Here is a 57,671-nt window from a genome sequence, read left to right as displayed (position 1 = left end):
TTACTTTGTATTTAAACCCAAAACGGCAAAAAGAGTATTACAATAAGATACTTGACCTTAAGCCTGAAAGGGTGATTTTTAATCCTGGAACCGAAAACCCTGAATTTGCCCAAATTCTTGATGAAGCTGGAATCAAAGTTGAAAATGCATGTACGTTGGTTTTGTTGGCTACTGGACAGTATTAAGGGGTAGTATGTTTTGTTCGTATCAACCAAAGTCCAAAAAAGGTCAGCACCCCATTCAATGGTAATAACTCATATCCCATAACATATCCTCCCAGATATTCGGAAGGGATATTGGCAATAGTCCATATAACAAGCACTGAAAGTAATCCAACCACCCAAACATACTTGTCTTTTATGTGATGTTTGGTGAAAATTCCAAAGGCAAAGAGCCCTAAAAGAGGGCCATAAGTGTATCCCGCCACGGTCAAAAGACTGTCGATTACGTTGCTACTTAAAATATACTTAAACGAAATAATTACCAAAATCAGCATAATGCTCATGGCGATATGTGTGCGTTTTCTGGTTTTCTTTTGCTTTTCCTCCGTTTGCTTTTCCACATTTAAAAAATCAACACAAAATGAAGTGGTAAGTGAGGTCAAAGCGCTATCAGCGCTGCTGTAGGCGGCTGCAATAAGTCCTAGCATAAATGTGATGGCCAGCGTTAGCCCCAATCCACTGTTAAGGGCAATCTCTGGAAACAAAAGGTCAGATTTTGGCTCTCCATCCATTAGTGGAATGGTAATGCCATTTTTATTGGCAAAGATGAAAAGTAAAGCACCCAACAACATAAAAAGAAAAGTGACCCCTACCAATACTAGGCTAAAGGACACCATATTCTTTTGCGCATCCTTCAAGGTTTTACAGGTAAGGTTCTTTTGCATCATATCTTGGTCCAATCCGGTCATGCAAATGGTGACAAACATTCCTCCGACAAAAGATTTTATAAAATGATTTCGGTCCAAAAGACTATCAACAAAAAGAAATCTATTGTATTCTTTTAATTCATCAGAAGCTAAAAACTCACCAAAACTCCAATTCAGCTCTTTGTTGATGAGAATTATGGACAATACCACTGCAAGAATCATGAATAGCGTCTGCAGAGTATCTGTCCATACGATGGTCTTTATTCCCCCTCTATTGGTGTAGACCCAAATTAGTACTATTGAAATGACCACTGTAAACTCAAAACGAATGCCCAAACCATCAAAAACGAACTGTTGTAATACAATGGCGACCAAGTATAACCTAAAAGATGCACCCAACACCCTCGAAATAAAGAAGAAAAAGGCTCCGGTCTTTTGGCTTACCACCCCAAATCTATCCAATAAATATTCATAGATAGATGTGAGATTGTACTTGTAATACAAGGGTAACAATACATAAGCTACCACAAAATAGCCGAAAAGATAACCCAGTACCACCTGCATATATCCAAACTGTGAATCCTCGACCCATCCTGGGACCGAAATAAAGGTTACCCCAGAGAGTGAGGCGCCGACCATTCCGAAGGCTACCAAATACCATGGAGATTGTTTACCGGCTTTAAAAAAATCTGCGTTGGAATCGTTCTTCCCTGTGAAATAGGAAATAATCATCAATACCAAAAAATAAGCACCGATGAGCAATAGAATCTGGGTGGCTGTCATAGAATGTGTTTGATTTGCAAAATACAAAAGTAAATCGGTAACGCTAAAATCGTAATTTTGCATAACATTAGATTTTATGGAGTTTTCATCAAAAATTTTGGAAAATGCGGTTTATGAAATGTCCCAGTTACCTGGGATAGGGAGGCGAACTGCACTTCGATTGGTGCTGCATTTGCTCAAACAACCCGAAGAGCGTACACACTTGCTTTCAGAAGCATTGTTGCAACTAAGGGATGAGGTTAATTTTTGTAAAACTTGTCACAATATTTCTGACACCGAAACATGTGAAATCTGCTCTAATTCCAAAAGAGATAGGAGTTTGGTGTGCGTAGTAGAAGATATTCGAGATGTAATGGCTATTGAAAGCACAAGCCAGTATAATGGTCTTTATCATGTGCTGGGGGGTAAAATATCACCCATGGAAGGAGTGGGGCCACAAGATTTGAACATCGTATCCTTGATCAAAAGAGTTAAGGAAGAAGATGTCAAAGAACTTATTTTTGCATTGAGTTCAACAATGGAGGGCGATACCACGAATTTTTACATTTATAAACAACTTGAAGGATTGAATGTTGAGACTTCCACCATAGCAAGAGGAATTTCAGTAGGAGATGAACTGGAGTATGCGGATGAGGTGACTTTAGGCAGGAGCATATTGAACAGGGTACCTTTTGAAAATTCAATTAAAGCGAACTGATGCGAATTGAAAATAATACATATAAATTAAAAATAAGACGAATTCTTTGCTATTTTTGCAAAATATAAGTCAATATTACTTCGTTAGATAAGAATATGTCAAAATTTGAATTGAAATTACCGCAGATGGGAGAAAGTGTTGCAGAAGCAACATTGACAACTTGGTTAAAAGAAGTTGGGGATACCATCGAATTGGACGAAGCAGTATTTGAAATTGCAACCGATAAGGTGGATTCTGAAGTGCCCAGTGAGGTAGAGGGGGTGTTGTTGGAAAAACGATTTAATGTCGATGATGTTATTAAGGTTGGAGAAGTCGTAGCGGTAATCCAAATGGAGGGGGATGCACCAGAAGCTTTAAGCAATGGTGCGGATTCCACAGATGAAATAGAAGATATCGAAGAACCAGTAGCTATATTGGAAGGTCAAATAGTTCAGGTTGCTGAATCTGTATCCAGCACAGGTCATGATTTTTCAAGTTCTGAACGTTTTTATTCTCCTTTGGTAAAGAATATTGCAAAGGAGGAAGGAGTGTCAATGGAAGAATTGGAATCCATTATAGGTACTGGAAAAGAAGGAAGGGTAACAAAAAATGACATAAAGGCATTCTTGAAAAACCGTTCTACCAAAGGCAACCCTTCCGTTACTAAGGCACCAAGTAAGGATGAAACCGTCCAAGTACCTGTAAAAACTGAAACAACTAAAGCAGTACCGGAAACTTCGAAAGCATCACCTGTTCCGGTGACAGATGGAGATGAGGTAATTCCGTTGACAAGAATGGGCAAACTTATTGCCCAGCATATGGTAGATAGCATTTCTACCTCTGCGCATGTGCAGAGTTTTATCGAGGTAGATGTGACCAATGTTGTCAATTGGCGGAATAAGGTCAAAAAAGAATTTGAGCAACGCGAAGGCGAAAAATTGACTTTCACGCCAATATTTATGGAAGCCGTTGCCGTTGCTATTAAAAAGTACCCATTGATAAATATTTCTTTGGATGGAGATAATGTTATCAAAAAGAAAAACATCAATTTGGGTATGGCAGCAGCATTGCCAGACGGAAATCTTATTGTTCCGGTCATTAAAAATGCTGACCAACTTAATTTGGTAGGCATGGCCAAAACCGTTAATGACTTGGCCAATAGGGCCAGAAACAATCAATTAAAACCAGATGAGATTAAAGATGGAACCTATACCGTCACAAATGTCGGCTCATTTGGCAGTGTTTTTGGCACTCCGATAATCAATCAGCCCCAAGTTGGCATTTTGGCGCTCGGAGCAATCAGAAAAATGCCTTCGGTGATAGAAACCGATCAGGGCGAATACATTGGTATAAGAAGTAAAATGTTTCTTTCTCATAGTTATGATCACAGAGTGGTGAACGGTGCCTTGGGAGGTATGTTCGTTAAGACCGTTGCAGATTATTTGGAATCTTGGGACGTAAATAGGGAAATCTAAGCATAAAAAGTCATTTTTTTCTTTCCACTATTATTACCTTAGAGGCTCAATTCAATACACCCGTAAATGAAATGTTTCGCCTCAATAAATTTGGTCTTACTTTTTTTGTTCTGTGGTTCAATAGTGGCTCAGGATCTTTCTGAATATCAAAAAAAGGTTTTTGAGAAAAATGGTGAAAGTATTCCTTATCGCTTGTTGCTTCCCAAAGATTTCGATGCTTCAAAAAAATATCCTTTGATACTGTTCTTGCATGGCTCAGGGGAACGTGGAAATGATAATGAGGCTCAGTTGGTCCATGGTTCCAAATTGTTTTTGAAAGACGAATTAAGGAGTAAATACAAAGCCATAGTTGTTTTTCCTCAATGTAAAGCTCAAAGTTCATGGGCGAAAATCGATGTTGAAGGAGATTTTCCGAACAGGGAGTTTATTTTTTATAAGGATGCAGAGCCAACCAACGACATGATATTGTTGGAGGGTTTACTGAAGCATTTAAAGAAGACTTATAAATTGGACAAGAAAAGGATTTATGTTGGGGGGCTCTCCATGGGAGGAATGGGAACCTTTGAACTGGTCAGAAGAAATCCCAAGATGTTTGCCGCGGCTCTTCCTATCTGTGGAGGGGCAAACCCCGAAATATCCAAGAAACTTAGAAAGCCCTATTGGTGGGTTTTCCACGGGAGCGATAATCAAGTGGTTCCTGAAAAATACTCATCCCAAATGGTAAAAGCTATGAAGGCCCTAGGGGCCGATGTGAAATATTCTGTATATGATGGAGTGGGACACAACAGCTGGGACAACGCCTTCGCTGAACCCGAATTGTTGGCATGGCTATTCTCTAAATCTAAATAAAACCTACATGGAATTACAATTAAAAAAACCAATTTGCTTTTTTGATCTGGAGACCACGGGTACCAATGTGGCCAAAGATCGAGTTGTCGAGATTTCGATTTTGAAGATTTTTCCCAATGGAAACAAAGAAAGCAAGACTTGGTTGGTTAATCCGGAAATGCCCATCCCGCCAGAAGTGGTTGCGGTACACGGTATTTCAAATGAGAAAGTAGCTAATGAACCTACTTTCAAACAATTATCCAAGGAAATCTATAAAATGGTTAAGGACAGCGATTTGGCTGGATTTAATTCAGATAGGTTTGATATTCCGCTTTTGGCAGAAGAAATGCTGCGTGCAGATGTTGACTTTGATATGAAAAACATGATGTCCGTTGATGTGCAGACTATTTTCCATAAAATGGAAAAACGAACCTTGGGAGCGGCCTATAAATTCTATTGTGATAGAGATTTGGACGATGCCCATAGCGCGGAAGCCGATACAAATGCCACCTATGAAGTACTCAAGGCGCAGTTGGATCGTTATCCTGAATTGGAAAATGACGTAAAAAAACTATCGCAGTTCACTACACGCAAGCAATCGTTGGATTTTGCAGGGTTTATTGGATTGAATGAAAATGAAGAACCCATTTTTTCTTTCGGAAAACACAAAGGAAAAACAGTTGATGAAGTCATGGAATCAGAACCCGGTTATTTTGGATGGATTTTGAATGCCGACTTTCCGCTGTACACAAAAAAGGTGCTTACCCAAATCAAGCTGAGCAAGCTGAATAATAAACTGTCTTAAACACAATTCTTAAATAATAAATAATGAAGCTGATCTGTATCGGCAGAAACTATGCTGCCCATATCGAAGAACTGGAGAACGAACGACCCAAAGAGCCTGTAGTTTTTATAAAACCTGATTCGGCCATTTTACCCAAAGAGCAGGATTTTTATATCCCTGAGTTTTCAAATGACGTACATTATGAAGTTGAGGTTTTGGTCAAAATCAAAAAGGTGGGAAAACATATTTCCAAGCAATTTGCCCATACATATTATGATGAAATAGGACTTGGAATCGATTTTACCGCAAGAGATGTTCAAGCTCAGTTAAAAACCAAAGGATTACCTTGGGAAAAAGCTAAAGGATTCGACGGATCAGCAGTGGTCGGTAAGTGGTTAAAAAAAGATAAGTACGAAAATATTGACAATTTGCATTTTTCCTTGTTAAAAAATGGGGAAAATGTTCAGGAGGGCAATACATCCTTGATGTTGTGGAAGATAGACGAGCTTATCGCATATGTATCCACTTATTTTATGCTTAAAAAGGGAGATATTTTGTTCACGGGCACTCCGGCAGGGGTTGGTAAAGTTAGTCCAAATGATTACCTTTCAGGTACACTGGAAGGAGAGAATATGTTTGAAATTACTGTGAGATAATGATTTACAACCTCGACAAAGTAAATGAAATGGCAGAAGGAGACCAGGACTTTATAACCTCTGTTGTTTCAGTTTTTTTAGAAGAAGTCCCAATGGATTTAGAAGGGCTTGAAAAGGCGATAGAAGCCAGGGACTATGAAAATGTATACAAGCTTGCCCACAAAATAAAGCCTAATGTGGATTTATTGGGTATGGAGCAAACTAGAGCGACTGCACTTGAAATTGAGACACTGGGAAAAACCACCACTGACATTGATGAAATTGAGCAAAAATTTCCTTTGCTTAAAAAGGATGTGCTTCAGGTGGTGTCCGAACTCAAAAAAGACTTTAATCTTTAGATGCAAGCCGAAATCATAACCATTGGGGATGAAATTCTCATTGGTCAGATAGTGGATTCCAACTCGGTGTTCATAGCCACAGAATTGAACAAAATCGGTGTTTCGGTATATCAGATTACATCTGTTCAAGATACTCGTGAACACATTTTGGAGGCAATGACTGCTGCTGGGTCCCGTTCCTCAATTGTTATCATCACCGGGGGATTGGGTCCAACCAAAGATGACGTTACCAAGTATACGTTATGTGAATTTTTCGAGGACAAATTGGTCATGGATAAAAATGTACTTGCCCATGTGGAATCATTGTTTGAAAAGTACATTTCCACTCCAATTTCGGACTTGAATAGAAAGCAAGCTTTGGTACCTTCAAAGGCTACCGTTTTACATAATGCTCATGGAACAGCTCCTGGAATTTGGATGAAAATTGAGGATACCGTCTTCATATCATTGCCTGGGGTACCTCTGGAAATGAAACATTTAGTTCGAGATTATGTGGTTCCAAAGATTATAGAAGAGTATGAACGGCCACATATTTTGCATAAGACCATCCTTACATATGGACTCGGTGAGAGTGCACTTGCCGAAAAAATAGAAACATGGGAAGATAATCTTCCCGATTTCATCAAGTTGGCTTACCTGCCAAATTTGGGAAGGGTGAGACTCCGCTTGACCGCTAAAGGAAGTGATAAAAACGTTTTGGTCAATGCAGTTGATGTGGAGGTTAAAAAACTCTACTCACTAATTGGTGATATCATTTATGGGGAGGACGAAACTGACGCAATCGAAAATCAAGTGGCCACGTCATTGACCAAAAATCAACTGACGTTAAGTACGGCCGAGAGTTTTACAGGAGGTAAAATAGCAGAAAGAATAACGGCAATTCCTGGGGCTTCGACATACTTTAAGGGAAGTATTGTGAGCTATTCTACTGAAACCAAAATAAAGCTATTATGCGTTCCGAAGGAGTTGGTTGAAAAGCATTCAGTTGTTAGTAAAGAGGTGGCCATGGCTATGGCGAAAAATGCACGAAAGATTTTGAACACCGATTTTTCTATTGCCACTACGGGCAACGCAGGACCAACTAAGGGAGATTCAGATGAGGAAGTGGGGGCAGTATTTATTGCCATCAGTACTCCAAAGTTCACTTTTGCACAACAATTCACTATGGGAAATCAACGCGAACGGATTGTTCAAAAGTCTGTAAACAAAGCGTTTGAGCTATTGCTGAAAGAAATTTTAAATTTCTAAAAAAGATTTTTGTGCATCCCATTAAATTGCTATAAATTTGCAGCCTCAATAAAATCACTCAAAAGTTAGGGAGATGTCTAAAGTTTGTGAAGTTACAGGTAAAAAGGTGATGTTTGGGAACAACGTTTCCTTCTCTATCAATAAGACCAAAAGAAGATTTGATGTAAATATCTCGAAAAAAAGATTTTACATTCCTGAAGAGGACCGTTGGGTTACCCTTAACGTTTCTTCCAGAGGTTTAAAGATTATCAACAAAAAAGGAATCTCTGCTGTTTTGAAGGAAATCAATTCCAAGAAATAGTCAGAGTAAGGTTTTAAGAAAGATACAATGGCAAAGAAAGGAAATAGAATTCAGGTTATTTTAGAGTGTACAGAGCACAAAGACTCTGGTATGCCTGGTACTTCAAGGTACATCACCACCAAGAATAAGAAAAACACGCCAGATAGGATGGAAATCAAAAAATTCAACCCTATCCTTAAGCGCATGACCGTTCATAAAGAAATTAAGTAATTAGGCTTTTTACTAAATAAAAGCAAATCATAAAAAGTAAGCCATGGCAAAGAAAACAGTAGCAACACTTCAGTCATCATCAAAAAGATTGACCAAGGCCATAAAAATGGTAAAGTCTCCAAAAACGGGAGCTTATACATTTGTAGAATCAGTTATGGCCCCTGAATTGGTCAACGATTGGTTGAACAAGAAGTAATTAGCTTATACAAAATTGAAAAGCCGCAATATAGCGGCTTTTTTTATGCCCTTACTTTCCTATCTTTGGCAACTGATGTTGAATGCTTATGAGTCTATTTAAAAAGATATTTTCTTCGGACAAAAAAGAGACCTTGGACAAGGGTCTTGAAAAATCAAAAACCAGTTTCTTCGGAAAATTGAGCAAGGCGGTTGCCGGAAAATCCAAAGTAGACGATGAGGTTTTGGACAATTTGGAAGAAGTCTTGGTCACTTCTGATGTAGGGGTTAACACAACTCTGAAAATCATAGAACGCATCGAAGAACGTGTTTCCAAAGATAAGTATATGGGAACCGAAGAACTCAATACAATTTTAAGAGAGGAGATTGCTGGTCTGCTTTCTGAAACCCATGTGGGCGAGGATGCCGACTTTGCGGTACCAGATGATAAAAAACCCTATGTGATTATGGTAGTTGGGGTCAATGGTGTGGGTAAGACCACTACCATTGGAAAGTTGGCCCATCAATTTAAAAATAAAGGTTTGAAAGTTGTTTTGGGCGCTGGGGATACATTTAGGGCTGCCGCCATAGATCAGTTACAAGTTTGGGCGGATAGAGTTGATATTCCTATTGTAAAGCAAAAAATGGGAAGCGACCCGGCATCCGTGGCTTTTGATACCCTAAACTCGGCTGAAGCAGATAATGCCGATGTTGTTCTGATAGATACTGCAGGACGCTTGCACAATAAGGTTAATTTGATGAACGAGCTCTCAAAAGTGAAGAGGGTGATGCAAAAAGTGGTTCCTGATGCTCCGCATGATGTTTTGTTGGTTTTAGATGGTTCAACCGGTCAAAATGCCTTTGAACAAGCCAAACAATTTACTAAGGCCACCGAAGTGACCAGTTTGGCAGTCACCAAGTTGGATGGAACCGCAAAGGGTGGTGTGGTCATAGGTATTTCAGATCAGTTCCAGATACCCGTTAAATACATTGGGGTAGGTGAAGGAATAGAAGACCTTCAGGTTTTTAATAAATACGAATTTGTGGATTCGTTTTTTAAACTTTAGTCAAGAACAAATTCGAAGGTTTAGCCAAATATTCCCTAAATTTAGTCGGTCGAGCACTAAGACATGGGAAGAGTACATTTATTCGAATTTGAAGACCAAAAATGGTTTCCAAGCTTCTTAAGAAATTATGGTACCGACTTCCTTCAATTTTTATCCAATAAAACAAGACTTTATAAACCGGTAGTTCCGGTAATCGAAAGAGGAATAGAAGCCTGTGGGGTAAATCGAATCATCGATTTGGGCTCAGGTGGAGGTGGAGGACTGTATTGGTTGAATTTGGAACTTAAAAAGAACTACCCCGATCTTAAAATAGTGCTCACTGACTATTATCCGAATCTTGGTGCTTTCGAATACACAAAAAAGCAATCAGACAATTTTGAATACATCACTACTTCCATTGATGCCAGAAATGTACCTAAAAGTTTAAAAGGTTTACGAACCCAGTTCCTATCCCTGCATCATTTTAGGCCCCATGATGCCAAACAAATATTGCAGAATGCAGTAAATGCCAATAGTGTAATTGGCGTTTTTGAAGCGCAAGAAAGGAGTGTGCCAAGCATTCTGGCGATGCTTTTTTCTCCCATTTCTGTTTTATTGACAACACCTTTCATAAAACCTTTTAAAATGGGCAGGTTGATTTTTACCTATTTAATTCCGACAGTTCCATTATTTGTACTTTGGGATGGTGTTGTTTCCTCCTTACGAACCTATTCCGTTGAAGAAATGAAGGCTTTGGTGAATGATTTAGAGAACAAGGAAGCTTATGAATGGGAAATTGAACGGGTAAAGTCTGGGCCTGGTGTGATACTGTATCTTTTAGGAATTCCAAAACTTAGTTAATCAATAATGAAAAAATACGTTTTTCTTTTTATCCTAACGGCTATTGTGCTGTGCTGTGCTGAACAGGACAAAAAACAAACCTCAAAAGTAGAGAAAGTCAAAATTGCATGCGTTGGGAACAGTATTACGTATGGTGCGGGTATGGCAGATAGGGAAAATAATGCCTACCCAATCCAATTACAAAATATGTTGGATGATGCATATGAGGTGAAAAATTTTGGTATCAGTGGAAGGACCTTGCTTAAAAAGGGTGATTTGCCCTATTGGGAAACCGAGCAATACCAACAAGCTTTGGACTATAATGCAGATATTGTTCTTATCAAACTTGGAACTAACGATACCAAAGTACCGAACCGTCAACATCTTGATGAGTTTGAATCAGATTATAAAGCATTGGTTGACTCTTTCAGGGAGGGAAATGAAAAGGCCAGAATCATCTTAGTGCTTCCGGTCCCATCGTATATGAAGGATAGCACAAGCATTTGGAATCCTGTCATTAAAAGTCAAATAACCCCAAAGACTCAAAAGGTTGCAAACGATTTGGGGCTTGAAACCATCGATTTGTATCAATTATTTGTAGGAAATCCTAGCTTGATGCCGGATGAAATACATCCCTCTTCACTAGGAGCAACCTTGATAGCTAAAAGAGCTTACGAAGCTATAAAGCATGAAACGTATGATTTTGATTTGGTCGAAACTTTACAAGTAGAAAACATTAAAAAATCAAACTTTTATGGTTTTGATCAGTTCGATTTTGAAAAAGACGGATTACAACTAAAAGTGGTTCGTCCCAAAAGACCTTTAAAAGATAAACCTTGGATTTGGAGAGCACGTTTCTTTGGACATGAACCGCAAACCGATATTGCGCTATTAGAACGCGGGTTTCATGTAGTTTACTGCGAAGTAGGGACCTTTTTTGGTAATCCTGAAGCTGTTGCACAATGGAACAAATGCTACGATTTAATGATCAAAGCAGGAATGAATCCAAAACCTGCATTGGAGGGAATGAGCCGAGGTGGTCTTATTATTTACAATTGGGCCGCTGAAAATCTTGATAAAGTTGCTTGTATCTATGCTGATGCACCCGTTTTGGACGCACGCAGCTGGCCAGGAGGATTTGGCAATGGCATAGGAAGTCCTCCAGATTGGGAGCTTGCCAAACAACGATATGGATTGACATCTGACATGCCCTCGGATAACTTCAAAGGTTGGCCTATGCATAAGACTGAACTTTTGGCGGCATCTGGTATTCCCATGCTTCATGTATGTGGCCTTGCGGATAAAGTTGTTCCCGTTGATGAAAATACGCGTCTGTTCGCTGAAAAAGTAGATTCATTGGGCGGTAATATCAAGATAATGTATAAAGAGGGTGTGGGCCATCATCCACACAGTTTGGAAAATCCAACCAAGATTGTTGATTTTATTTTACGGGCAACGGGACATAAGACCAATTTCGCTTCAATTCCTGCTCCCGCTTCTGAATATCGCTCCGCTGCGGGATGGAAAGAAGGAAAAGGATGGTGGTCACAGGCGGAACAAATCGATTCGTTGTGCCAAGCCTCTAAGGATATTGACCTTTTATTGATAGGCAATTCCATTACCCAAGGTTGGGGTGGCCCAAGAGATTGGGTAACTTATAAACCAGGGCAACCTGCAGCTGATGCATCTTTTAAAGATTTAGAGTGGATAGGTGCTGGCATTTCAGGAGATAGAACGCAGCATATAGCTTGGCGGCTTAAAAATGGAAAATATGAAGCTTGTAATCCTAAGGTGGTAAGTTTGGCAATTGGGGTAAACAATTTTCCTGATGATTCAGTAGAAGAGATTGTGGATGGACTTAAAAATACCTTGGCGATCGCGGAAGAAAAATTTCCTGAATCCGCCATCTTGTTCTTTGGCCCTTTGCCCACTGGTTTGGATCCGACTTCCGACAGAAGAAAGAAATATAGAGAAATACATGCTAAGCTTTCCGGTTTGGAATATGCGAAAAACATCCAATATCATAACTTGGAGAGATATTTCAGCAATGAAGATGGAACCTTAAAAGAGGAGGAACTCAGTACCGATGGTATTCACCTTCAACCGAAGGGGTATGAAACTTGGGCAAAGTACATCAAAGAACAAATTGACAAAATCAACCAACCATAAAAACACGATAATATGAAAAAATTACTCTTGCTGTTACTATTATTATTGACCAATGTCGGTTTTGCCAAGATATGGACTCCCACCATACTTTCTGATAATATGATATTGCAACAACAATCCGAAGCTACGATTTGGGGCTGGACAACAGCCACTGGAGAAACCATAACGATTACTGGCTCTTGGAGTGATGTTGTTGTTACCACAAAAGCTAACCAGGGCATATGGTCAGCCAAATTGCCTACGCCAGTGGCAGGAGGGCCGTACACGGTTACCATAAAAGGTCATGAAGAAATTGTATTTTCAAATGTATTGATAGGGGAAGTTTGGATTGCTTCCGGTCAATCCAATATGCAGTGGACACCGAATATGGGGTTGGACAATGTCCAGGAGGAAATAAAAAATGCTAATTACTCTAATATTCGTTTCTTTCAGGTTCCACAACGTAAGTCTTCAACGCCACAAGATGACACTCCTGGGGAATGGCTTATATGCTCACCTGAAACCATGCAGAACTTTAGTTCGGTGGCCTATTTCTTTGGCAGAAAATTATATAAAGATCTTTCAATACCTATTGGACTTATAAGTTCCAATTGGGGAGGTACTCCCGTTGAGGTTTGGATTCCAGAAACTCTTATTGATAGTGATGCAGAGCTCAGTGAGGCAGCAACAAAGGTTGGAACAAATGAATGGCGACCTCATTTACCTGGGGATTGTTATAATGCTATGTTCATCCCTTGCTAAATTATGATATAGCTGGGGCCATTTGGTATCAGGGTGAATCTAATCGTGCTAATTCCAAATCCTACTATAAATCATTTCCATTATTAATCGAGTCATGGAGGAATCTCTGGGATAAGGATTTTCCCTTTTACTATGTTCAGATTGCACCGTTCGATTATGATAAGGACAAAAAGGATATCAAAGCGGCGGTAGTGCGTGATGCACAACTGTATACCATGTTGTCTGTACCCTACACGGGAATGGCGGTTACAAACGACATTGGAAACCTAAAAAATATTCACCCAACGAACAAGCAGGAAGTTGGACGCAGATTGGCTTTATGGGCACTGGCCAAAACTTATGGGGTAAAGGATGTGGAATATAGCGGACCCATTTATAAAAGTATGGAGGTGAAACGGAATAAAATTATTTTGACTTTTGACCATGCCGAAAGTGGTTTGAGCATAAAAGGCAAAGCCTTAAAGGAATTTTACATTGCTGGGGCAGACAAAAAGTTTTATGAAGCAAAAGCTCGAATAAAAGGAGATAAGGTTGAAGTGTACTCCAGTAAAGTAAAAAAACCAGAAGCTGTACGATTTGCTTTTGATGACAAGGCTCTACCTAACTTAATGAATAATGAAGGTCTACCGGCATCTGCGTTCAGAACGGATACCTGGGAAATATCTTTGGAATAGAAACTTAATAATATGGTGATGCGTGTGTTGATTATGGTCGGTTTGGTTGCTTGTCTTCAAACAGAGGCGCAAATTCAACACCCTAAAGCCAGCCCGTTTTCAAAAGTCGAGCAAGAAATAGGGTTGTCGAAGATTACCGTTCATTATTCAAGACCTGGGGTAAAGGGAAGACATATTTTTGGTGCTCGACCCGATGGCGAACCTGGATTGGTGCCTTATGGCCGAATCTGGAGGGTGGGCGCCAATGAAAGCACTAAAATTACAGTCGATTCCGATGCAAAGGTGATGGGTAATAGATTACCAAAGGGAACCTATGCTTTGTATGCCTTTCCTGAATCCGATGTCTGGCAAATCGCATTTCATACCAATATTACCCATTGGGGTGATGGTCGTAAAAATTACAATCCAGGAGAAGACCTGTTTCGAATTAAGGCCAAGCCTCACAGAGTATCTTATCATCAGGAGAACCTTTTAATTTCATTTGACTCCATAACCCACAATTCAGCTCAAATGAAATTGATATGGGCCAATACTATGGTTGTTATCCCCTTTGAAGTGGATACCCATTCATTGATGAAAAAAGAAATTCTTAAACAGATTGAAGAAAACCCAACAGCCCAAACCTATTATGAATCAGCTCGCTATTTGCAAGAACAAGGGATTGAGTATGAACGCGCTTTGGTCTATTTGGAAAAAGCCTTGCAGCTGGGAGGTGATACCTACTATTTCCATAGAGTAAAATCTTTGGTTGAGGCTCAACTTGGAGATTATAAGTCTGCAATAAACTCAGCTGAAAAATCCTTAAAAATTGCAGATTCTCTCGGAAAAGACGAGTTCGTGCGGATGAATCGGAAAAATATTAAAGCTTGGAAAGAACTTTTGAGGTGATTCATAGAAAAGGTTGAGGTCCAATAGATCAAACTGTCATGCTAGTTGAACTAAAAACACATTGTTGACTCTTTGGTGGAATCTTGTATGTCGATTTGGCTTTGTTGCTTTGTTTCTAAGTTTTATTGCCAATAGGTCTATAGGATCAAAGGTTTCTGTATACAATTATGCACTAAAATCGACCAGTTACGTGGCTTATTGTATTTTTGCACTCCATTTATAGGAAATATGCGGACAAAATCGCTCAAGAAAAACAAAATCAACGTAGTTACCTTAGGTTGTAGCAAGAATGTATACGACTCAGAGGTACTTATGGGGCAATTGAAGGCCAACAACAAAGAGGTGGCTCACGAAGAAGAAGGAAATGTGGTTGTTATCAATACCTGTGGATTTATAGCTAATGCCAAGGAGGAGAGTGTTAACGCCATTTTGGAGTACGTTCAGAAGAAAGAAGCCGGGGATGTAGATAAGGTTTTTGTTACTGGGTGTTTGAGTGAAAGATATAAACCAGATTTACAAAAGGAAATCCCTAATGTGGATGAGTATTTTGGAACGAGCGATTTACCTAACCTGCTTAAAGCGCTAGGTGCGGATTACAAACACGAATTGCTTGGCGAACGCTTGACCACCACTCCCAAGAATTATGCATACTTAAAAATTGCAGAAGGCTGTGATCGGCCATGTTCGTTCTGTGCTATTCCGATAATGAGAGGAAAGCATAAGAGCACACCAATTGAAGATTTGGTTAAGGAATCTGAAAAATTGGCAGCCAAAGGGGTGAAAGAGCTGATTCTAATAGCCCAAGACCTTACTTATTATGGGTTGGATATATACAAAAAGCGAAATCTTGCTGAATTACTTAAAGCATTGGTGAAGGTAGAAGGTATCGAATGGATTCGTTTGCACTATGCATTTCCCACAGGTTTTCCGATGGATGTACTCGATGTGATGAAAAAGGAGCCAAAGATCTGTAATTATATTGATATTCCGTTGCAACACATTGCCGACCCTATTCTAAAAAGTATGCGCAGAGGTACTACCAAGGCGAAGACAACAAAGTTGTTGGAAGATTTTAGAAAGGCGGTTCCAGAAATGGCCATACGCACTACCTTGATTGTTGGATACCCAGGAGAAACAGAAGAGGATTTTCAGACTTTAAAAGAATGGGTGAAGGAAATGCGTTTTGAACGATTGGGGTGCTTTACCTACAGTCATGAGGAAAATACACATGCCTATTTATTGGAAGATGATGTGCCGGAAGAGTTAAAACAGGAACGGGCCAATGAAATTATGGAAATACAATCACAAGTTTCATGGGAACTTAACCAAGAAAAAATAGGAAGGACCTTCAAGTGTATTGTTGACCGTAAGGAAGGTAATCACTTTGTGGCCCGAACTGAATTTGACTCACCTGATGTAGATAATGAAGTACTGATTGACGCAGCTAAACACTACGTAAAAATGGGTGATTTTGTAGACGTAACGATTACAGATGCATCTGACTTTGATTTATACGGCCAACCTCGGATATAACAAAACCTCATGAATTTGCTGAGCTGGTTGAATCTTTGGTCTATTTTTAAGTTTGGATTATAAGTATTATTTTTTCCTATCAGTTACTTTTAATTTAAGGGCCATGCTAAGATGCAGAAAACTTCTTCCTGTAGTGTTTTTATCGTTAATTGTTATGGGGTGCGCTAAAAATCAGAAAAATATATATAAAAAGGATGCATTTGTCGAAATACTGGACAACGAGGCATTAGAGATTATTGATGCGGATAGCAAAGTGGAAATCCTTGGAGAGGGATATGCCTGGACAGAAGGACCTTTATGGGTGGAAAGGAGAAACTTTCTTTTGTTTTCTGACATACCAAATAACAAAGTCCATAAAATTGATTCTCAAGGAAACAATTCCGTATTTCTGACGCCTTCGGGCTATACCGGGAACAAACCAAGAGGAGGTGAAATGGGTTCTAATGCACTGTTATTGGACAAAGATGGCCATTTGGTGCTCATGCAGCATGGTGACAGAAGAGTTGCAAAAATGAATGCCGAATTCAACAATCCTAAACCAGATTTTAAAATATTGGTTGATGAATATGAGAGTAAAAAGTTCAATAGCCCCAACGATGGAGTTTTCGATACTTTAGGGAACCTCTATTTTACCGACCCTCCCTATGGTTTGGAAAAACGAGAAAAGGATACGACCAAGGAAATTATGTTCCAGGGAATATATTTTGTGGGCAAGGAAGGTAAGGCAATTTTATTGGATAGTACAGTGACCAAGCCCAATGGGATTGGATTATCTCCTGATGAAAAAAAACTATATGTGGCTGTTTCCGACCCTAAACATGCAGTGTGGTATCAGTATGATATTTTAGCACCTGGAAAAATCACCAACAAGCAGATTTTTTATGATGCGACCCATTTGGTAGGAAAAAAGGGAGAACAGGGCCTACCGGATGGAATGAAAGTAAAAAGCAATGGTTACATATTTGCCACTGGACCAGGAGGGGTATGGATTTTTAATCAAGTAGTAAAACCCATTGCAAAAATTCGCACCGGCGAAGCTACTTCAAATTGTGCCTTCACTTCCAATGAAAAACGGTTATTTATTACGGCGGATGATTTCGTGCTGGCTGTGGATTTAAAATAATCCGTTGTTGTTTCCAAACTACATATTCACGAACTCGTATCCTGATAGAGGGATATTTCGGAGGTCAAATTCGGTTTCATTCAACAATATGCCATGCTCCAGGTAAGCTTTCAGATTGGCCAACCAAAAGGTCCATCCATTGCTGCACCCATGATGAATGTTAAGTTTACTTTGATCATCTGTTGGGATATCGAACTGCTTTAAAACCACAAGAACAGCCTTATCATGTTCTTCCAGAGCAACAGACACTTTGCTGTCCGCAAAGGAAATTTCTAAATAATCCATACCATTGGCCTTGAGTACATTGCCGTTTTCAATTCCATCCCAATTATGCCATTTCCATGTATAAGTATCACCAGCTTGGATGTTTTCTTCGCTTGACCTTTTTGTTCCAGACCCTGAAAGATAATCCGCATGGCTTAAAAACCAAGAGGTAATTCCTTCCGAAGTACCCCAGCACCAATACAATTTTTCTCTTGGCGCTTTTATATAGATTTTTTTCGTAAAACAGTCAAAAGTTAGTTTTTCCATCACTTACGATTTAATTCATATTTGTACAATTCTCTTCCCAATTGAGCCAAAAAAGGTATCCCAATCTCATCATACTCATATACGTTATCATTAAAGATACCATCTTTATTGACCAAAATGGTTGCAGTTACCATAAAATCCACATCGTTTTTTTCGTCATGAATGTAGGCGCAATCGGTTAAGGTCCCATACGCGTAACCTACTTTATTATAGATTTTGATGTATTCTGGCATGGGTTCGGATGAATCTCCGAACATCAAAAACTTAACGTAGCTATCATAATAAACCTCTTTGTCATAACCAAGTTCCTTTGGTAAAGTGAACATGGCATCAAGAAGAAATTCATGTTGGGAATTGCTTAAATTAAATCGTTGTTCAGACGAAAAAGCCGTGGGGAAAACTATGCGTTTTAACAGTCCGTGTTGGGCTTCAATTGGGTAGTAATTCTTAAATGAAAAATCAAAGGGCCCTTCCTCAAGCATTTCATCCGCATAATAACCCTTGCCCTTCTTGATTTTGTTTATTGCCAAAGGTTTTGGATAGCTGCTTACAAGGGGCGTACTGGATACCGTAGTAGAATCATTAATATAAATAATTAAAGGTTTGGTGGTAAGATCATCGGCATTGGCTGTTGACAAGCGATGGTTAATTTGCATTGGAGCAACACCTCGAACTTTTAAACGCTGATTAAGGGTATCCTGACCTAAAAACTCCAATAAGCGGTTGTTTGCGGCATTATCTGAGACTGCAAATATTTCAGAAACGGCTTTTGCAAAAGTAGTTTCAACCGAATCACCTTCAATATAAAATCGGGTGTCTCTAGAGAGCGAATCTATTTCATTCAGTTTTTCCAAAGCCGCCACAGCAACTGGAAATTTAACCGTACTTGCAGGGTAGAAGTAATTATTCTTATCTACCTGAAAATCAAAATCAGTGAACTGGATACTGTCATTTTTTCGATTTATTTGTGTATAGCGGATTTGAACTTCATATTGATCTAGACTATCCATAACCCTTTTGATTAATGGACTATTTGACGCTAAAGCCTTTTCAAGGGGATTTATGGACTTCTCTTTTTGACATCCAAGAAAAAGTACTCCAAAAACCGCTAATAAAATAAGAATGCGTTTAGACTGCAATGCCATTTTACTGTTATAAATCCCCCAAATAAATTTCACCTCTGTGCGGTTTTAGAATTTCTCGGGCTTCTTTCATTTCAAACTCGGCAACCACCATATAAGCAATACTGTGGGTATTGGTAAAATGGTGCACCCCTGTGATATCAAATTTCAACTCTTCAATTACTATGAACTCTTCCAAATGCTTTCTATAGTGTTCTGCAGTTTTTGCAGCTCCTGGCCCCCGAAAATCCCAAATCATTTTTATTTTTCTATCCAAGATATTTGCCATTATATTATAGGTTTAATACTGAGGTGCCATTTTCAGCAAATGCTTTAAAATCTTCTAAATACTTTTGAGATTGTTTTTTAAAGGCTCCTGGCATCATAAAAGCCATGATTTTCATTCCTAACCCTGAAAACTGAAATTCACTTTCGGAAATCCATCTTGTCTTTCCGTTTTCTTCTTTAAAGTAGTTTTTCTGGACATTATGCACGCCTTTTGTATCGTATGTAGTGTACATCTCTTCAGGAAGATTTTTCTTTATGATGGTTTCTATCATGTCAAACTCACGTTTGCCCATTTTGTAGGTTAAACTCATCCGGGCTCCCTCCGCATCAGGGTTTTGGGACAACAACTCATATTTTACCAAGCCACGTTGCCAGTGTTTCATATTTTCTACGTTATCCAATTTTTTTAGAAATTCTTCTCGAGGAAGGTCAATCACTATTTCTGAGGTGTACTTCATTTTGGATGGTTTTTTACTAATGTAATAATTTATGAGATAGAACTGGCCTGCTAAAAATCTGTTAATGGAAAAGTAACCTGCTTGCAAGCCATGATGTAATTGTTATTTTTGCGGAATGCTTGTGCTCCAAAAAAATACGAAAACCTTACTCTGGGTTGCAGCATTGGTTCTTTTAAGCTCTTGTGGTTCTATTTTTAGAGAGAAACAAGAAAAGGAACCTTTGGCAAGGGTAGGGGACACTTATCTTTATAAAGAGGACATGACTACGTTTATTCGGGACGATATGTCTCCTCAAGACAGTGCCCTTTTTGTGAATAATTATATTAACAATTGGGCGTCTAAACAATTATTGCTTTCCAAATCCAAGATTAACCTTCCTGAAGAAAAGCTGACAGAGTTCAATCGCTTGGTAGAGGATTATCGGGCCGATTTGTATACTCGAGCCTACGTTGAGGCCTTGGTACTTCAAGCCCAAGATACTGCGGTTACAACAGCACAACTTAGGTCATATTACGAAAAGGAAAAGGAAAATTTCAAGCTAAGTGAGAAATTGGTACAGCTTCGTTTTGTAACACTTCCTCCACAATTTTTGGATAAAGATCAAGTAATCGCGAAAATGAAAGAATGGAAAGAGGGGGATAAACAATATTTGGATTCAATTGCGGTTCAGTTTAAGAAAATCCATTTCAATGATTCCATTTGGGTTAGTGCCGCTAGGGTTATGGAAGAAATACCCGCGCTCACTAACGTAAACGAAGCCAACTACTTAAAAAAATCACAATTTTTTGAATTGGAAGATTCCTTAGGGGTATATTTGGGAAGGGTGAACGAAGTTTTGAAAATCAATGATATCGCACCCTTTGAATATGTTTCTCCTGATATTAAACAGCTTATTCTTAATCGAAGAAGATTAGATTATGTAAGAAAGTTGGAGACTGAAATTATCAATGAAGCTACAAAGAAGAATGAATTTGAGGTATATGGACAAAATGAGTAAAAAACTTATAGCTGCGTTGCTATTTGTAATGGTAGGGTTTGTAAATGCCCAGGAAAGCGATGAAGCTCGGGCAGGTAAAAACGACTCTACCAAAGTAACCAAAAAAGTAAAGTTGGATGGTATTGCTGCTGTGATCGGGGATTATGTAATTCTTGAATCGGATATCGAAAAAACGTTTATTGATTTAAAAAGCCAGGGAGCCTCCACGGCAGATTTTACAAGGTGTGGAGTCTTGGGGAAACTAATGGAGGACCGCTTGTATGCGCATCAAGCTGTGCAGGATAGTTTGTTGGTTTCGGATGATGAGGTAAACGCTCAAAGCGATCGCCAGATACAGCAACTTACGGCTCAAGTCGGATCCTTGGAAAAGGTTTTGAAATTCTACAAAAAACCAGATATAGAGAGTTTTAGAACGGAACTGTTCGAGATCAACAAACTTCGAATGCTTTCAGAAAAGATGCAAAGCAAAATTGTAGAGGAAATTGAGGTTACACCTGAAGAAGTACGTCAGTTCTTTAACAGAATACCGGAAAATGAAAGACCGGTTTTCGGAGCTGAACTTGAAATTGCCCAGATAGTAAAACAACCGTCAGCCCCGGAAGAAGAAAAACAAAAAGTAATAGATAGGTTAAACCAGATAAAACAAGACGTAGAGGATAATGATGCCAGTTTTAATGTAAAGGCAATCCTATACTCTCAAGACCCTGGGTCAAAATCAAATGGAGGGTTTTATAGTATGACCCGGGAAACTCCATTTGTAAAAGAATTCAAAGATGTTGCCTTCAGCCTTCAAGAAGGTGAAATATCGGAACCCTTTGAAACTGATTTTGGGTATCATATAATCTATGTTGAAAAAATTAGAGGACAGGAGCTGGACTTAAGACATATTCTTCTTATTCCGGAAATACCTAAAAGTGCTATTGAAACTGCGGTTGAAGAACTGGACAGCATTCGACAACATATCATCGATGGCAAATACACTTTTTCCGAAGCTGCATTGAACTTTTCTGATGAGAAGGAAACTAAAAATGATGGTGGAATACTACGTAATCCAATAAATTATGGTTCCCGTTTTGAACTCACAAATATGGACCCAACACTTTACAATCAGGTAAGGGACTTGAAAGATGGAGAAATTTCAAAACCAATTCGGGAAAACGACGAAAGGGGAGGACCTCCTAAGTTCAAAATTATGAAGATATCCAATCGCTATGATGAGCATAAGGCTGATTTTGCTCAGGACTATGTTAAGATTCAAGAATTGGCGCTAAGAGAAAAACAGATTAAAGCCATCAAGAAATGGATGGACGAGCACATTCAGGACACATATATTCATGTAAACACAGATAACAGAGGGTGCGATTTTGCAAATAACTGGGTAAAGGACTAAGTGCATGTCAGATGTTGTTGCGGTTGAGAACCTGGTAAAAAAACACCAAGCCCTAAAAAATGAAATTGCCAAGGTCATTGTCGGCCAAGAAGAGGTAATAGAACAGATTTTACTTTCCATATATACTGGAGGGCATTCTTTGCTAATAGGAGTGCCAGGGCTTGCAAAAACCTTAATGGTGAATACCATTGCGCAAACCTTGGGATTGGATTTTAAAAGAATCCAGTTTACCCCCGATTTAATGCCAAGTGACATTCTTGGTAGTGAGGTACTGGATCAGAATAGGAACTTTAAGTTCATCAAAGGGCCCGTTTTTGGAAACATCATCTTAGCAGATGAAATCAATAGAACTCCACCAAAAACACAAGCGGCTCTTTTAGAGGCTATGCAAGAAAAGGCAGTGACCATTGCCGGTCAGCAATATAAGCTGAATATGCCTTACTTTGTTTTGGCTACCCAAAACCCTATAGAACAAGAGGGAACTTACCCGTTACCCGAAGCGCAGTTGGATCGTTTCATGTTTGCAATTGAGTTGAAATATCCATCGATTTCGGAAGAGATTGAGGTAGTAAAGTCAACTACAACGGATGAAACGGTGCAATTGGAGACATTGTTTAGTGCGGATGAAATAGTAGCGGTTCAACATTTGGTTAGAAGGATTCCGGTGCCCGATAATGTGATAGATTACACTGTTAGATTAGTGAATAAAACACGCCCAGGCTTAAACGGATCTTCTGATTTTATAAATAACTATGTTGATTGGGGTGCAGGGCCCCGTGCTTCTCAAAACCTGATTTTGGGTGCTAAGGCCCATGCAGCTATACATGGAAAATTTTCTCCGGACATTGAGGATGTAAAAGCTGTGGCCATGGGGATTCTCAGACATCGGATTTTAAAAAACTACAAAGCCGAAGCTGAGGGGATTTCAGAAGAAAAAATTATTTTAGAATTGTTATAAATTCAAAATCCACTCGACTTATTTGCCATATTCGAATACCTAAGTCCTTGGTATTTTAGTAAATTAGCTGAATTGTAAAATTTTAAATCCTGTTGCAGAATGGCATTTGACATAGACATGATAAAAGGGGTCTATGCGTCTATGGGAGAACGCATTGAAAAAGCTCGAGAACTAGTTGGGAGACCTTTAACCCTTTCAGAAAAAATATTGTACTCGCACCTTTGGGAAGGAACCCCTACCAAACAATTTGTACGAGGTAAGGATTATGTTGATTTTGCACCTGATAGGGTGGCATGCCAAGATGCAACTGCGCAAATGGCTTTATTGCAGTTTATGCACGCAGGAAAACCAAAAGTAGCTGTTCCTACTACTGTTCACTGCGATCACTTGATTCAAGCAAAAGTCGGAGCTAGTGCAGATTTAAAAAGGGCCAATGAAACCAGTAATGAAGTTTTCGATTTCTTAGAATCTGTGTCCAATAAATATGGTATAGGTTTTTGGAAGCCTGGAGCTGGAATTATCCACCAAGTTGTACTTGAGAATTATGCGTTTCCAGGAGGTATGATGATTGGAACCGATTCTCATACGGTAAACGCAGGGGGATTGGGAATGGTTGCTATTGGTGTAGGTGGTGCCGATGCTGTAGATGTAATGGCAGGTATGGCCTGGGAACTAAAGTTTCCCAAATTGATCGGGGTTAAGTTGACCGGAAAATTATCTGGTTGGACGGCTCCCAAGGATGTAATTCTCAAAGTGGCCGATATTCTTACTGTAAAAGGAGGTACCGGTGCAATAATAGAATACTTTGGTGAAGGTGCAACTTCCATGTCATGCACAGGGAAGGGCACCATTTGTAACATGGGGGCCGAGGTTGGGGCTACCACTTCGACATTTGGATATGATGAGTCCATGGACCGTTATCTCCGAGCTACAGATAGAGCGGATGTTGCCGATGCCGCCATGGAGGTAAAAGAGCATTTGACTGCTGATACCGAGGTATATGCTAATCCTGAACAATACTTTGATCAAGTTATCGAGATTGATTTGAATGAATTGGAACCTCACTTAAACGGACCTTTTACTCCAGATTTATCTACTCCAATCTCAAAAATGAACGAAGCGGCCAGGGCTAATGATTGGCCGTTGAATGTTGAGGTAGGACTAATAGGTTCTTGTACAAACTCTTCCTATGAAGATATTTCGAGAGCTGCGTCTTTGGCAAAGCAAGTTTCGGACAAAAATCTTAAAACGAAATCCAAATTTACGATTACCCCAGGTTCGGAACAGGTGCGATATACAATTGAAAGAGACGGGTTCATTGACACTTTTAATACCATTGGAGCAACAGTGTTTGCAAATGCTTGCGGACCTTGTATCGGAATGTGGGATCGTTATGGAGATAAAGCGGCAGACGGCCCTAGAAATACAATTGTTCATTCCTTTAATAGAAATTTCGCGAAACGAGCAGATGGTAACCCGAATACTTTGGCATTTGTAGGTTCACCTGAACTGGTTACGGCCATTGCCATAGCAGGAAGGCTTGATTTTAATCCGGTGACGGACAAATTAATTAATGAAGATGGGGAAGAAGTGATGTTAGATGAACCAAGGGGATACGAGTTACCTCCGGAAGGATTCGCTGTTGAAGACGCCGGATTCATAGCCCCAATGAAAGATGGTAGTGGTGTACAAGTTGTTGTTTCTCCAACTTCAGAGAGGCTCCAGTTGTTAGAGCCATTTGTTCCTATCTCTGCAGAAAGCCTTCAAGGTGTTAAATTGTTGATTAAAGCTTTTGGTAAGTGCACTACTGATCATATTTCCATGGCTGGCCCATGGTTGAGATATCGTGGACATTTGGATAATATAGCGAACAATACTTTGATTGGTGCTGTGAACGCCTTTAACAAGCAAACAAATTTTGTCAAGAATCAATTGACGGGAGAATATGGTGCCGTTCCTGATGCGCAACGTGCTTATAAAAAAGAAGGGATAAAAACCATAGTGGTAGGTGATCACAATTATGGAGAAGGTTCTTCAAGGGAGCATGCAGCAATGCAACCCCGTCATCTGGGCGTTGCCGCTGTATTGGTCAAATCTTTTGCGAGAATTCACGAAACCAATCTCAAAAAACAGGGAATGTTGGCTTTGACCTTTGCCAATGAGAGTGATTATGACCTGATTCAGGAAGATGACACATTTAATTTTGTAGATATTACCGAATTTTCGCCTGGAAAGCCATTGACATTGGAAGTTGTGCATGCAGATGGAAGCAAGGATACGATTATTGCAAACCATTCGTACAATGAATCACAAATCCAATGGTTCAGGGGAGGCTCGGCCCTTAATGTGATTAAAAAAGAGAATGCATAAATTACCTTTCGGATAATTCAAAGAAACTCCTGATATTGCATCAGGAGTTTCTTAGTTTTAACCAAACCCCTAGCCTAATGAAAATTAATAAGAAGACCATTTTCAATATTGCCATTATTCTTTTTGTACTTTCCTTTTTTGTGACTCCTATGGGGCATTATGGCAAAGTTTTATTGAATCGGATTTTTGCTTCTTCGCCCCCTGTCATAGAGGAGTCAAAGCGCGAAAAAATTACAGATTACGATTGGAAGCTCAAAGATGCCGAATGGAATTTCTTCAATTTTGAAAAGTCAAAGGGTAATGTCATTTTTATTAACCTTTGGGCATCCTGGCGGTTGCCCAGTGAAGCAGAATTGGCAAGCATCCAGGAAATGTATGATAAGTATAAGGGCAAAATGGATTTCTATATTATCACCAATGAAAACCGACCTCCGGTGGAAGAGTTTATGGCCAAAACGGGATTTACTTTTCCAGTGACCTATTTGATTATTGGCGAAAAAATACCCATTAATCCGGATGAGGTGCCTGCCTCTTATCTAATTGATAAATCTGGTAATATTGTAATCTATAAAAGAAAGATTGCTGATTGGAGTACGACCAAGGTGTACGACTTGTTGGATAAATTGATTGCCGAATAGTATAATGAAATTTTCTAAGGAGCAGATAAGCAATGTCATTTGGATATTGGCCATAGTGCTAATTGTATTTACGCCTATAGGATTCCATGCCCGTGTTATGGTCGGAAAACTCTTCGCATTCTCTGCAGATATTATAGAAGGCAGTAAACAACAACATATGACCAGTTATGATTGGAGCTTGGTCGATTTGAACGGAAATCGGATAAACTTGGAGTCGAACAAAGGAGAGGTTGTGTTGATAAACCTTTGGGCAACCTGGTGTCCACCATGTGTGGCGGAAATGCCAAGCCTACAGAAATTGTATAATGACTATGGTGACCGGGTGAAGTTTCTATTTGTGACAGAAGAAAATACTGAAAAAGTATCCAAGTTTTTGAATAGGAAGAATTATCAGCTTCCAGTCTACTTTGAAGAATCGGAAATTCCTAAAGCATTATTTTCTCGAAGTATTCCAGCAACATACATAATTAGCAAATCGGGCAAGATAGTAGTAGATGAAAAGGGGGCTGCCAACTGGAATTCGGAAAAAATAAGAAACCTACTGGATGAACTTTTAGCAGAAGAAACTATTTTTTGAAGTACTTAAAAGGAACCACCAGCATTCCAAAACATTCCCCATCTTTTTTGCCCAAATGTTTATGATGGATTTTATGTGCCCTTCTTACACCGCGAGCGTACCAGTTATTGGCATTTCGGAACAGTTTAAAACGTTGATGTATAAAAATATCATGTACAAAAAAGTAGGCAATTCCATACGCCAAGATACCGAAACCTAGTGGCCACCCATACCAAAAACTGGTTTCTGCACCCAAATAGAAGCATGCCATGCTCACAGCGGCGTAGAAAATAAAGAAAGCATCATTTCGCTCAAACCAAGAGTCATGGTCCTTCTTGTGATGGTCCTTATGTAAGCTCCATAAAAAGCCGTGCATTACATATTTATGGGTGAACCAAGCCATAAATTCCATTACGGAAAAGGTGCCTAGAAATATTAGAATCCAAAGAAATATTTTCATTTAAATCAACTGTAGTTTACAATTCAAGTATGATTCTGCCAAAAGTCCGAATTTTTGATAATTGGGAACTCGGATTCTTGTGTTTTTTATTTCCAAAGGTGGTGTGCTCTGCAGTTTATGCAACAGTTTTTTGTAATACCTGTATGCGGTATATACACCAAATTTCGCTTCCTCCGGAAGCTTCACAATTCCGGAATACCCCAAGGCAAAGTCAGCTTTTATTTCATCTACGATTCGTTTTTTGGAAACCTCGTCCAACTCTTTCAGATTCGTGTTTGGAAAATAAGATCGTTCCAAATCTTCATAGTCGGCTTTCAAGTCACGCAGAAAATTTACCTTTTGAAATGCTGAGCCTAAAGCCATCGCTGATTCTCTTAGCTCATGATATTTCTCTTTATCACCACTGACAAAAACGCAGAGACACATAAGACCAACCACATCCGCAGACCCATATATGTATTCTTTGTATTCCTCATATGTGGTATATTTTTTTTTGGTGAGGTCCATCCGCATACTTTTCATAAACGCTTCAACAAGATGGTGAGGGATATCATATTTATGATATGTGTGTTGAAAAGAATTTAAGATAGGGTTTAAACTTATTTTGTTTTCCAAAGCGGCTTCAAGGGATGCTTCAAAGTTCTCGAACAACACCTTTTTATCATAATCGTGAAAGGTATCTACAATTTCGTCAGCAAATCGCACAAAGCCGTAGATATTATATATGTCCTTTCGAATGGAGGTTGACAACATTTTTGTGGCTAGGGCAAACGAAGTACTGTATCGTTGAGTCACAATTTTGCTGCAATCGTAGGAAACATGATCAAAAATAGATTTCATAATCCAAGTTTTTTGGTTATCAGATCAGATACTAGTTTTCCTGAGATCAATGACGGTGGAACACCTGGACCGGGAACTGTAAGCTGACCTGTGAAAAACAAATTATCAACTTTGCTACTTTTGAGGTTGGGTCGTAAAAAAGCTGTTTGACTCAAGGTATTGGCCATGCCATAGGCATTTCCCTTGTATGAATTATACTGTTCAACAAAATCCTTAACACAGAAGCTCTCTTTAAAGATAATGGATTTTTTGGCATCTTGTTTAGTGAGCCTGCCAAATCTATCCATCACAATATCAAAATATTGTTCTCTTAATTCAGGGGTATCCTGTAGACCGGGAGCTATTGGAACTAAGAAAAAACCAGTTTCACAGCCATCTGGAGCCATGGAGTCATCGGTCACAGATGGAAAATTAGCGTAGAATAGTGGTTCACTGGGCCATTGGGGGTTATCGTAGATTTCTTGGGCGTGCCGTTCAAAATCCGTATCGAAGAACAAATTATGGTGCTCCACATGCTGCAACTTTTTGTCAAAACCAATATAGAAAAGAAGTGATGATGGTGCATAGATCTTTTTATCCCAGTAAGCTTCCGAATATTGCCTATGTTTTTTTGGCAATAAACTTTCTGAATGATGATAATCGGCGCCGCTGACTACAATATCAGCTATGTGCTTCATTCCATTACCTTGAACTCCATTTACTTGACCACTATTAACTACGATTTCATCAACTGGACTATCCACATGAATTTTTACCCCAAGTTCTTCAGCCAAGCTTTTCATTGCTGTGATAATCTGGTACATTCCCCCTTTAGGGTGCCAAGTGCCCAAACCAAAGTCGGCAAAGTTCATAAAACTGTAGAAAGACGGAGTTTTGCTAGGTTTTGCACCCAAAAAAAGCACTGGGAATTCCAAAACAGAAATTAGCTTTGGATTTTTGAACCGTTTTCTCACCTCATAACTGATAGTTTTAAAAAACTGATCTACCTGAAATACAGTCTCTTTTGTGACCAACTCGAAAGGGGAGAGGCCAGGACGTAAAACAACCTTATTAATGGCAATGTCATAATTGTTCTGCGCTTTATTGATAAATTTTTTTAGGTGCGTGGAACTACCCGATTCTACCCGTTCGAACTCTTTGCAAATTTTTCCCATGCAATCACCTATGGTGATGATATCGTCTTTAAAGAAAATTTTGTAAGCAGGGTTCAATTTGTCAAGCTGATAGTAATCTGAAGTTTGCTTACCAAAATCGGCAAAAAACTTGTCAAATATATCAGGCATCCAATACCAACTCGGGCCCATATCGAAGGTAAATCCATCTTTTTTGAATTGTCTGGCCCTTCCACCAACCGTACTGTTTTTTTCAAACAGTTCAACTTCCAATCCGGCTCGTGCAAGATAGCATGCGGCCGAAAGTGATGAAAAACCGGAACCTATGACAATTGCTTTTTTCATTGGGACGAAAGGTGAATTTAAAGCGCATCTATAACCCGTTCAATAGAGTTGAACACTTTAATATTATCGGGGAGCTTTTCGGGGTCAACGTTTTGTATTTGATGTCCAAGAACGTATAAATTGGAATTTCCAGAAGTATTCAATGTTTCTGAGAACCTTTTAAAATATAAATTTAGATTCTCTTTTACTGGAGAAACTGTGAAATACGATAAGAAGGTAATATTATCGTAATATTGAAGCAAATCCTTAAGGCTTTCAACAGGCATGGTCTGACCAAGATAGATTGACTTATAGCCTCTTAATGCAATCTCGTAATTGATATAGAGCAATCCAATTTCGTGGATTTCGTTTTCCGGTAAGTACAAGACAAAGACACGATTCTTTTTCGTAGGTTCTGCCATTTGAAGCTTTTCTGTATTGATATAGAGTTTTTGCTTGATCAAATGGGTAATGAAATGTTCATGGGCCGGACTTATGGTGTCTGTCTGCCACAGAAGACCCAGCTCGTTCAAAAGCGGAATGAAAACATCCGAGAAAATTTCCCTAAAAGATTTTTCCGATAGCAGGCTACTATAGGTATTCAGAAAAAGAGTCTGATCAAAGTTGACCATGGCCAGCTTAAAAGCGTTTATGGCATGGCTCTCCTCACTGTTCTTTGATACTATTTCCCTGACCATAATCGGTATCTGGGCTTCGTCTATTTTGGCAATTTTCGAAATCTTATATCCATTATTATATAGCAGGGTCACATTCAACAACTTTTGAAGGCTCTGAATACTGTAGGTCCTAATGTTGGTGTCTGTTCGTTCGGGAGTGAACAGATTGTATCTTTTTTCCCAGATGCGTATGGTATGCGCCTTTATTCCTGAAAGGTTTTCCATATCGCGAATACTGAAAGAAGCTTTTACATTGTTCATTGTTTTTATATAAACGTTAAACAAATTTACAATTTAATTGGACGTAACCTAAAGAATTCTCTTAAAATTTGTAACCTATTTTAAAAACCTAACAGATATAAGGTGAAGCAATTGCATTCACAGATTGGTTAGAGATGTAAGGGAGCGTTGTTTAACACTTCTTGAATTTATGCATATCTTACCTTGATTGCGGTCTTCACTTTTTACATGTGAAATTTATTGGTTTTAAAAAAATACAAGACCATAGTTCGTATATTCAGATGTTTAAAAAGAATTATCTATTGGATCAGATTATCAAGTCAAACCTATATGAAAGAAAAACTTAAACCTATAAAAGCCATTCATGTTGCATTATGTGTTGGAATGGTGCTTGCGTATTTTGTAATCGGAAACTTGCATTCCCTTGATTTTCTTAAAATCCCAAAAATTGATTCATCTTCATTGATTTATCTTATGATTCCAATTTCTGCTATATTCTTGGGAAACTTTCTTTATAAACAACAATTGAAAAGTGTTGACGAGAGGTTAAAACTGGAGGAAAGGATAGGGCTTTATCAGACAGCTTCATTAATTCGCTGGGCAATTTTGGAGGGAGCTGCGTTCATAATTCTATTTTTAAAGGAGGAACTTGTCTTAATTGGGGTATTCCTGATAGTTTATATGATTTTTCTGAAACCTTCCGAAGAAGGCATAAAAAGAGATTTTGCTGCTGTTGGAAAATAATAGTACGAAGGGCTACAAAGTATTTTGCGAGCTGGAGAATTTTTGGCTTAAATAGATAGTATTTCTGCAATTGTTATTTTAAATAAAAAAGAAGGGGAAATTAGATATTATCTAATTTCCCCTTAATCCTTTAAGCTTTATTGTTTAAAACTTGAGTGCCCACGACTGGAGTCGAACCAGCACGTCCTTTCGAACACTACCCCCTCAAGGTAGCGTGTCTACCAATTCCACCACGTGGGCGTTAGGAATTTGCGGGCAAATATCGTTAAAATTTAACAGGCTACAATAGTCTTTTGCAAACTATTTAAGAAGGAAGAAAACTTAGGTCAAAAGATTTCCTTTGTCATCCCATTCTGCGATAATAGCCCTTTTACTTTGATCAACACATTTGGCAAGCCATTCCTCATCATAAGATATGTCGTGTTTGGCAAGTACTTCATCTGGTACACCATTCCACACATTTGGCATGTTACCTTTGTACCCTAATTCTTTAATACCCATTTTACTGGTATAGTATCCTGAAACTGTAAGGTTCCGCATAGTAGAGAAAAATTGAATCTCCAGTGGTTGTTCCTGCTCTGGAATTTCAGGGTCAGGAAAGGCAATGGTATCTAAAATAGCTTTCTGTTGTTCTTCGGTGGCCGATTTAAACTCAACATTGTAATCTAGATTACTTTTATGATCAAGCCACATCAATCCTCCTCGGAGTGGAATCTGTAATTCAGGAAGGTCTTTTACCATGAATTCGATGAAATCCGGAACTTCTGCATCGGTTGCGCTTCCATAATCGTCGGATGCCGGTAAAATCAAATCGCAAAGAACGGCTATGGTATTTTTTTCATGCTTATTGAAAAACACTTCTTCGAACAGTTCTTGGTCGCGTTTCTTTTCTTTTGGGGTTCTCCCGTAAATATATTTTTCAACTGGAGCGACCTCTTCGGCAACTGCTTCAGCTTTTGGTTTACACCCATGGACAGCCAGTCCACTAGCCACACCACCCAATAAAATTGATTTTAGACTCTTTCTTCTATCCATGGTCAAATGTTTTGCTTTTTTAGTTCTTCCACAATGTAATCTGAGGCTCTCCATGCCAAGGCCAAAATGGTCCAAGTTGGATTTTTATCTGCTTGTGAGACAAAAGGTCCTGCGTCAACTATGAAAACATTATCCACATCATGCATCTGTTGATACTTGTTAACAACAGAGGTTTTCTTGTTGCCACCCATTCGAGTAGTTCCCACCTCATGAATAATTTCTCCAGGAGTTAAAATGCCATAATTGGTATCCTTTCCAGCTTTTTGTCCAATGACCTGACCTCCCATATTGTGGATGATCTCTTCAAAGGTATCTTGCATGTGCTTTACCTGTTTTATCTCATGGTCGGTCCATTCATAGTTGAATTTTAGCACAGGTATACCGTATTCATCCACTTTGGTATTGTCAATTTCACAATAGTTACTTTCTTGGGCTATGGATTCCCCTCTTCCAGCCATACCTATTGTGGAACCATAATATTTTTTCACATCCTTTCTTAGGTTTTCTCCATATCCCCCAACCGGCAATCCAAAAAATTTGTTCAAAGCATTTGGATTGAAACCAAACCCATAACTTGGCATTCCAAGACCTCCCCACATTTCAATGTGGTAACCTCTAGGGAAATCCAGTTTTTCATTTTCCAGCCACCAAGGGGTGTATACGTGCATACCACCAACACCATCTTCATTATAGGCTTCACGGTTCATTAAATCCGGAATGAACCCCATAAGGTTACTTCCCGTAGAATCATGAAGATACTTCCCGATAACATTGCTGCTGTTACCTAAACCATTGGGATGCTGTTTGCTTTTGGAATTCAGTAATATTCGGGCAGAACTACAGGCCGAAGCTGCCAAAACAACAACTTTTCCTTTTAGTTTGTATTCTTTCCTATCCTCTTTATTGATATAAGATACCCCAGTTGCCTTACCTTCTTCATTTGTGGTCACTTCTCGAACCATACAGTTCACAAAAAGGTCAATTTGCCCACCATTTTTCTGAGCAGGGAAGATTAGACAGGTTCCTGCGGAAAAATCAGCATATACCTGACAGGCCCTAGAACATTGACCACAATAAAAGCAGACACCTCGCTCGTCATTTATTTTTTTGGTAAGCATAGACATTCGAGAAGGATAGACAGGCACGTTGGACTTTCTAGCTCCCTTAATGTAATAAAGCTCGTGAAGCCTTGGTTTTGGGGGAGGTAGAAAAAAACCATCTGGGTCGTTGGGAAGCCCTTCATTAGTGCCAAAAACCCCAATTAGTTTGTCTACTTTATCATAATATGGTTTTACATCTTCATAACCTATGGGCCAATTATCTCCTAAACCATCATGATCTTTTCTTTTGAAATCTTTAGGACCGAAACGAAGCGATATTCTTCCCCAGTGATTAGTTCGTCCACCAAGCATGCGAGAACGGAACCACTTAAAGTCTGTTCCATTTTCTTTTGTATAAGGTTCACCTTCAATATCCCATCCGCCATAAGCGGTGTCAAAATCCCCAAAAGGCCTCGTGGTGCTTGCACCCCGTCTTGGTGATTCGTAGGGCCATTTCAATTGGGTCATTTGGTCTGGGTCTGCAGGGTCAAAAAATGGTCCAGCTTCAACAACGGCTACTTTAAGACCTGCTTCTGATAAAATTTTAGTGGCCATTCCACCACCTGCTCCAGAACCAACGATTATGACGTCATAAACTTGGGAAGATTCAATTATTTGCATTTGATATGGATTATCTCAGCAAAATATAAATTTAATAGGAGATTCATCCAACTTCTAGACCAATAACTTTGGAACAAAGATGGTGGTACTGATTTATCGAGTAAATGACCGAATGTTAAAAATCCTTCATTTTGGCTTTATGAATCAATCTCCATATCGGCAAGATGGTCCACAGTGCGAGCATGGTGAACGAAATTAGAAATCCTTTGTTGGTTCCAAAGAAATCTTTGAAAACCGCTCCGGTATATCCCAAAAGAGCTGAAATATCCAGCTTAAGCAATATTAAAGTTCGCGATAAGTCAATAGGATTTAACATGGTAGCTGTCAAGGAAAAGGTATCCAAAGGATATTCCTCAAAAAGAATCAAGGACATTAAAAACAGGCCATCATAGATAACGGCCATGAACAACCAAAGCAGGACGGCGTACCCAAAACCTTTAATCTTGTTTTCGTTGGACAAAGCGATATTGAATGAAAGAGCTGTGAAAATCAGTGTCAAAAAGCCACCAGTGACCAATAGGAGGGTAAAGTCAAAAATGGCATCACTTCTAAATAGTCCGTAAATAACAAAGGGAATTCCCAGGCCCAAAATTAAACTGAGGGAAAGGGAACCAGCCACACCAAGATACTGTCCCAAAAAAATGGAAGTTCGTTTAATAGGCTGTGCCAAGAGTAATTCAGTAAACTCCCGGGAGTTATAATAATACATGACCCCGAAAATTGTTCCAATAAGGGGAACCAGAACAATGATAATGTTCATCAATGTAATTACTGCCTTAGAAACATCATTGTTCAGAAACAACAACACAAAACCCAAGGCTAAGTAGAACAAAAAATAAACGTAGCTCCACCTACTCCTAATAAGGTCGTAAAAACTGTATTTAAGTATTTTAAGCATGAGCGTTTTCTGAAGCTATTGCAGCAATTGCATGTTCAACATCGGTCTGTTTGGTCATTTCTTTCAATTGACCAATGCTTCCTTTAAAGTAAATTTTCCCTTCTAACAGGTAAACTACTTCATCGGCAACCTCTTCCACAAATTGCATGATATGGGAAGTGACCAAAATTGTTTTTCCTTTCGATTTTTCTTCCTGAATCAGTTGTTTCAATTGAATAAGTGCCGTAGGGTCAAGGCCTGTAGTGGGCTCATCCAGAATAATCAGTGGCCCATCGAACATAAAAGTCATGACTATGTTGACTTTTTGTTTGGTTCCACCCGACAGAGTGGACAGTTTTTTGTCCATAAAAGATTCCAGATTAAAAAGTGCTATCAACTCTTCATCGTTGGAGGGTTGTTGGTGCAGGTCCTTAATCATTCGAATAAGTTCCTTTACCTTTAAATTATTAGGAAAATTGGCAATCTGAGGTAAATATTCAATGTCTCGAAGATACTTCCATTTGTTGCGAATGTTCTCACCTGAAATTGTAATGGTTCCTTCATTTGGTATCACCATGCCCAAGATAGATTTAATTAGTGTAGTCTTTCCAGAACCGTTAGGCCCTAGAATAGCCACAATACCCTTGGACTCAATTTTGAGGTCAAGGTTTCTAAGTACTTCGTTTTTACCGAATCGCTTGCAAAGGTTATCTATCTGTATCATTGAATTTGTTTCATTAAAGGGGTTGCATCCAAAAGTTTATCGGGCGTAAAAACGGGAGACACTTTTTCGGAAAAGTCGATGATGTCCATAAAAAGACTTCGCAGTAATACAATGGTTTCCGGAGTTCGGTTTACGATATAGGAAAAGAGTTTGACGGGTCTGTAAGGGACATCTCCAGTACCATCCTTGTTCAAATCATATCCCGTGTATTTGCTCCAATAATTCCCGCTAAAAATATTATCGTTAAGCTTGCTGTTGTAGGAAACATCAAAGGAGTTGTGAAGAAAATTATTGCTTGAAAACGTATTCCCATAACAGGCTCCCCTAACTTTTAATGCCCAACCGTTGTTACTAAAATTGTTTTTTAAATACTTGATTCGATTCGACCCCTCTATGCTGATTCCTACCGTGTTTTTCTCGAAGGTATTGCCTGTTATTTCCGCATCATTAATTTCCTTCAGTAACATTCCAAAAGACGCTGCGCCCCAATTTTTCCGAAACGTATTGTTGCGCATTTCGATGTATTTGGAGAACATCACCGCAACACCTGACCCATTGTTCTCAAAAACGTTGTTTTCGTAAATGTCATTGTTGGAAAACATAAAATGCAGACCATAACGCACATTATTGGTACTGATGTTGTTTTTGATCAGAACATCATCTGAAAATTCCAAGTAGATACCATCCCGTACATGTTGTACAATGTTTTGTTCTACCTCGATATTGTTGCTGTACCAAAGTTGAATGCCGTTTCCTGAATTGAATTCCTCCACGGCATCTCCGATAATTTTGTTGTGGTATACCCTACCGTGGCTCGATTTCTCCAAGTAAATACCAAAGAAGAGTTTTTCCAAGACCACATTCTGAATGAGAAAGTTTTTACTTTTTACAACCCTGATAGCGGCATAATCTTCAGTATAGCTTGTACCTACATTTATGATGAAAAGCCCATCAATGGTTACATTATCTGAAACAACGGTGAAAATTTCGCCTTGGTCCCTACCATCGATAACGGGGTAACTTTCACCTAAAATCACCAAAGGCTTATCCACTTGGATGTTGAATTCGGAATAAGTACCTTTTTTAATCAGGAGGGTATCAAAATCTGCTGCAATGGCGATTCCTTTTTTAACGGTTCCTGCTTCGCAATCAGCGCACACCTCAATGGTTTTAGCATGACCAAAAATGGACATTCCAACCAGAAGAACAAAAATGAGTTTACGCTTAATGCACATTAGAATAATTTTATAATATGGTGTATTTGATACAAGTGCTTAGCGTATAGTCGGAATCCATAAAGATTCCGTTGAAATTCTGGTATAGCGGAAAACTTATCTCTGCACCAAGTACAAGTGTGCTTTTAATGAGACCTATGTTGATTCCAGCTCCACCCCAAACGCGTTCACCCCCGTAATTGCTAGGTTCTGCTGTAGTCACCATCATAGGATTTAGTTCTGGGTCCATACCTTTTATTTCACCTTCGGTACTGCCGCTCAAACGAGCCGAAATTCCAACAGCATTAGAAATACCATATCCTACCCAAGAATTCAATTCATATAGATTTCCAAAACGATAATCCTCACTGTTCATTCCCGTCCTAAAAGTGTTCAACTGTTGGACTCCCCAAGAAAAATCACCCGCATTTCCTTTTAAGGTACCTCCCAAAGTAATATCAAACGTACCTGTACCCAATTGCATGGCATAAGGTAACTTGGCGTTGGGCATCATCGGTGTTGCATCTCTGTTTTCAATATCTCCAATGGGAATATTGAATTTAGAATTGATATGAAAAGACAATTTTTCATTAGATACAAGCCCATAAAGGAGCCCTAGCTTTAAATCACCAATACCACTTGAAGCTGTGGAAAAATTCCTTAGCATCGACATATTGTTCATCACCATTCTTGCGGTAAGGTCCATATCATTTTTAACAATGTTTTGCATGAGCATAACAGTCAAATTATCCGAAATGCCATACATGGCCCCCAACATATACATCTGCATGGTCATTTCTTGAGGAGCCACCATGAATCTTTGATAGATATTCTCATCCGAAATTCCAGAAGAACCCTCACGATTACCGGTCATTGCCATGTTCATGTATCGAACGGAGACCATTAAACCCCCTTTGGGATGCAAATGATCTCCCATGATTCCACTTGGGGCATATGCACTAGGCCCATGATGGTGGTGCGAATGATCCACGGCCCCAAAATTTGAAGAAACAAAGCGTTCTTTTAATGTATTCCAATCCATAACCACCCCATCCTTTTCCATTTGCATAGTTTTTGCCTCTTTTTCAGTTGAATATGCAGAAAGATTAGCTCCCATTGGGCTTGGAATGGACTTGCTTTTTAGATAATAAGCAGTGGTGGCTTCAATATATTTCTCAGTATTGTAATCCGTCACCAACAATTGGTCAAAATCACTTTCTTTTTTGGTTTTAAGATAGTTGACCAAGCACTCTATGGCATCAAAATGATGGACTTCACTGTTATTTTCTATTGCTTTCGCCTTGAATTTACCACTTTTGACGTCCATTTTGCACTGGGTGCACTGCTTATATTTTTGCGCTGACAAAATGCTGAAAATAAGGCATGCCAAGACTGTAAAAACTGTTTTAATATGTCTCATTTTATTATTATCTAACGATTAAAAATTTGGAACTTTTATTGGCTTTCACCCAATGCTCTTGCTCTGCTGGAAAGTCAAAATTCTGATGAGTGGTTAAGTTGTATTTTGTTTGATTGATATGAAAATCGATATCTCCTTCCAAAACAATTAATTGTGCATCTTTTGGAGAACTATGTTTAGGAAATATGGCGTCTTTTTCCAGACTAATTGTCAATATTTCCAAAGCCTCTGTTTTGACCAGTGAAGCCACTTGCAATCCTTTAGTTTCTTGTTCTTTTATTTGGTTGTTTATGGTATACATTTACTGAAAAGGTTTATTCATTTAATTCTGTCAATAGTTCGTTCCATGTAAATAATTTACCCCCGTGCTGGGTTTGCGCCATTTCAGCATCTGATGCCGTGTCAAAGGCGGTCAAAAATTCCCCCATAGGACTTGGAACTCCTTCACTTATAAGGAAAGTAGCTTTGGTGGCATCAATCAATTTCCCAGGTTCTGTATAATAATTGCAGAGGTACATTGCAATGCTGTTAGAATCCTTCTCTTTTAAATGGTTTACCATACATTCGACGGCGTCAAACTTATATGCCTTCCCTTTTGTGGTAACGATTTGGGCTGCATGTTGCTGATCCACAATGGTCATTCTACAAAAGTGGCATCCATCCGTTCCATAGCCTATTGGCTGTGGTGAAGAGTTACACCCATTTATTGCAACTATAGAAACAAAACCAAAAAATATTTTAAATATATTATGCATGAGTTTCAATAAAAAAATTTAAAAAATTCCTTCTCCAAATAGATTTACCTTTAGAGAAGGAAGTTGCTATTTATTGTTTTTTAAATGAAATCAAAATAATAGCATTTACATAGTACTAGCAACCAGAGGGCGGATGTTCGTAACAAAAAATCAGACAATTTTCTCGTACATCATGCTGAGCAATATGGTCGCAATAGTCATGGCAATTACATCCCCCATAACCACCCCCATAACCACCGAAGATGCTTTTTAATTGATTTTTTTGAAGCATATCTATAGCTTCAAGTTTTAGATTTTTTAAACTCAATTTTCTCATAAGTATAAAGATTAAAATTAACAGTAAGAAAAGTATTATAAAAAAAGAGGTTAAATATGATATTTATCATTTTTTGAATTATTATTTACCTTTTTTGGCTAAAATAAATGCTACAAAGGAAGCCCCCATTCCAAGCGCTAGGCCATATGCTCCCAACTGTGGATAAGAATGTGCCTTAAAGTTTAAAATGTTTTTTGTACCAAATAGCGGAGGTTGAAAACCCATAGGAGAACCATCGGGATTGGTAAATTTCATAATAGCCTTAGGATCCAGGTCATGTCCATAATCGTGCTCCCATAAATAGAAATCGTACAATCCGGCGGTGCTCAGGATTACCATTAAAATAAACCAATAGAGGTACCAGCGATAATTTGCTTTAAAGGCAATCAACAAACCAATGATGGTGGTAGAAATAATTCCGATAGGGAAAATCTTAAATTCTGGAATTGCCTCAGGAATGTATTTCATGCCGACATAATGATTCATCAGGTTGATATTTTTAATATCATGTGGGTTAGCATCTGAAAAATCATTGATGTGGATGTACATTCCCAGGGGAGTTGGGTATTGTGGAGCTTCCAGCGTTATCTTCCACAAGGGAAAAACAAAGAGAAGCAGCGGCAATAACACACCAATAAACATTACGATTTTTGAAGTCTTTTTCATTTTCTTAGGCTCAAAGGTTTAATAAGCGGGAGGACATCCCCTCCCGCTTATTCAAATTAGAAATCCAACAATCTGGAATTATTACATCAGTCTTCCCCTAGGGACCATGTCAACTTAAGATCCGAATTGGCAGGAGAAACCCTGACATAACCTTGCATCTCTTGGTGTAAAGCAGAGCAGAAATCTGTACAATAGAAAGGCCATACCCCCACTTGCTTGGGTTCCCAAACAAAGGTTTCAGTCTGACCGGGCATAATCAACAATTCTGAGGTGTTGGCACCAATCATACTCACCCCATGGGGCACATCATAATCTTGCTCCAAATTGGTCACATGGAAATACACCTTATCTCCCACTTTGATTCCTTCAATATTATCAGGGTTAAAGTGACTTCGAATCATGGTCATATACACATGGACTTCTTTTCCATTACGTTCCACCCTAACATTGGCATCGGACGTAGTAGCATATTTATGCTTGTTTTCAGTCAAGTTGTAGATTTTCTTGGAACGGGGTTTTACCAATTCTGCTGGAATACCTGCTGCGTAATGAGGCTCACCAACGGTTGGAAAATCGAGTAAAAGCTCCATTTTTTCACCAGAAATGTCATATAGTTGAGCAGACTGTGTTACTTCTGGCCCTGTGGGCAGGTAACGGTCTTTGGTAATCTTGTTCATGGCCACTGCGTATTTACCATAAGGTTTTCTGGAGTTCCCGCCAGGAATCATTAAGTGGCCTACGGAATAGAAGCAAGGTTGTCTATCAACTACTTCCCAGGTACCCAATTTCCATTTCACAACTTGAGAATCAATGAAAAATGTTGTATAACCATACCCTCTGCCATCAAATTCGGTATGTAATGGGCCCAATGCAGCTTCTTTAACAACACCAGCCAAAACATCTTCAAAATTAAGAATAGGAATTCCATAGGCTTCTCCAACGAATTTTTCATTTTCGATAGCATCAATCATTTTACTAAAAGAATGTACTGTCAAATTAGAGGACAATTTTCCGTTACCTACAATGTATTCCCCTGATGGATCCACATCACATCCGTGGGGAGATTTAGGCGTGGGTAGCAAGTACACTAAGCCTGGTAATTCCGAGGCATCCAATACCCGGACTTCTTTTTTCATGGTAGAAGTTGCCGTATGGGTATGCTCATCATACACATTATGTGCATAGTTGGCGGGCATGGTTGTGAACTTACCTTCTTTGATATACTCTTCGGCCTTTTTCCAGTTAACAGCGGCAATAAAATCCTTGTCGTTTTGTGAAGCGTTCACCTCCATCAAAGTGTGGGATTCTTCAGAATTGTAGGTTGAAAAGAACATCCAACCGTGTGAAGCTCCTCTACCCGGATGGGCCAGGTCATAGTCAAATCCAGGCATTAATATTTGGAACGATAAATCCATTCCTCCATCTTCCGGATCTACACTAATAAAAGAAAGAGAGCCCTTGAACTTCCCTTTGTATTCTTTAATAGAAATATCCTGCTGCGGAATGGGTACTGAAAAACGGGTTCCTGCCACTACATATTCAGTGTTTTCAGTCACGAAAGCAGAACTATGGTTACCTGCACTATTCGGAATTTCTATGATTTCCGTAGTTTCAAATACACTCAAATCGACCTTGGCGATTCTGGGAGTATTGTTACCGTTGATAAAAACATAGCGACCATCAATCTCACCATTGGTTTGAGAAATATCAGGATGGTGGGCATCATCCCAAGGAACAAATCCATGGGAAGTATTGAGCATGGGCTTGGTCTCTTCATTGTATCCCCAAGCTTTTTCAGCATCTTGCGAGAAAACCGGGATTACCTTGAACAAACGGCCCGAAGGCAGACCGTATACGGACATTTGTCCACTGAATCCACCAGAAATAAAGGCGTAGAAATCATCATGCTCTCCAGGGGCTACATATACCTTTTCCGCAGCACTTGAAGCCAATGCTCCACTCGAGTTTTTACCTTGTTGGTTGCAACTCGTAAACAGCAGCGAAACACCAGCTAGAGCAAGAATCAAATAATGGACTTTTTTCATTGTTATAGTTTTAAAAGGGTTGTATTAATTATTCACTGGGAGGGGGTAGTATCACTTTGTCTACCACATGTACGATGCCATTACCGCAAGGGACACTAGCAATGATCTTGGCTCCACCGATAAAGACATCGTCACCTTTTACCTCAACTTGGACATCTTGATTGTTCGCCTGTCCCAGTTTTTTGAATTTTTTGAGGAAATCTTTGGAATATTTTCCTGGAGTTACATGGTACTGCAGAATATTGGCCAAAGATGCCTTGTTTTCCGGTTTAAGCAGATTCTCCACAGTTCCTTCCGGAAGGGCATCAAAAGCGGCATTGGTAGGTGCAAAAACCATTAATGGCCCTGCGTTTACTAAAGCATTCTCCAATTCGGCCGCTTGCACCGCAACTACAAGTGTGGTGTGATCCTTGGAGCCTATTGCAATGTCCAATACCGTAGGTTGGGCCTCATCATTCTTTAGGAATGCCTGCCCTTGTTTTTTGTTACTTTTTTGAGCCTCCACATTGGAGGAGGTTGAGGTCTCAGTATTGGCTTCATTCTTACAACTATTAAAAATACATAGTACCAAGAACGAACCTAGAAATACTTTAATTTTGGTGATTACTTGCATAGTTAAATGTTATAGGGTTCTGAAATATTCGAGTACGGCTCTTGCCTGCTCTTCTGTCAGACCTTGATTAGCCATAGGAGATCCGTTAAATTCCATAAGAAGTTCTTTTGCCAAAGGGTCTTCCTTTACCATGACCTCGGGATTCAAAATCATGTTCATGACCCATTCAGGTGAGCGTCTTTCCAAAATACCATTAGGGGCTGGACCAATAAATTTTTTCCCTACCCTGTGGCAAGCCAAGCACATTTGTTCGAACACAGCTTTACCTTCTTCCGACAAAGCAGCATCAATATCATCGCTTAACGTCAACGACTTAACGGGGCCCACCCCTTTATTGGAGAGATCTATCCTTTCCGAGGCTTTAACCGTATTGACTTCTGGTTGAGCTTCCACTTTTTCCGTAGCCGACTTTTGTCTTTGCACTTGAAAACCTTCTTTTTTCTTTTCCTCTTTCCCTCCACAGCTTATAAGAAGGGCTAAAAGGAAGAATGCGCTGCTTTTTACGATAACTTTCATTGGATTACAATTGTTAGATTTTAAGGCCAAAAGTATGACCCCAGACCTTGAAAGAATATGATAAATGTCACATTTCGGATAAAAACATCTTTTTTGTATTTGTTGCTTATATTTAAGCGCTTATGCTTACAAACTCATCGAAATATGCCATAAAAGCCGTACTGTTCTTAGCGGTGCATTCAAATGAGGACAATAAATTGATGGTTAAGGATATCTTTGATAGAATTAATGTACCTCAGCAGTATCTGGCCAAAATTTTACAAGAGCTTGCTAAAAGAGATGTGATATCATCTTCCAGAGGCCCAAAAGGCGGTTTTTATTTAAATGATACAAACAAAAAGCTACCGCTGATTTCAATTGTTGATGTTATTGAGGGCAGACATAGATTACAGTCTTGTATGCTTAGCATAAAAGAATGTGATAGTGAAAATCCTTGCGCTCTTCACGATTTAGTTGGAAGCGCTAATAGTCATTTTCTTAAAAATTTGGAGGAGACTACCATTGAGGATTTAATTGCTAGTATCGAGAAAGGTAAGGCCATATTACCGTTATAAGCCCTCTTAATAAATCTAGATTTATGTGAAAAAACGACTATTTATGATACTTTTTTTGCTGCTTATCATTTTTTTTTATGAAAACAGTATTTTAAACGTGTAATATTAGTTACTTTGGGTAATAATTCACCACAATGAAACTCCATTTGTTAAATAGAACCAGTCCAGGCAACAGCTCGTTCATGGTGAGTCATAATTTGTACCCACATTTCTTAAAAATTTGGCATTACCATCCTGAATTAGAGCTTATTGCAATCGAGAAAAGTTCTGGTACCCAGTTTATCGGTGATAGCATTGAAAAGTTCGACGTGGGTGAAGTAATTCTGATAGGTAAGAACTTGCCACATATGTTGCTGAATGATGATGTCTACTTTGACGAATCTTCGAAGAAAGTGGCTGAATCTTTTGTGGTCCATTTCAAAAAAGAATTTTTGGGGAATGGATTTTTAACAATCTCTGAAACAAAACCCATTACCGATTTGCTTGACAGAGCAGGTCGAGGAATCAAGTTTTTACAAGTTGATAATCAATTGATTCAAGATATCAAGGGTTTGCTAAATCTCGAACCCTTCGAAAGACTTATAAAGTTTGTTGAAATTTTGAATGCTTTGGCAAAACATAAACCTTATAGGTTGCTTTCAAGTATGGGCTATGTGAACTCCTTCTTAAAAACAGAGAACAAGCGTCTACATAAAATTTACGAGTACGTTTTTAAGAATTTTAAAAATTCTATTGGAGCTAGTGATGTTGCATCGGTAATTGGAATGAATCCTTCCGCCTTTAGTAGATTTTTTAAACAAGTGCATCGTAAAACGTTCACTCGATACCTAAATGAGATTAGAATAGGTTACGCTTGTAAATTGTTACTTGAAGACAAGATGAATATAACGGCGATAGCGTATGAATCTGGGTTCAATAACATTTCTAATTTTAACCGTCAATTCAAAATGATAATCGGTAAGCCCCCCAGTTCTTATATTCAATATCATACCGATAAAATGGAATACGCTTAATCTCTGGCAAAAATAGTATTGTTCTTAGTTGTTTATTAGGTAGCTTAGGGCATTATCAGCCACTAGTTTTGTGTTAAATAATTAGAAATAAATGTCTCATTCAATATTGATTACAGACATAGAGGTGCAGGATGTTCGTTTTCCTACAAGCCGTACTATGGATGGGTCGGATGCTATGAATCCCGATCCAGATTACTCAGCTGCTTATGTTATTCTTAAGACAGATCATCCCGAAGGGTTGGAAGGCCATGGTTTGACCTTTACCATTGGTAGAGGCAATGAACTTTGTGTTGCCGCCATAGAATCTCTTTCTCCACTACTTTTAGGAAAATCTCTTGAAAGTTTTACCCAGAACATGGGCGAATTTTGGAAAATGATTACAGGAGACAGCCAATTAAGATGGTTGGGGCCTGAAAAAGGAGTTATTCATCTGGCAACAGGAGCTTTGGTTAATGCGGTTTGGGATTTGTATGCAAAAGTGGAGAAGAAACCACTTTGGAAGTTACTCGCCGACATGTCTCCAGAAGAATTGGTGAGGTGTATCGATTTTACCTATATAACCGATGCCATTGCCCCAGAAGAGGCACTTGAAATGCTGAAGCAACTTGAAGATTCAAAGCAAGAACGTATAAACAGGTTACTCGAGTCTGGGTACCCAGCTTATACCACCTCTGCTGGTTGGTTAGGTTATTCCGATGAGAAGATGCGTCGTTTATGCAAAGAGGCCAAAGCTGCAGGCTTTAAACATATGAAGATTAAGGTTGGTTCCGATTTGAACGATGATATCAGAAGGGCAGCTTTGATTAGGGAGGAAATGGGTCCTAACCTGCAATTGATGATGGATGCTAACCAAAAATGGGATGTACATGAAGCAATTGCCAATATGGAAGAACTCAAAAGGTTCAATCCATGGTGGATTGAAGAACCCACTAGCCCAGATGATATTCTTGGGCATGCAAAAGTGGCCGAAGCAGTTCACCCAATTAAGGTCGCAACTGGAGAGCATTGCCAGAATAGGGTCATGTTCAAACAACTTATGCAAGCCAATGCCATTGGAATATGTCAAATTGATAGCTGTAGAGTAGGGGGTGTCAATGAAATATTGGCCATCTTGCTAATGGCTGCCAAATTCAATATACCGGTATGTCCACACGCAGGTGGAGTTGGGTTGTGCGAATATGTACAGCATCTTTCCATGTTTGATTATATTGCTGTCTCTGGATCTTTGGAAAATAGGATTATCGAATATGTAGACCATTTGCATGAGCACTTCTATGACCCTGTGGTGATAAAAGAAGGAGCCTATATGCCACCTTCGATGCCGGGGTATAGCATTGAGATTAAAAGTGATTCATTGGAACAGCATAGTTTTCCTGATGGAGTGGTTTGGCAAGGAGAATTATCAAATGTTGATTGATTTATATATAAAGACGTAATAAACCCACATATCTAAAAGAATACAAAATTGATGTTTAGCTTAGCAGGAAAAACAGCTGTAATAACTGGAGGAGGCAGTGGTATTGGTGAAGCTATTTCAAAAGCCTTTGCAAAACAAGGTGCGGAAGTGCATATTATTGAATTGGATTCCGATAGGGCCAATACATTGGTTAGCGAAATTGAAAGCTCTGATGGAAAAGCTTTCGGGCACCAATGTGATGTCTCAAACCAAGAGCAAACCACTAAGGTGATGAAATCCATTTCCGATGTATCCAAAATTGATATTTTAATCAATAATGCTGGTATTGCACATGTAGGAAACATAGAAGCGACCAGCGAGGCGGATATGGATAGACTATACAATGTCAATATCAAAGGAGTTTATAATTGCATCCTTGCTTGTATAGAATCCATGAAATCCCAGGGGGGAACTATACTAAATATGGCTTCAATAGCCTCTACGGTAGGAATTTCGGAACGCTTTGCGTATTCGATGACCAAAGGCGCGGTGCTTACCATGACCTATTCCATTGCCAAAGATTATCTGGATTATGGCATACGTTGCAATAGTATTTCTCCTGCTAGGGTCCATACCCCTTTTGTGGATAATTTTATTAAAAAGAATTATCCAGGGAATGAAAAAGAAGTATTCGAAAAACTTTCGAAAACACAGCCTATAGGGCGAATGGGAAAACCGGAAGAAGTGGCAAATTTGGCCCTTTACCTTTGTTCCGATGAGGCTTCCTTTATTACAGGAACAGATTTTCCAATAGATGGTGGTTATATAAAATTAAACGGATAAATGAAACTAATACGATTTGGAGCCAGGGATAACGAAAAACCTGGCGTTGAACTTGAAAACGGTACTTGGATAGATGTTTCAGGTTTTGGGGAAGATTATAGCGAAAACTTTTTTGCCACAGACGGAATACAAAGATTACAAGATTGGATTGTGGATAATCTTTCCGCTTGTCCAGAAATTGACAAAGGAACGCGTTTGGGGTCGCCATTATGTCGACCATCAAAAATTGTTTGTGTAGGTCTTAATTATGCCAAGCACGCCGAAGAAAGTGGTATGGCAATTCCTACTGAACCTGTTCTATTTTTTAAGGCCACCTCGGCGATTGTAGGTCCGAACGATGATATTATCATACCAAGAGGAAGTCAAAAAACCGATTGGGAGGTAGAATTGGCAGTTGTTATTGGTAAAAAAGCTTCTTATGTGGAGCAAGATAAAGCCATGGATTATGTGGCAGGTTATGTGCTTCATAATGACTATAGTGAAAGGGAATATCAATTGGAGCGCGAAGGTCAGTGGGTAAAAGGAAAGAGCAATGACACTTTTGCGCCCCTCGGACCGTTTATGGCGACTAAAGATGAAATAACGGACCCCCATAACCTTAACCTATGGTTAAAGCTCAATGGGAAAACTATGCAAAATAGTAACACTTCCGATTTTGTGTTCAACATACCTGAATTGGTCAGCTACATAAGCCAGTTTATGACACTTCTTCCTGGAGATATTATCTCTACAGGAACACCGTTCGGTGTAGGGTTGGGGTTAAACCCTCCAAAATATTTAAAGCCAGGGGATATTGTGGAACTGGGTATAGACGGATTAGGAACTTCAAAACAAGAAGCAAAAGCATATAGCAAAGAATGATAATAGACAGCCATCAACACTTTTGGAAATATGACCCAGTTCGAGATGCTTGGATAAACGAATCCATGTCTGTCATTAGAAGAGATTTCTACCCCACAGATCTTGAACCAATTCTGAAAGCAAACAATATTGATGGTTGCGTTGCCGTCCAAGCAGACCAATCGGAAGATGAAACCCGATTTCTACTGGATTTTGCAAATCAATATGACTTTATCAAGGGAGTTGTTGGTTGGGTAGATTTGTTGGATAAAGGAGTTGAAGGGCGATTGGAATATTTTGCAGATGATAAACTGCTCAAAGGTATTCGTCATGTGGTTCAGGCAGAACCTGACCCTGAATTTATGCTACGGAAAGACTTTCAAGAAGGAATTGGTCGCTTGGCAAAATTCGGATTGACCTATGACATTTTGGTGTATCCTCATCAATTGGCTGCGGCTATTGAATTGACAAGAAAATTTCCGAATCAGAAGTTCGTATTGGACCATATAGCCAAACCACAAGTTTCGAAAGGTATGGATTCTTTATGGCGAAGGAATATCGAAGCTTTGGCAAAGGCATCCAACGTCTATTGTAAATTGTCGGGTATGGTCACGGAAACTAAAGATTTCCTATGGGCAGAGAATCAATTCTATCCATTCATGGAAGTTGTGTTAGAGTCTTTTGGCACAGATAGGGTGCTATATGGGTCAGATTGGCCGGTTTGCCTTGTTGCCGGAACTTATGAAGATGTGCTGACTATTGTATCAAATTTTATTCAACAGCTATCTCCAACGGAGCAAAAGAATATAATGGGGCTGAATGCGGTCCGTTTTTATGAACTTTAATTTCTTGTTATGATCAACGGCAAAAAAACTTTAGCACTTTTGGTGTTGATTTTGTTGGCAGCTTGCCAAACCCAGAAAAAAAAGGAACCAGTCCCAATCCCTTCTCCTAATATTGTTTTGTTTTTTGTTGATGATATGGGGTGGCAAGATACTTCTGTGCCATTTTGGGACAAAAAAACACCATTCAACCAACGCTACATAACTCCCAATATGGAACGTTTGGCCAAAGATGGGATGAAATTTACCCAGGCTTATTCCACGGCCGTATGTTCCCCGACAAGGGTAAGTTTAATGACGGGAATGAATGCGGCAAGGCATCGCGTTACAAACTGGACCCTCAAAAAAGATGTGCTAAAACCAATGGAGGTAAATCATAAAACCTTAGATTTTCCCATGTGGAATGTGAATGGAATGAGTCCAGTCGAAGGTGATGACAGGGCAGTGCATGCCACACCGTTGCCCCAAGTATTGAAAGATGCAGGGTATTTTACCATCCACTCAGGAAAAGCTCACTTTGGTGCTATTGGAACCCCTGGAGAAGCCCCGTTAAAATTAGGGTTCGATATAAACATTGCTGGTCATGCTGCTGGTGCCCCTGAAAGTTATTATGGACTGCAGAACTTTGGAAATGGTAAAGAAGGAAAGGAAATTTGGGCTGTACCCGGTCTCGAACAGTATCACGGAAAGGATATTTACCTTACCGAAGCCATAACGCAAGAAGCTTTAAAATCTTTGGATGAAGCTGTGGCAAAAGAACAGCCATTTTTCCTATATATGGCGCATTATGCTGTTCATACTCCTATTATGGGTGACGATAGATTTCTGCAAAAATATCTGGAAAAAGAATTGGATATCACGGAAGCCAAATATGCTTCAATGATTGAAGGTATGGACAAAAGTCTTGGTGACATCATGGATTATCTCGAAGAAAAGAATTTGGATGAAAATACCATTATACTTTTCATGTCTGACAATGGAGGATTAAGTGCCGTGGCAAGAGGAGGCGAGAGGCATACACACAATAAACCATTGGCCAGCGGAAAGGGCTCCGCTTACGAAGGTGGAATTCGTGAGCCCATGTTAGTGAAATGGCCTGGAGCGGTCGAACCCAACTCGACCAATGAAGGATATTTGATTATCGAGGATTTTTACCCTACCATTCTTGAGATGGCTGGAGTTCAAAACCCTAAGTTGGCACAGGTTGTGGACGGGAAAAGCTTTGTGCCCTTACTGACTGAAAAAGAAACAAATACTTCAGACCGTCCGTTATTTTGGCATTATCCAAACGAGTGGGGCCCTGATGGTCCTGGAGTCGGTGCTTCGAGTACGGTTAGAAAGGGAGACTGGAAACTTATCTATTTTCATGAAGACCAGCGTATCGAATTATTCAATTTGAAGACGGATATTGGGGAAACCAAAAATGTATCATCCGAACATCCGGAAATTGTCGGTGAATTGTCAAAAATACTCTCTGACCATCTACGTAATGTTAATGCTCAGATGCCTTCTTACAAAAATACTGGGGAAGCAGTCCCTTATCCTGACCAAATATCATTATAAATGAATAAAACCATAAAAATATTCTCAGCGGTATTGGCCCTTATCACGATTAGTTCTTGTTCAAAGGTGAACCCACCAGCTCCGGTAGGCCCAATCCCTTCTGAACGACAATTGGAATGGCATAAAATGAAGTATTATGCCTTTATCCATTTTAACATGAACACTTTCACCAATATGGAATGGGGCCTGGGAGATGAATCTCCCGAACAGTTCAATCCTACGGAATTGGACACTCGTCAATGGGCGCGTGTTGCAAAAGAAGCAGGAATGACGGGAATTATTATCACCGCAAAGCATCATGACGGTTTTTGCCTGTGGCCCACCAAAACTACGGAGCACTCCGTCAAAAATTCTCCATGGCGAGATGGTAAGGGTGATTTGATAAAGGAGCTTTCCGAAGCTTGTAAAGAATATGGACTCAAGTTTGGGGTTTACCTCTCTCCTTGGGATAGAAACCATGAAGATTATGGAACACCGGAATATGTTGCCGATTATCATGAACAATTACATGAACTCCTGAACAACTACGGAGACCTTTTTGAAGTATGGTTCGATGGTGCCAATGGGGGGTCGGGCTATTATGGTGGCGCAAATGAAACCCGCAAAATTGATAATAAAACCTATTACGAATGGGATAAAGTAACCAATATGGTTCGCGAGTTTCAGCCCAATGCGGTTATTTTTAGTGATGCAGGACCTGACATTCGTTGGGTAGGTAATGAGCAAGGATGGGCAAATGAAACACATTGGAGCATAATGCGCAGGGATGAAATTTACCCTGGATGGCCAAGATATGTAGAGCTCAGAACGGGACACGAAGATGGTACGCACTGGCTTCCTTCAGAAGTAGATGTGTCCATACGTCCCGGATGGTATTATCATCCTGCTGAAGATCATCAGGTAAAATCATTGGAGCATCTCGTGAAGATTTACTACGAATCTGTAGGTCGTAATAGCAATTTATTGTTGAATCTTCCTGTGGACAATAGAGGCCTTGTACATGAAAGAGATGTGGAACAACTCATGCGTTTGCGCGAACAACTTAATAAAGATTTTGCCGAGGATTTGGCAAGAGGTCAAAATGCTATTGCATCAGAAACTAGAGGGGAAAGCTCGGATTTTAGCCCTAAAAATGCTATAGATGGTAATGCAACTACTTATTGGGCAACCAACGATGGTAGTACCCAAGCTTCAGTGAGTATTCAATTTAATGAACCTACCGAAGTAAACCGTATTTTGTTGCAGGAATACATACCTCTAGGGCAACGTGTCCAAAAATTTACAGTTGAGGCCGAAGTGGATGGAAGTTGGGTTCAACTGGCCGATCAGACAACCATAGGACATAGACGTGTTCTTCAGTTTGATACGGTAACCGCTTCCCAGATTAGGATGAATATTATTGAAGCCAAAGGACCACCGACCATTGCAAATATTTCATTGTTTAATGCACCGAACCTACTTACAGAACCTATCATTAAAAGAGATAGGGAAGGGATGGTAAGCTTTCATTTGGCAGATAAGAACATCGATGCATTTTATACGTTGGATGGGACCGAACCTTCGGTTTCCTCTTTAAAATACCAAGGCCCATTTTTGGTCAATCAACCAACGACTATTAAAGCTATAGCCGCGGATCCGGTAGATCAAAGAACCACCAGTGTGGCTACTAGGTACTTCGATGTATCGAAAGCAGATTGGAAAGTGATTGAAGTTTCATCTGGAAATAAAGAAGAGGCTATTGAGTTGATTGATGATAATTCCCGAACCTTTTGGGCAACGGACTCGGATGGAAAACAACCATCAGAAGTAGTTATTGATTTGGGGGAAACATACAATTTGAAAGGGTTCACCTATTGGCCTATGCAAGAAAGATGGCCGTTTGGGGTAATTATGGAGTATGAATTTTTTGTGAGTACTAATCAAAGAACGTGGAACAAAGTTTCTAGCGGAGAGTTTAGTAACGTGGTGAATAACCCTATAGAACAAACCATCCGTTTTGATGCTGTATCAAAAGCAAGATTTATTAAATTAAAGGCTACGAAGGTTGCGGGTAATGACACTAGGGCAGCTTTTGCAGAGATTGGTGTTATCACAGCTAACAAATAGATATGGATTTACAGCTAAAAGATAAGATTATAATTGTGACCGGTGGTTCCAAGGGAATTGGAAATGGAATAGTAAATGTACTCGCCTCAGAAGGCGCCATTCCTATTATTGTTGGAAGGAATCGGGAGAATGTGTTGGATGCAGTGAAGCATGTTCAGGAGAAAAATCTAAAAGCGGATTGTGCTTTTGCTGAGTTAACTGACCCTGAACAGTGTAAAGAAGCCGTGAAAAGTGTTGTTAAAAAATATGGTAGAATTGATGGTCTGGTTAACAATGCTGGAGTAAATGATGATGTTGGTTTGGAAAATGGAAATTACGAAGACTTTATTTCTTCCATCAATAAAAACCTTACGCATTATTACTTGATGGCTCACCATGCATTGCCTGAATTGAAGAAGAGTAAGGGTTCTATCGTAAACATTGGTTCAAAGACTTCCGTGACAGGCCAAGGAGGCACGTCTGGATATGCCTCTGCAAATGGAGGTCGTAACGCCTTGACAAGGGAGTGGGCGGTTGAATTGTTGCCCCATGCCATTAGGGTCAACGCGGTGATAGTAGCCGAATGTTATACCCCACTTTATGATCGTTGGATTAAAAGCTTTCCAAACCCCGAAGAAAGACTTAAAGAAATAACAGATAAAATCCCTTTGGAAAATCGAATGACAACAGCAGAAGAAATTGCCAATATGGTTACATTTCTTTTATCGCCCAAATCAAGTCATACCACTGGACAACTAATTTTTGTTGACGGAGGATATGTGCATTTGGATAGGACACTGTGACGACGGTTGCTAATTGGAAAAAACAAACAAAAAGATGAAACGCTACGCTCTTGCACTTGACCTAAAAGATGATTCTATTTTGATTGCTGAATACGAAGCTTATCATAAATCTGTTTGGCCCGAAATAAAAAAGAGCATTTCGGATTCTGGAATTACAGCAATGGAAATATATAGATTGGGTACAAGGTTGTTCATGTTTATGGAGGTAAATGAAGAATTTAGCTTCGAAAAAAAGGCAAAGGCAGATTTGGCAAACCCAAAAGTCCAAGAGTGGGAAGAACTCATGTCGAAATACCAGCAAACATTACCAACAGCTAAGCCAGGGGAAAAATGGCTTTTGATGGAACGAATATTTGAACTGTAAAATAGGGATGAAAATATAAAAGCAAATTTCTCAGATGCGAAACGGAAAGGAAATAAAATTTAATTCGAAATATCCATCCATAGAAGATTTAAGGAATAGGGCAAAGCAAAGAATACCTAGGTTTGCTTTTGAATATTTGGACGGAGGATGCAATGAAGAAGTAAACCTTCTTAAAAACACTTCTGAGATTCGAGATGTGGAACTCAAACCCAAATACTTGAATGCAGGCCCAGAATCATCCTTAAAAACTGAACTTTTTGGTCATGAGTATGATGCTCCATTTGGTATAGCTCCTGTAGGCTTGCAGGGATTAATGTGGCCAAATGCTTCCCAAATTTTGGCAAAAGCGGCATTCGAGCATAATATTCCGTTTATTTTGAGTACAGTAACTACCTGTAGCATTGAAAAGGCTTCTGAGCTTACTGAAGGTCGAGCTTGGTTTCAATTGTACCATCCATCTGAAAACAGTGTTAGAGACGATATTATTTCAAGAGCTCAAGCAGCTGAATGTCCTGTTCTGGTTTTGTTATGCGACGTCCCAACTTTTGGCTTTCGGCCTAAAGAGATTAAGAATGGGCTTTCAATGCCGCCTAAAATGACAGTGAACAATATTCTACAGATATTAGGGAAGCCAAGATGGGCTTTTGAAACTTTGATGCATGGCCAACCAAACTTTGAGACCCTTAAACCCTATATGCCAAAAAATCTTAACCTTAAACATTTGGGACTTTTTATGGACAAACTGTTTTCCAAACGCATGCCAGAGGAAAAAATAGCGCCAATTCGGGACCTTTGGAAAGGTAAGTTGGTGCTTAAAGGTGTGGCAACTGAAGAAGATGCCGAAAGAGCAGTTAAATTAGGCCTTGACGGGATTATAGTTTCCAATCATGGTGGTAGACAATTGGATGCAGGCGAATCTACAATAAAACCTTTGACTCGGATTGCCGAGAAATATGGGGATCAGATAACAGTAATGATGGATAGCGGTATCCGCTCTGGACCTGATGTTGCCCGAACACTCGCTAGTGGAGCTAAATTCACATTTATGGGACGTTCTTTCATGTACGGAGCTGCAGCGTTGGGCAGGCAGGGAGGTGATCATACAATTTCCTTGTTAAAGACTCAGCTGCAACAAGTAATGCATCAAATTGGTTGCGAACGCACTTCAGACTTTCCAGATTATTTGGTTGATAGATAAGGATAGACCTTTTATAGGATATGTTATGTCCTAAAAAATGAAAAGGTTTTTATATGAGCCCTAAAAATTAACTGCTTTTTGGGGCTGTTCGGGTTATTGGTATATATTATAAAACGACCAGTACTTATGGTTCAAATACATGTTGATGCTATAATGAGAAATGTTACTTGAATCAAAGAATTTCTTGTTAGCTTGTTTTTCAAACTAAAAGCGCTTTATTCTAAATTTTATATGCGTTACGGATTTTGTTAGATTTGTTCGGTTGTGTTATGAACGTTGATACTAAACCAAAAATCTTAGCTCCTAAAACCTTAGATGGAAGAATCTGAAATTGGATTTTTTTAAAATCAATGAAGAGCTTTTGGAGCGTACCAAATTATGACAACCAAACAAAGAATAATTGATCAGGCCATTCAATCTTTTAATGCCGATGGTGTAGTCAATGTAACTCTTCGGAAATTGGCCAAGTCACTTGGGATGAGTCACGGAAACCTGGAATATCATTATCCCATCAAGGAAGTTTTACTTTTGGCAATTTATCAGCAAATGAAGTTCGAGATTTCACAGGTTTATGAACAAACAAATGATAATGATGTCATGGTTCAGTTTAATAAACTATTACTCCGATTGGAAGCATTTCATGAAAAGTATCTTTTTTTCAATCTGGATATATTGGAAGTTTCAAGAAACTATGAAAAAGTAGACGAGTTACTTAAAAAAACTTTTCACATAAGAAGGCATCAGATGTCACATTTTTATACTCAATTTATCGAAATGGGGTATCTGAAAGAAGAACCTCGGTCCGGAACATATCAACGTTTGCAACAAAGTATCAGGATATTGATCACATTTTGGAAGTCTCAACAAAAGGTAATACCTCATCACGATTTATCCCATCAAAAAATGTCAGAATTTATTTGGGACTTGCTGATTCCGCATATGACGGAAAAAGGGATAAACGCCTTTCAAAGCTATAGATTTATTGAAACTCGTTTAAATTGTGAGTGATTAACCAGGGAGTATTATGTTGTAGGGCACATTCGCATGGAAACAAAACTGGATAATTCATAACTCGGGTACGACCTGTGGGTATGTTAGCTTAAGTGGAGATACAAAAAGAATTAAATTGGAAATAACAAAAAGCCCGATAACTAATTACCGGGCTTTTTAATTTTTTGTGACCTGACTGGGGCTTGAACTTAAGATCCAATAATTTGATATTCAAAAAGTTAAAATTCAAAATTTAAACGTGTGCACCGAATTGGGCTCCTGTTTAAAATGATTAATCAAATGAACTTATTTACTTGTATCTGCTATCAAATAAAATTGATGACGCAAATATATGTTTTGCTTACCTACTTTTCCAATATTTCCATCAATTGAAAATTGAGGTACAATTTCTCTTTTCCAACCTTGACCGATTTTAGAAAGCCAGCCTCTTCCAAATCCCTCAAATAGTTGCCAACAGTTTTGGGAGTTCCTAATTTTTCATCAATCAAGTATTGTCTTTTGGTATAGGGTAGCCGAAATAATATTTCGATTAGCTCTCTTGAATACGCTTTAGGTAATTGGGTTCTGATTTCGTTTGTCATTCTTTCCATCAAAGAAGTAATCGCCTCTAGGCGTTCCAATCCTTTCTTAGCGGTTATTTCAACCATTTCCAACATATACAGTATCCATCCTTCCCAATCTTCTTTTTCCGTTACTAATCTCAGTTTCTTATAGTAGGCAGCTTTGTTATTGATGATGTACTCACTCAGATAAATTGCTGGAACATCTAGCAATTTTTCCAATTTCAGATAGAGTAGGAGCATAATACGGCCTGTTCGTCCGTTACCATCAACAAACGGGTGAATGGCTTCAAATTGGTAGTGCATCAAAGCCATTTTTATCAATGGGTCAAGTTTGCTAGGCTCATTGATAAACTTTTCTAAGTTGGATAGTTTGTCCCGTATAATGGATTCTCCTGATGGTGGTGTATAAATAACTTCTCCCTTTGTGTTGGATAAAGTAGTGCCTGGAGTTGTTCGTATCCCGGAATCATTTTGTTTGATTCGTTGTACAATCTCAATAAAAAGATTGGTGGTTAAAAGCGGTTTTTTCTCCAAGCGAGCGAGGGCATGCCATAATGCTTCTTTATAGCTGATTACTTCTTTAGCCGCGGGATTATCAAATTTCTTATCAGCTACGAATGCTTGATATAAATCGTCATTTGTGGTAATAATATTTTCTATTTCAGAACTGCCCTTTGCTTCTTGTAAGTGTATGGTGTCTAAAAAAAGCTTGGGGTTTGGTAAGTTTATTATTGCTCCGTTCAACTTTGACAATGATCTACTAGCGGCTATTGTTTTTCTTAAAACAGCTGTTGTCTCTAACTCTTTCTTTGGAGGGAGTAAGGGTAAATCGTTATATGGTATATCTTTATTGAAAGTAGACATAATATAGGGGTAGAATTTACACTCATACTTTTTATGAGGGTAAAAATACTAAAAAATTACCTTTGTAATGCATTACAAAGGTAAAAGTTACTCTTATTTGATTCTATTAGAATGTATTTTTCACACTATGTTTTGGGACATAGAAAATCAAGCAAAAAACACCTCAAAAATTCGCTATAAGACGTTTAAACAAAATCATACACTTTTTATTTCGAATTCTCCACATTTCCACAACTCTGAATAGGAGCTATTATAGCAATTCAACATATTCCAATTCAAATAATTTATATAATAGTACCAATTCAAATTCTTCATATTCAAGGGCAAATTCTAAGAATAGAACCATATACATGCAAATTCTTGCAAAATTGAGCCACCGATTCCTGTCAAACTGGGCCACTGATTCCTATCTAAAGTGAACCAGTGATTCCTACCAAAGTGAACCACTTTCAAAAACGTATCCAATAGGGGGTGCCAAAGGGTTATATTTTTCAAAAAATATAACAGTATGGCGAACAGACTATTGGACATGAGAAGAATAAAACAACTCTACAGGATGTTCGGCGAAGGGCACAGCCGCCGCCGGATCAGCAGGGAGCTCGGTATCTCCCGCAACACGGTCAACAAGTACATATCCCTGTTCCAGAAGAGCGGACTGACAGCCGATGACGTCTCGGAACTGGGCCCGGACACCCTGTTGCTGCTATTGGAGGGCAAGGGAAGGGCCGATAACGGCCATGGGGCACTCTTCGGATATTTTCCCGAAGTGAG

The 57,671-nt window shown here is 39.1% G+C and carries 61 protein-coding genes and 1 tRNA gene (1 of these 62 running past the window's edge); 39 read left to right on the top strand and 23 right to left on the bottom strand.

The features are described from left to right. Positions 1–185 carry the 3' portion of a CoA-binding protein gene (locus E4661_RS15520; RefSeq protein WP_136468376.1) on the top strand. The gene continues 175 nt to the left of window position 1, outside the view, so the window shows 185 of its 360 coding nt (coding positions 176–360); its start codon lies beyond the left edge, outside the window; its stop codon occupies positions 183–185. Here E4661_RS15520 and E4661_RS15515 read toward each other — a convergent pair. Further along, positions 182–1,651: a sodium:solute symporter gene (locus tag E4661_RS15515; protein WP_136468398.1), complete on the bottom strand. Its 1,470-nt coding sequence runs from the start codon at positions 1,649–1,651 to the stop codon at positions 182–184. The two genes, E4661_RS15520 and E4661_RS15515, sit on opposite strands and share 4 nt — an antisense overlap. A 76-nt stretch (positions 1,652–1,727) precedes the next feature. Between E4661_RS15515 and recR the strand changes: the two genes are divergently transcribed. The 18 genes from recR (at position 1,728) to E4661_RS15425 (ending at position 17,355) form a co-directional block, all read left to right on the top strand. Next, positions 1,728–2,348 carry a recombination mediator RecR gene (gene recR, locus E4661_RS15510; RefSeq protein WP_136468375.1) on the top strand — a complete coding sequence of 207 codons (621 nt, stop codon included), beginning with the start codon at positions 1,728–1,730 and terminating at the stop codon, positions 2,346–2,348. Positions 2,349–2,443: 95 nt separating this feature from the next. Further along, positions 2,444–3,802, top strand: coding sequence for a dihydrolipoamide acetyltransferase family protein (locus tag E4661_RS15505; RefSeq protein ID WP_136468374.1), 1,359 nt, complete (start codon positions 2,444–2,446; stop codon positions 3,800–3,802). A 66-nt stretch (positions 3,803–3,868) separates the two neighbouring features. After that, positions 3,869–4,651 (top strand): carboxylesterase family protein, encoded by a 783-nt coding sequence (locus tag E4661_RS15500; protein ID WP_136468373.1) that lies wholly within the window; start codon positions 3,869–3,871, stop codon positions 4,649–4,651. A gap of 7 nt (positions 4,652–4,658) precedes the next feature. Continuing rightward, entirely contained in the window at positions 4,659–5,435 is a 777-nt protein-coding gene (locus E4661_RS15495; protein WP_136468372.1) for a 3'-5' exonuclease, read from the top strand. A gap of 23 nt (positions 5,436–5,458) precedes the next feature. Continuing rightward, positions 5,459–6,070: a fumarylacetoacetate hydrolase family protein gene (locus E4661_RS15490; protein WP_136468371.1), complete on the top strand. Its 612-nt coding sequence runs from the start codon at positions 5,459–5,461 to the stop codon at positions 6,068–6,070. Continuing rightward, positions 6,070–6,408, top strand: a complete 339-nt coding sequence (locus E4661_RS15485; RefSeq protein WP_136468370.1) for an Hpt domain-containing protein — start codon at positions 6,070–6,072, stop codon at positions 6,406–6,408. Before E4661_RS15490 ends, E4661_RS15485 begins: the two co-directional genes overlap by 1 nt. After that, on the top strand, positions 6,409–7,656 hold the full coding sequence (locus tag E4661_RS15480) for a competence/damage-inducible protein A (RefSeq protein ID WP_136468369.1): 1,248 nt from the start codon (positions 6,409–6,411) through the stop codon (positions 7,654–7,656). Positions 7,657–7,729: 73 nt separating this feature from the next. Then, positions 7,730–7,957 carry a 50S ribosomal protein L28 gene (rpmB, locus tag E4661_RS15475; protein ID WP_116185924.1) on the top strand — a complete coding sequence of 76 codons (228 nt, stop codon included), beginning with the start codon at positions 7,730–7,732 and terminating at the stop codon, positions 7,955–7,957. 27 nt (positions 7,958–7,984) lie between these two features. Then, positions 7,985–8,167, top strand: coding sequence for a 50S ribosomal protein L33 (gene rpmG / locus E4661_RS15470; RefSeq protein ID WP_136468368.1), 183 nt, complete (start codon positions 7,985–7,987; stop codon positions 8,165–8,167). Positions 8,168–8,210: 43 nt separating this feature from the next. Beyond that, complete coding sequence (locus E4661_RS15465; RefSeq protein WP_073181591.1) at positions 8,211–8,363, top strand: DUF4295 domain-containing protein; 153 nt, start codon at positions 8,211–8,213, stop codon at positions 8,361–8,363. Positions 8,364–8,451: 88 nt separating this feature from the next. After that, on the top strand, positions 8,452–9,408 hold the full coding sequence (ftsY, locus tag E4661_RS15460; protein WP_136468367.1) for a signal recognition particle-docking protein FtsY: 957 nt from the start codon (positions 8,452–8,454) through the stop codon (positions 9,406–9,408). A 63-nt stretch (positions 9,409–9,471) separates the two neighbouring features. Beyond that, on the top strand, positions 9,472–10,248 hold the full coding sequence (locus E4661_RS15455) for a hypothetical protein (protein WP_136468366.1): 777 nt from the start codon (positions 9,472–9,474) through the stop codon (positions 10,246–10,248). Positions 10,249–10,254: 6 nt separating this feature from the next. Continuing rightward, positions 10,255–12,396, top strand: coding sequence for a GDSL-type esterase/lipase family protein (locus E4661_RS15450; protein ID WP_136468365.1), 2,142 nt, complete (start codon positions 10,255–10,257; stop codon positions 12,394–12,396). A 12-nt stretch (positions 12,397–12,408) separates the two neighbouring features. Beyond that, on the top strand, positions 12,409–13,137 hold the full coding sequence (locus tag E4661_RS19590) for a sialate O-acetylesterase (RefSeq protein WP_136468364.1): 729 nt from the start codon (positions 12,409–12,411) through the stop codon (positions 13,135–13,137). Then, positions 13,131–13,811 (top strand): sialate O-acetylesterase, encoded by a 681-nt coding sequence (locus E4661_RS19585; RefSeq protein ID WP_136468363.1) that lies wholly within the window; start codon positions 13,131–13,133, stop codon positions 13,809–13,811. Before E4661_RS19590 ends, E4661_RS19585 begins: the two co-directional genes overlap by 7 nt. An 18-nt stretch (positions 13,812–13,829) precedes the next feature. Next, positions 13,830–14,699 carry a DUF2911 domain-containing protein gene (locus E4661_RS15435; RefSeq protein WP_136468362.1) on the top strand — a complete coding sequence of 290 codons (870 nt, stop codon included), beginning with the start codon at positions 13,830–13,832 and terminating at the stop codon, positions 14,697–14,699. Between the two features lie 228 nt (positions 14,700–14,927). Continuing rightward, positions 14,928–16,232, top strand: coding sequence for a 30S ribosomal protein S12 methylthiotransferase RimO (rimO, locus tag E4661_RS15430; protein WP_136468361.1), 1,305 nt, complete (start codon positions 14,928–14,930; stop codon positions 16,230–16,232). Positions 16,233–16,335: 103 nt separating this feature from the next. Then, a complete protein-coding gene (locus tag E4661_RS15425; protein ID WP_205728967.1) occupies positions 16,336–17,355 on the top strand; it encodes an SMP-30/gluconolactonase/LRE family protein in 1,020 nt (339 codons plus the stop codon). Between the two features lie 18 nt (positions 17,356–17,373). On the opposite strand, the gene E4661_RS15420 is transcribed toward E4661_RS15425, so the two are convergent. The 4 genes from E4661_RS15420 to E4661_RS15405 are packed head-to-tail and all read right to left on the bottom strand — an operon-like array spanning position 17,374 to position 19,753. After that, complete coding sequence (locus E4661_RS15420) at positions 17,374–17,886, bottom strand: SRPBCC family protein (protein WP_136468360.1); 513 nt, start codon at positions 17,884–17,886, stop codon at positions 17,374–17,376. Continuing rightward, positions 17,886–19,064 (bottom strand): serine hydrolase, encoded by a 1,179-nt coding sequence (locus E4661_RS15415; RefSeq protein WP_240751497.1) that lies wholly within the window; start codon positions 19,062–19,064, stop codon positions 17,886–17,888. Before E4661_RS15415 ends, E4661_RS15420 begins: the two co-directional genes overlap by 1 nt. Further along, the gene (locus E4661_RS15410; RefSeq protein ID WP_136468359.1) at positions 19,039–19,296 is read right to left on the bottom strand and encodes a hypothetical protein; all 258 of its coding nucleotides are present in this window, start codon (positions 19,294–19,296) and stop codon (positions 19,039–19,041) included. The genes E4661_RS15415 and E4661_RS15410 overlap by 26 nt, the downstream gene beginning before the upstream one ends. Positions 19,297–19,300: 4 nt before the next feature. Next, positions 19,301–19,753: an SRPBCC family protein gene (locus E4661_RS15405; RefSeq protein ID WP_136468358.1), complete on the bottom strand. Its 453-nt coding sequence runs from the start codon at positions 19,751–19,753 to the stop codon at positions 19,301–19,303. Between the two features lie 115 nt (positions 19,754–19,868). Between E4661_RS15405 and E4661_RS15400 the strand changes: the two genes are divergently transcribed. The 6 genes from E4661_RS15400 (at position 19,869) to E4661_RS15375 (ending at position 26,683) form a co-directional block, all read left to right on the top strand. Then, positions 19,869–20,750: a peptidyl-prolyl cis-trans isomerase gene (locus E4661_RS15400; RefSeq protein ID WP_136468357.1), complete on the top strand. Its 882-nt coding sequence runs from the start codon at positions 19,869–19,871 to the stop codon at positions 20,748–20,750. After that, positions 20,743–22,140, top strand: a complete 1,398-nt coding sequence (locus E4661_RS15395) for a peptidylprolyl isomerase (RefSeq protein WP_240751496.1) — start codon at positions 20,743–20,745, stop codon at positions 22,138–22,140. The genes E4661_RS15400 and E4661_RS15395 overlap by 8 nt, the downstream gene beginning before the upstream one ends. A 4-nt stretch (positions 22,141–22,144) precedes the next feature. Beyond that, positions 22,145–23,098 carry an AAA family ATPase gene (locus E4661_RS15390; protein WP_136468355.1) on the top strand — a complete coding sequence of 318 codons (954 nt, stop codon included), beginning with the start codon at positions 22,145–22,147 and terminating at the stop codon, positions 23,096–23,098. A gap of 99 nt (positions 23,099–23,197) precedes the next feature. Then, the gene (locus E4661_RS15385) at positions 23,198–25,468 is read left to right on the top strand and encodes an aconitate hydratase (protein ID WP_136468354.1); all 2,271 of its coding nucleotides are present in this window, start codon (positions 23,198–23,200) and stop codon (positions 25,466–25,468) included. A gap of 77 nt (positions 25,469–25,545) precedes the next feature. Continuing rightward, on the top strand, positions 25,546–26,106 hold the full coding sequence (locus E4661_RS15380) for a TlpA family protein disulfide reductase (protein WP_136468353.1): 561 nt from the start codon (positions 25,546–25,548) through the stop codon (positions 26,104–26,106). 4 nt (positions 26,107–26,110) lie between these two features. Next, positions 26,111–26,683: a TlpA family protein disulfide reductase gene (locus E4661_RS15375; protein WP_136468352.1), complete on the top strand. Its 573-nt coding sequence runs from the start codon at positions 26,111–26,113 to the stop codon at positions 26,681–26,683. Here the strand turns inward: E4661_RS15375 and E4661_RS15370 are convergent. The 4 genes from E4661_RS15370 to E4661_RS15355 are packed head-to-tail and all read right to left on the bottom strand — an operon-like array spanning position 26,673 to position 30,336. After that, a complete protein-coding gene (locus E4661_RS15370; protein ID WP_136468351.1) occupies positions 26,673–27,122 on the bottom strand; it encodes a sterol desaturase family protein in 450 nt (149 codons plus the stop codon). The two genes, E4661_RS15375 and E4661_RS15370, sit on opposite strands and share 11 nt — an antisense overlap. Further along, positions 27,123–27,962 carry a phytoene/squalene synthase family protein gene (locus tag E4661_RS15365; protein ID WP_136468350.1) on the bottom strand — a complete coding sequence of 280 codons (840 nt, stop codon included), beginning with the start codon at positions 27,960–27,962 and terminating at the stop codon, positions 27,123–27,125. Then, positions 27,959–29,419, bottom strand: a complete 1,461-nt coding sequence (locus E4661_RS15360) for a phytoene desaturase family protein (protein ID WP_136468349.1) — start codon at positions 29,417–29,419, stop codon at positions 27,959–27,961. Before E4661_RS15360 ends, E4661_RS15365 begins: the two co-directional genes overlap by 4 nt. 17 nt (positions 29,420–29,436) lie before the next feature. Beyond that, positions 29,437–30,336: a MerR family transcriptional regulator gene (locus tag E4661_RS15355; protein ID WP_136468348.1), complete on the bottom strand. Its 900-nt coding sequence runs from the start codon at positions 30,334–30,336 to the stop codon at positions 29,437–29,439. A gap of 309 nt (positions 30,337–30,645) precedes the next feature. On the opposite strand from E4661_RS15355, the gene E4661_RS15350 reads away from it, so the two are divergent. Then, positions 30,646–31,059: an MFS transporter gene (locus E4661_RS15350; protein ID WP_136468347.1), complete on the top strand. Its 414-nt coding sequence runs from the start codon at positions 30,646–30,648 to the stop codon at positions 31,057–31,059. Positions 31,060–31,215: 156 nt separating this feature from the next. Here E4661_RS15350 and E4661_RS15345 read toward each other — a convergent pair. The 13 genes from E4661_RS15345 to E4661_RS15285 all read right to left on the bottom strand — a co-directional run bounded on the left by E4661_RS15345 (position 31,216) and on the right by E4661_RS15285 (position 42,961). After that, a tRNA-Leu gene (locus E4661_RS15345) sits at positions 31,216–31,299 on the bottom strand. An 81-nt stretch (positions 31,300–31,380) separates the two neighbouring features. Continuing rightward, positions 31,381–32,094: a gluconate 2-dehydrogenase subunit 3 family protein gene (locus tag E4661_RS15340; protein WP_136468346.1), complete on the bottom strand. Its 714-nt coding sequence runs from the start codon at positions 32,092–32,094 to the stop codon at positions 31,381–31,383. Positions 32,095–32,096: 2 nt separating this feature from the next. Beyond that, a complete protein-coding gene (locus E4661_RS15335) occupies positions 32,097–33,815 on the bottom strand; it encodes a GMC family oxidoreductase (protein WP_136468345.1) in 1,719 nt (572 codons plus the stop codon). A 115-nt stretch (positions 33,816–33,930) separates the two neighbouring features. Further along, a complete protein-coding gene (locus E4661_RS15330; protein WP_136468344.1) occupies positions 33,931–34,713 on the bottom strand; it encodes an ABC transporter permease in 783 nt (260 codons plus the stop codon). Further along, complete coding sequence (locus E4661_RS15325; protein WP_136468343.1) at positions 34,706–35,416, bottom strand: ABC transporter ATP-binding protein; 711 nt, start codon at positions 35,414–35,416, stop codon at positions 34,706–34,708. Before E4661_RS15325 ends, E4661_RS15330 begins: the two co-directional genes overlap by 8 nt. Next, complete coding sequence (locus E4661_RS15320; RefSeq protein WP_136468342.1) at positions 35,413–36,651, bottom strand: nitrous oxide reductase family maturation protein NosD; 1,239 nt, start codon at positions 36,649–36,651, stop codon at positions 35,413–35,415. Before E4661_RS15320 ends, E4661_RS15325 begins: the two co-directional genes overlap by 4 nt. A gap of 10 nt (positions 36,652–36,661) precedes the next feature. Beyond that, entirely contained in the window at positions 36,662–38,050 is a 1,389-nt protein-coding gene (locus E4661_RS15315) for a nitrous oxide reductase accessory protein NosL (RefSeq protein WP_136468341.1), read from the bottom strand. Between the two features lie 7 nt (positions 38,051–38,057). Beyond that, a complete protein-coding gene (locus tag E4661_RS15310; RefSeq protein WP_136468340.1) occupies positions 38,058–38,351 on the bottom strand; it encodes a cupin domain-containing protein in 294 nt (97 codons plus the stop codon). A gap of 13 nt (positions 38,352–38,364) precedes the next feature. Next, positions 38,365–38,805 (bottom strand): nitrous oxide reductase accessory protein NosL, encoded by a 441-nt coding sequence (locus E4661_RS15305; RefSeq protein WP_136468339.1) that lies wholly within the window; start codon positions 38,803–38,805, stop codon positions 38,365–38,367. A 397-nt stretch (positions 38,806–39,202) separates the two neighbouring features. Then, complete coding sequence (locus E4661_RS15300) at positions 39,203–39,787, bottom strand: hypothetical protein (protein ID WP_136468338.1); 585 nt, start codon at positions 39,785–39,787, stop codon at positions 39,203–39,205. Between the two features lie 86 nt (positions 39,788–39,873). Continuing rightward, the gene (gene nosZ / locus E4661_RS15295) at positions 39,874–41,832 is read right to left on the bottom strand and encodes a Sec-dependent nitrous-oxide reductase (RefSeq protein WP_136468337.1); all 1,959 of its coding nucleotides are present in this window, start codon (positions 41,830–41,832) and stop codon (positions 39,874–39,876) included. A 28-nt stretch (positions 41,833–41,860) separates the two neighbouring features. Then, a complete protein-coding gene (locus E4661_RS15290; RefSeq protein WP_136468336.1) occupies positions 41,861–42,445 on the bottom strand; it encodes a fasciclin domain-containing protein in 585 nt (194 codons plus the stop codon). A gap of 9 nt (positions 42,446–42,454) precedes the next feature. Next, entirely contained in the window at positions 42,455–42,961 is a 507-nt protein-coding gene (locus tag E4661_RS15285) for a c-type cytochrome (RefSeq protein WP_136468335.1), read from the bottom strand. A 122-nt stretch (positions 42,962–43,083) separates the two neighbouring features. On the opposite strand from E4661_RS15285, the gene E4661_RS15280 reads away from it, so the two are divergent. The 12 genes from E4661_RS15280 (at position 43,084) to E4661_RS15225 (ending at position 55,470) form a co-directional block, all read left to right on the top strand. Further along, positions 43,084–43,515 carry an RrF2 family transcriptional regulator gene (locus tag E4661_RS15280; RefSeq protein ID WP_136468334.1) on the top strand — a complete coding sequence of 144 codons (432 nt, stop codon included), beginning with the start codon at positions 43,084–43,086 and terminating at the stop codon, positions 43,513–43,515. A 134-nt stretch (positions 43,516–43,649) separates the two neighbouring features. Then, positions 43,650–44,528 carry an AraC family transcriptional regulator gene (locus tag E4661_RS15275; protein ID WP_136468333.1) on the top strand — a complete coding sequence of 293 codons (879 nt, stop codon included), beginning with the start codon at positions 43,650–43,652 and terminating at the stop codon, positions 44,526–44,528. Positions 44,529–44,619: 91 nt separating this feature from the next. Beyond that, on the top strand, positions 44,620–45,945 hold the full coding sequence (locus E4661_RS15270; protein WP_136468332.1) for an L-fuconate dehydratase: 1,326 nt from the start codon (positions 44,620–44,622) through the stop codon (positions 45,943–45,945). A gap of 51 nt (positions 45,946–45,996) precedes the next feature. Next, positions 45,997–46,767: an SDR family NAD(P)-dependent oxidoreductase gene (locus E4661_RS15265; protein WP_136468331.1), complete on the top strand. Its 771-nt coding sequence runs from the start codon at positions 45,997–45,999 to the stop codon at positions 46,765–46,767. Next, on the top strand, positions 46,768–47,628 hold the full coding sequence (locus tag E4661_RS15260; protein ID WP_136468330.1) for a fumarylacetoacetate hydrolase family protein: 861 nt from the start codon (positions 46,768–46,770) through the stop codon (positions 47,626–47,628). Further along, positions 47,625–48,452, top strand: a complete 828-nt coding sequence (locus tag E4661_RS15255) for an amidohydrolase family protein (RefSeq protein ID WP_136468329.1) — start codon at positions 47,625–47,627, stop codon at positions 48,450–48,452. Before E4661_RS15260 ends, E4661_RS15255 begins: the two co-directional genes overlap by 4 nt. A gap of 9 nt (positions 48,453–48,461) precedes the next feature. Beyond that, entirely contained in the window at positions 48,462–50,012 is a 1,551-nt protein-coding gene (locus tag E4661_RS15250) for a sulfatase (protein WP_136468328.1), read from the top strand. Then, positions 50,013–52,118, top strand: coding sequence for an alpha-L-fucosidase (locus E4661_RS15245; protein WP_136468327.1), 2,106 nt, complete (start codon positions 50,013–50,015; stop codon positions 52,116–52,118). 2 nt (positions 52,119–52,120) lie between these two features. Then, positions 52,121–52,900 (top strand): SDR family oxidoreductase, encoded by a 780-nt coding sequence (locus E4661_RS15240; RefSeq protein ID WP_136468326.1) that lies wholly within the window; start codon positions 52,121–52,123, stop codon positions 52,898–52,900. A gap of 34 nt (positions 52,901–52,934) precedes the next feature. Beyond that, positions 52,935–53,264: an L-rhamnose mutarotase gene (locus tag E4661_RS15235; RefSeq protein ID WP_136468325.1), complete on the top strand. Its 330-nt coding sequence runs from the start codon at positions 52,935–52,937 to the stop codon at positions 53,262–53,264. Between the two features lie 34 nt (positions 53,265–53,298). After that, positions 53,299–54,462 carry an alpha-hydroxy acid oxidase gene (locus E4661_RS15230; RefSeq protein WP_136468324.1) on the top strand — a complete coding sequence of 388 codons (1,164 nt, stop codon included), beginning with the start codon at positions 53,299–53,301 and terminating at the stop codon, positions 54,460–54,462. 378 nt (positions 54,463–54,840) lie between these two features. Beyond that, a complete protein-coding gene (locus tag E4661_RS15225) occupies positions 54,841–55,470 on the top strand; it encodes a TetR/AcrR family transcriptional regulator (RefSeq protein WP_136468323.1) in 630 nt (209 codons plus the stop codon). Between the two features lie 347 nt (positions 55,471–55,817). Here E4661_RS15225 and E4661_RS15220 read toward each other — a convergent pair whose 3' ends face one another. Next, positions 55,818–56,900, bottom strand: a complete 1,083-nt coding sequence (locus E4661_RS15220; protein WP_136468322.1) for a Fic family protein — start codon at positions 56,898–56,900, stop codon at positions 55,818–55,820. 508 nt (positions 56,901–57,408) lie between these two features. Here E4661_RS15220 and E4661_RS15215 point away from each other — a divergent pair. Further along, positions 57,409–57,671: helix-turn-helix domain-containing protein (locus E4661_RS15215; RefSeq protein WP_136468321.1), on the top strand; the 263-nt coding region annotated here is incomplete at its 3' end.

This window comes from Flagellimonas onchidii (assembly GCF_004804315.1).
Classification (GTDB): domain Bacteria; phylum Bacteroidota; class Bacteroidia; order Flavobacteriales; family Flavobacteriaceae; genus Flagellimonas; species Flagellimonas onchidii.
Note: the sequence above shows the minus strand (reverse complement) of the source record. Positions and strands in the feature narration are given on the sequence as shown.

Coding starts and splice junctions, on each gene's coding strand:
- E4661_RS15275 (WP_136468333.1), top strand. CDS start 43,650: ATGAAACTCCATTTGTTAAATAGAACCAGTCCAGGCAACAGCTCGTTC.
- E4661_RS15400 (WP_136468357.1), top strand. CDS start 19,869: ATGCTTGTGCTCCAAAAAAATACGAAAACCTTACTCTGGGTTGCAGCA.
- E4661_RS15250 (WP_136468328.1), top strand. CDS start 48,462: ATGATCAACGGCAAAAAAACTTTAGCACTTTTGGTGTTGATTTTGTTG.
- E4661_RS15235 (WP_136468325.1), top strand. CDS start 52,935: ATGAAACGCTACGCTCTTGCACTTGACCTAAAAGATGATTCTATTTTG.
- E4661_RS15255 (WP_136468329.1), top strand. CDS start 47,625: ATGATAATAGACAGCCATCAACACTTTTGGAAATATGACCCAGTTCGA.
- E4661_RS15350 (WP_136468347.1), top strand. CDS start 30,646: ATGAAAGAAAAACTTAAACCTATAAAAGCCATTCATGTTGCATTATGT.
- rpmB (WP_116185924.1), top strand. CDS start 7,730: ATGTCTAAAGTTTGTGAAGTTACAGGTAAAAAGGTGATGTTTGGGAAC.
- E4661_RS15335 (WP_136468345.1), bottom strand. CDS start 33,815: ATGCAAATAATTGAATCTTCCCAAGTTTATGACGTCATAATCGTTGGT.
- E4661_RS15425 (WP_205728967.1), top strand. CDS start 16,336: ATGCTAAGATGCAGAAAACTTCTTCCTGTAGTGTTTTTATCGTTAATT.
- E4661_RS15280 (WP_136468334.1), top strand. CDS start 43,084: ATGCTTACAAACTCATCGAAATATGCCATAAAAGCCGTACTGTTCTTA.
- ftsY (WP_136468367.1), top strand. CDS start 8,452: ATGAGTCTATTTAAAAAGATATTTTCTTCGGACAAAAAAGAGACCTTG.
- E4661_RS15465 (WP_073181591.1), top strand. CDS start 8,211: ATGGCAAAGAAAACAGTAGCAACACTTCAGTCATCATCAAAAAGATTG.
- E4661_RS15370 (WP_136468351.1), bottom strand. CDS start 27,122: ATGAAAATATTTCTTTGGATTCTAATATTTCTAGGCACCTTTTCCGTA.
- E4661_RS15270 (WP_136468332.1), top strand. CDS start 44,620: ATGTCTCATTCAATATTGATTACAGACATAGAGGTGCAGGATGTTCGT.
- E4661_RS15325 (WP_136468343.1), bottom strand. CDS start 35,416: ATGATACAGATAGATAACCTTTGCAAGCGATTCGGTAAAAACGAAGTA.
- E4661_RS15490 (WP_136468371.1), top strand. CDS start 5,459: ATGAAGCTGATCTGTATCGGCAGAAACTATGCTGCCCATATCGAAGAA.
- E4661_RS15435 (WP_136468362.1), top strand. CDS start 13,830: ATGCGTGTGTTGATTATGGTCGGTTTGGTTGCTTGTCTTCAAACAGAG.
- E4661_RS15305 (WP_136468339.1), bottom strand. CDS start 38,805: ATGCATAATATATTTAAAATATTTTTTGGTTTTGTTTCTATAGTTGCA.
- E4661_RS15290 (WP_136468336.1), bottom strand. CDS start 42,445: ATGCAAGTAATCACCAAAATTAAAGTATTTCTAGGTTCGTTCTTGGTA.
- E4661_RS15390 (WP_136468355.1), top strand. CDS start 22,145: ATGTCAGATGTTGTTGCGGTTGAGAACCTGGTAAAAAAACACCAAGCC.
- E4661_RS15230 (WP_136468324.1), top strand. CDS start 53,299: ATGCGAAACGGAAAGGAAATAAAATTTAATTCGAAATATCCATCCATA.
- E4661_RS15225 (WP_136468323.1), top strand. CDS start 54,841: ATGACAACCAAACAAAGAATAATTGATCAGGCCATTCAATCTTTTAAT.
- E4661_RS15480 (WP_136468369.1), top strand. CDS start 6,409: ATGCAAGCCGAAATCATAACCATTGGGGATGAAATTCTCATTGGTCAG.
- rpmG (WP_136468368.1), top strand. CDS start 7,985: ATGGCAAAGAAAGGAAATAGAATTCAGGTTATTTTAGAGTGTACAGAG.
- E4661_RS15300 (WP_136468338.1), bottom strand. CDS start 39,787: ATGAAAAAGACTTCAAAAATCGTAATGTTTATTGGTGTGTTATTGCCG.
- recR (WP_136468375.1), top strand. CDS start 1,728: ATGGAGTTTTCATCAAAAATTTTGGAAAATGCGGTTTATGAAATGTCC.
- E4661_RS15515 (WP_136468398.1), bottom strand. CDS start 1,651: ATGACAGCCACCCAGATTCTATTGCTCATCGGTGCTTATTTTTTGGTA.
- E4661_RS19590 (WP_136468364.1), top strand. CDS start 12,409: ATGAAAAAATTACTCTTGCTGTTACTATTATTATTGACCAATGTCGGT.
- E4661_RS15395 (WP_240751496.1), top strand. CDS start 20,743: ATGAGTAAAAAACTTATAGCTGCGTTGCTATTTGTAATGGTAGGGTTT.
- E4661_RS15245 (WP_136468327.1), top strand. CDS start 50,013: ATGAATAAAACCATAAAAATATTCTCAGCGGTATTGGCCCTTATCACG.
- rimO (WP_136468361.1), top strand. CDS start 14,928: ATGCGGACAAAATCGCTCAAGAAAAACAAAATCAACGTAGTTACCTTA.
- E4661_RS15320 (WP_136468342.1), bottom strand. CDS start 36,651: ATGTGCATTAAGCGTAAACTCATTTTTGTTCTTCTGGTTGGAATGTCC.
- E4661_RS15410 (WP_136468359.1), bottom strand. CDS start 19,296: ATGGCAAATATCTTGGATAGAAAAATAAAAATGATTTGGGATTTTCGG.
- E4661_RS15240 (WP_136468326.1), top strand. CDS start 52,121: ATGGATTTACAGCTAAAAGATAAGATTATAATTGTGACCGGTGGTTCC.
- E4661_RS15505 (WP_136468374.1), top strand. CDS start 2,444: ATGTCAAAATTTGAATTGAAATTACCGCAGATGGGAGAAAGTGTTGCA.
- E4661_RS15340 (WP_136468346.1), bottom strand. CDS start 32,094: ATGGATAGAAGAAAGAGTCTAAAATCAATTTTATTGGGTGGTGTGGCT.
- E4661_RS15385 (WP_136468354.1), top strand. CDS start 23,198: ATGGCATTTGACATAGACATGATAAAAGGGGTCTATGCGTCTATGGGA.
- E4661_RS15365 (WP_136468350.1), bottom strand. CDS start 27,962: ATGAAATCTATTTTTGATCATGTTTCCTACGATTGCAGCAAAATTGTG.
- E4661_RS15420 (WP_136468360.1), bottom strand. CDS start 17,886: ATGGAAAAACTAACTTTTGACTGTTTTACGAAAAAAATCTATATAAAA.
- E4661_RS15285 (WP_136468335.1), bottom strand. CDS start 42,961: ATGAAAGTTATCGTAAAAAGCAGCGCATTCTTCCTTTTAGCCCTTCTT.
- E4661_RS15455 (WP_136468366.1), top strand. CDS start 9,472: ATGGGAAGAGTACATTTATTCGAATTTGAAGACCAAAAATGGTTTCCA.
- E4661_RS15495 (WP_136468372.1), top strand. CDS start 4,659: ATGGAATTACAATTAAAAAAACCAATTTGCTTTTTTGATCTGGAGACC.
- E4661_RS15500 (WP_136468373.1), top strand. CDS start 3,869: ATGAAATGTTTCGCCTCAATAAATTTGGTCTTACTTTTTTTGTTCTGT.
- E4661_RS15355 (WP_136468348.1), bottom strand. CDS start 30,336: ATGAACAATGTAAAAGCTTCTTTCAGTATTCGCGATATGGAAAACCTT.
- E4661_RS15330 (WP_136468344.1), bottom strand. CDS start 34,713: ATGCTTAAAATACTTAAATACAGTTTTTACGACCTTATTAGGAGTAGG.
- nosZ (WP_136468337.1), bottom strand. CDS start 41,832: ATGAAAAAAGTCCATTATTTGATTCTTGCTCTAGCTGGTGTTTCGCTG.
- E4661_RS15380 (WP_136468353.1), top strand. CDS start 25,546: ATGAAAATTAATAAGAAGACCATTTTCAATATTGCCATTATTCTTTTT.
- E4661_RS15360 (WP_136468349.1), bottom strand. CDS start 29,419: ATGAAAAAAGCAATTGTCATAGGTTCCGGTTTTTCATCACTTTCGGCC.
- E4661_RS15310 (WP_136468340.1), bottom strand. CDS start 38,351: ATGTATACCATAAACAACCAAATAAAAGAACAAGAAACTAAAGGATTG.
- E4661_RS15375 (WP_136468352.1), top strand. CDS start 26,111: ATGAAATTTTCTAAGGAGCAGATAAGCAATGTCATTTGGATATTGGCC.
- E4661_RS15220 (WP_136468322.1), bottom strand. CDS start 56,900: ATGTCTACTTTCAATAAAGATATACCATATAACGATTTACCCTTACTC.
- E4661_RS15405 (WP_136468358.1), bottom strand. CDS start 19,753: ATGAAGTACACCTCAGAAATAGTGATTGACCTTCCTCGAGAAGAATTT.
- E4661_RS15485 (WP_136468370.1), top strand. CDS start 6,070: ATGATTTACAACCTCGACAAAGTAAATGAAATGGCAGAAGGAGACCAG.
- E4661_RS15315 (WP_136468341.1), bottom strand. CDS start 38,050: ATGAGACATATTAAAACAGTTTTTACAGTCTTGGCATGCCTTATTTTC.
- E4661_RS15260 (WP_136468330.1), top strand. CDS start 46,768: ATGAAACTAATACGATTTGGAGCCAGGGATAACGAAAAACCTGGCGTT.
- E4661_RS15265 (WP_136468331.1), top strand. CDS start 45,997: ATGTTTAGCTTAGCAGGAAAAACAGCTGTAATAACTGGAGGAGGCAGT.
- E4661_RS15450 (WP_136468365.1), top strand. CDS start 10,255: ATGAAAAAATACGTTTTTCTTTTTATCCTAACGGCTATTGTGCTGTGC.